At 72.0% G+C, this 54414-nt stretch carries 59 protein-coding genes and 1 pseudogene (1 of these 60 cut by a window edge); 38 read left to right on the top strand and 22 right to left on the bottom strand.

Annotation, left to right across the window (positions count from 1 at the left end; genetic code table 11):
* The first annotated feature begins 2 nt into the window (after nucleotides 1-2).
* Nucleotides 3-530, top strand: coding sequence for a hypothetical protein (locus tag EV371_RS31300; protein ID WP_349338812.1), 528 nt, complete (start codon nucleotides 3-5; stop codon nucleotides 528-530).
* A gap of 485 nt (nucleotides 531-1015) precedes the next feature.
* Here the strand turns inward: EV371_RS31300 and EV371_RS31295 are convergent, their stop codons facing one another.
* The 3 genes from EV371_RS31295 to EV371_RS31285 all read right to left on the bottom strand — a co-directional run bounded on the left by EV371_RS31295 (nucleotide 1016) and on the right by EV371_RS31285 (nucleotide 3033).
* Nucleotides 1016-1420, bottom strand: coding sequence for a hypothetical protein (locus tag EV371_RS31295; protein WP_130465228.1), 405 nt, complete (start codon nucleotides 1418-1420; stop codon nucleotides 1016-1018).
* 265 nt (nucleotides 1421-1685) lie between these two features.
* Nucleotides 1686-1892, bottom strand: coding sequence for a hypothetical protein (locus EV371_RS31290; RefSeq protein WP_130465227.1), 207 nt, complete (start codon nucleotides 1890-1892; stop codon nucleotides 1686-1688).
* A gap of 40 nt (nucleotides 1893-1932) precedes the next feature.
* Nucleotides 1933-3033 carry a helix-turn-helix domain-containing protein gene (locus EV371_RS31285; protein WP_130465226.1) on the bottom strand — a complete coding sequence of 367 codons (1101 nt, stop codon included), beginning with the start codon at nucleotides 3031-3033 and terminating at the stop codon, nucleotides 1933-1935.
* A 125-nt stretch (nucleotides 3034-3158) separates the two neighbouring features.
* Here EV371_RS31285 and EV371_RS31280 point away from each other — a divergent pair, with 125 nt between their 5' ends.
* From EV371_RS31280 to EV371_RS31270, 3 genes are all read left to right on the top strand, one after another.
* On the top strand, nucleotides 3159-4295 hold the full coding sequence (locus tag EV371_RS31280) for an NsdA family TPR-like regulatory protein (RefSeq protein ID WP_130465225.1): 1137 nt from the start codon (nucleotides 3159-3161) through the stop codon (nucleotides 4293-4295).
* 313 nt (nucleotides 4296-4608) lie between these two features.
* A complete protein-coding gene (locus EV371_RS31275; RefSeq protein WP_130465224.1) occupies nucleotides 4609-4905 on the top strand; it encodes a hypothetical protein in 297 nt (98 codons plus the stop codon).
* Entirely contained in the window at nucleotides 4895-5152 is a 258-nt protein-coding gene (locus tag EV371_RS31270; RefSeq protein ID WP_130465223.1) for a hypothetical protein, read from the top strand. Before EV371_RS31275 ends, EV371_RS31270 begins: the two co-directional genes overlap by 11 nt.
* On the opposite strand, the gene EV371_RS31265 is transcribed toward EV371_RS31270, so the two are convergent.
* Both EV371_RS31265 and EV371_RS31260 read right to left on the bottom strand, forming a co-directional pair.
* Complete coding sequence (locus EV371_RS31265; RefSeq protein ID WP_130465222.1) at nucleotides 5118-5792, bottom strand: DNA alkylation repair protein; 675 nt, start codon at nucleotides 5790-5792, stop codon at nucleotides 5118-5120. The two genes, EV371_RS31270 and EV371_RS31265, sit on opposite strands and share 35 nt — an antisense overlap.
* 182 nt (nucleotides 5793-5974) lie before the next feature.
* A complete protein-coding gene (locus EV371_RS31260; protein ID WP_130465221.1) occupies nucleotides 5975-6745 on the bottom strand; it encodes a hypothetical protein in 771 nt (256 codons plus the stop codon).
* Between the two features lie 404 nt (nucleotides 6746-7149).
* On the opposite strand from EV371_RS31260, the gene EV371_RS31255 reads away from it, so the two are divergent.
* The 3 genes and pseudogenes from EV371_RS31255 to EV371_RS34835 all read left to right on the top strand — a co-directional run bounded on the left by EV371_RS31255 (nucleotide 7150) and on the right by EV371_RS34835 (nucleotide 9018).
* A complete protein-coding gene (locus tag EV371_RS31255) occupies nucleotides 7150-7944 on the top strand; it encodes a hypothetical protein (protein WP_130465220.1) in 795 nt (264 codons plus the stop codon).
* A gap of 213 nt (nucleotides 7945-8157) precedes the next feature.
* Nucleotides 8158-8229: pseudogene (locus EV371_RS34840) on the top strand (DUF2510 domain-containing protein); the annotation flags it as partial.
* A gap of 294 nt (nucleotides 8230-8523) precedes the next feature.
* Nucleotides 8524-9018: a hypothetical protein gene (locus EV371_RS34835; protein ID WP_486485007.1), complete on the top strand. Its 495-nt coding sequence runs from the start codon at nucleotides 8524-8526 to the stop codon at nucleotides 9016-9018.
* An 88-nt stretch (nucleotides 9019-9106) separates the two neighbouring features.
* Here the strand turns inward: EV371_RS34835 and EV371_RS31245 are convergent, their stop codons facing one another.
* The gene (locus EV371_RS31245) at nucleotides 9107-9877 is read right to left on the bottom strand and encodes a hypothetical protein (RefSeq protein WP_130465218.1); all 771 of its coding nucleotides are present in this window, start codon (nucleotides 9875-9877) and stop codon (nucleotides 9107-9109) included.
* Between the two features lie 201 nt (nucleotides 9878-10078).
* A complete protein-coding gene (locus tag EV371_RS31240; RefSeq protein ID WP_130465217.1) occupies nucleotides 10079-14476 on the bottom strand; it encodes a S8 family serine peptidase in 4398 nt (1465 codons plus the stop codon).
* Between the two features lie 347 nt (nucleotides 14477-14823).
* Here EV371_RS31240 and EV371_RS31235 point away from each other — a divergent pair, with 347 nt between their 5' ends.
* A complete protein-coding gene (locus tag EV371_RS31235; protein ID WP_486484868.1) occupies nucleotides 14824-15264 on the top strand; it encodes a winged helix-turn-helix domain-containing protein in 441 nt (146 codons plus the stop codon).
* A 131-nt stretch (nucleotides 15265-15395) separates the two neighbouring features.
* Complete coding sequence (locus EV371_RS31230) at nucleotides 15396-16262, top strand: hypothetical protein (RefSeq protein WP_486484867.1); 867 nt, start codon at nucleotides 15396-15398, stop codon at nucleotides 16260-16262.
* Nucleotides 16263-16274: 12 nt separating this feature from the next.
* Here the strand turns inward: EV371_RS31230 and EV371_RS31225 are convergent, their stop codons facing one another.
* On the bottom strand, nucleotides 16275-16637 hold the full coding sequence (locus tag EV371_RS31225; RefSeq protein WP_130465214.1) for a DsrE family protein: 363 nt from the start codon (nucleotides 16635-16637) through the stop codon (nucleotides 16275-16277).
* Between the two features lie 25 nt (nucleotides 16638-16662).
* On the opposite strand from EV371_RS31225, the gene mtfM reads away from it, so the two are divergent.
* Together mtfM and EV371_RS31220 are read left to right on the top strand one after the other, a co-directional pair.
* Nucleotides 16663-16767 (top strand): small membrane protein MtfM, encoded by a 105-nt coding sequence (gene mtfM / locus EV371_RS34830; RefSeq protein ID WP_349337864.1) that lies wholly within the window; start codon nucleotides 16663-16665, stop codon nucleotides 16765-16767.
* Between the two features lie 174 nt (nucleotides 16768-16941).
* Nucleotides 16942-17535, top strand: coding sequence for a heme-binding beta-barrel domain-containing protein (locus tag EV371_RS31220; RefSeq protein WP_130465213.1), 594 nt, complete (start codon nucleotides 16942-16944; stop codon nucleotides 17533-17535).
* 37 nt (nucleotides 17536-17572) lie between these two features.
* Here the strand turns inward: EV371_RS31220 and EV371_RS31215 are convergent, their stop codons facing one another.
* The gene (locus EV371_RS31215) at nucleotides 17573-18424 is read right to left on the bottom strand and encodes an aminotransferase class IV (RefSeq protein WP_130465212.1); all 852 of its coding nucleotides are present in this window, start codon (nucleotides 18422-18424) and stop codon (nucleotides 17573-17575) included.
* A 58-nt stretch (nucleotides 18425-18482) separates the two neighbouring features.
* Here EV371_RS31215 and EV371_RS31210 point away from each other — a divergent pair, with 58 nt between their 5' ends.
* The 10 genes from EV371_RS31210 to EV371_RS31165 all read left to right on the top strand — a co-directional run bounded on the left by EV371_RS31210 (nucleotide 18483) and on the right by EV371_RS31165 (nucleotide 26592).
* A complete protein-coding gene (locus EV371_RS31210) occupies nucleotides 18483-18914 on the top strand; it encodes a transcriptional repressor (RefSeq protein ID WP_165436881.1) in 432 nt (143 codons plus the stop codon).
* 46 nt (nucleotides 18915-18960) lie between these two features.
* The gene (ygfZ, locus tag EV371_RS31205; protein ID WP_130465211.1) at nucleotides 18961-20073 is read left to right on the top strand and encodes a CAF17-like 4Fe-4S cluster assembly/insertion protein YgfZ; all 1113 of its coding nucleotides are present in this window, start codon (nucleotides 18961-18963) and stop codon (nucleotides 20071-20073) included.
* Between the two features lie 114 nt (nucleotides 20074-20187).
* Nucleotides 20188-21024: a beta-keto acid cleavage family enzyme gene (locus tag EV371_RS31200; RefSeq protein WP_130465210.1), complete on the top strand. Its 837-nt coding sequence runs from the start codon at nucleotides 20188-20190 to the stop codon at nucleotides 21022-21024.
* A gap of 46 nt (nucleotides 21025-21070) precedes the next feature.
* A complete protein-coding gene (locus tag EV371_RS31195; RefSeq protein ID WP_130465209.1) occupies nucleotides 21071-22033 on the top strand; it encodes an asparaginase in 963 nt (320 codons plus the stop codon).
* A gap of 87 nt (nucleotides 22034-22120) precedes the next feature.
* Nucleotides 22121-22756, top strand: a complete 636-nt coding sequence (locus tag EV371_RS31190; RefSeq protein WP_130465208.1) for a helix-turn-helix domain-containing protein — start codon at nucleotides 22121-22123, stop codon at nucleotides 22754-22756.
* A complete protein-coding gene (locus tag EV371_RS31185) occupies nucleotides 22753-23469 on the top strand; it encodes a hypothetical protein (RefSeq protein WP_130465207.1) in 717 nt (238 codons plus the stop codon). The genes EV371_RS31190 and EV371_RS31185 overlap by 4 nt, the downstream gene beginning before the upstream one ends.
* A gap of 126 nt (nucleotides 23470-23595) precedes the next feature.
* A complete protein-coding gene (locus tag EV371_RS31180; RefSeq protein WP_130465206.1) occupies nucleotides 23596-23910 on the top strand; it encodes a DUF2516 family protein in 315 nt (104 codons plus the stop codon).
* Nucleotides 23907-24791 carry an alpha/beta fold hydrolase gene (locus tag EV371_RS31175; protein WP_130465205.1) on the top strand — a complete coding sequence of 295 codons (885 nt, stop codon included), beginning with the start codon at nucleotides 23907-23909 and terminating at the stop codon, nucleotides 24789-24791. Before EV371_RS31180 ends, EV371_RS31175 begins: the two co-directional genes overlap by 4 nt.
* Before the next feature lie 61 nt (nucleotides 24792-24852).
* Nucleotides 24853-25590: an alanyl-tRNA editing protein gene (locus EV371_RS31170; RefSeq protein WP_130465204.1), complete on the top strand. Its 738-nt coding sequence runs from the start codon at nucleotides 24853-24855 to the stop codon at nucleotides 25588-25590.
* An 87-nt stretch (nucleotides 25591-25677) separates the two neighbouring features.
* Nucleotides 25678-26592, top strand: coding sequence for an SDR family oxidoreductase (locus tag EV371_RS31165; protein ID WP_130465203.1), 915 nt, complete (start codon nucleotides 25678-25680; stop codon nucleotides 26590-26592).
* Nucleotides 26593-26662: 70 nt separating this feature from the next.
* Here the strand turns inward: EV371_RS31165 and EV371_RS31160 are convergent, their stop codons facing one another.
* A complete protein-coding gene (locus tag EV371_RS31160) occupies nucleotides 26663-27628 on the bottom strand; it encodes a WYL domain-containing protein (protein ID WP_130465202.1) in 966 nt (321 codons plus the stop codon).
* A 156-nt stretch (nucleotides 27629-27784) separates the two neighbouring features.
* On the opposite strand from EV371_RS31160, the gene EV371_RS31155 reads away from it, so the two are divergent.
* Entirely contained in the window at nucleotides 27785-28621 is an 837-nt protein-coding gene (locus tag EV371_RS31155) for an EI24 domain-containing protein (protein WP_130465201.1), read from the top strand.
* A 158-nt stretch (nucleotides 28622-28779) separates the two neighbouring features.
* Here EV371_RS31155 and EV371_RS31150 read toward each other — a convergent pair whose 3' ends face one another.
* Nucleotides 28780-29796: a LacI family DNA-binding transcriptional regulator gene (locus EV371_RS31150; RefSeq protein WP_130465200.1), complete on the bottom strand. Its 1017-nt coding sequence runs from the start codon at nucleotides 29794-29796 to the stop codon at nucleotides 28780-28782.
* Between the two features lie 89 nt (nucleotides 29797-29885).
* On the bottom strand, nucleotides 29886-30647 hold the full coding sequence (locus EV371_RS31145; RefSeq protein WP_130465199.1) for a maleylpyruvate isomerase family mycothiol-dependent enzyme: 762 nt from the start codon (nucleotides 30645-30647) through the stop codon (nucleotides 29886-29888).
* Nucleotides 30648-30710: 63 nt separating this feature from the next.
* Here EV371_RS31145 and EV371_RS31140 point away from each other — a divergent pair, with 63 nt between their 5' ends.
* The 3 genes from EV371_RS31140 to EV371_RS31130 all read left to right on the top strand — a co-directional run bounded on the left by EV371_RS31140 (nucleotide 30711) and on the right by EV371_RS31130 (nucleotide 32886).
* Nucleotides 30711-31799 (top strand): UDP-N-acetylmuramate dehydrogenase, encoded by a 1089-nt coding sequence (locus EV371_RS31140; RefSeq protein WP_130465198.1) that lies wholly within the window; start codon nucleotides 30711-30713, stop codon nucleotides 31797-31799.
* A 125-nt stretch (nucleotides 31800-31924) separates the two neighbouring features.
* The gene (locus EV371_RS31135) at nucleotides 31925-32275 is read left to right on the top strand and encodes a helix-turn-helix transcriptional regulator (RefSeq protein WP_130465197.1); all 351 of its coding nucleotides are present in this window, start codon (nucleotides 31925-31927) and stop codon (nucleotides 32273-32275) included.
* Nucleotides 32272-32886, top strand: a complete 615-nt coding sequence (locus EV371_RS31130; protein ID WP_130465196.1) for an HAAS signaling domain-containing protein — start codon at nucleotides 32272-32274, stop codon at nucleotides 32884-32886. Before EV371_RS31135 ends, EV371_RS31130 begins: the two co-directional genes overlap by 4 nt.
* A gap of 49 nt (nucleotides 32887-32935) precedes the next feature.
* Here EV371_RS31130 and EV371_RS31125 read toward each other — a convergent pair whose 3' ends face one another.
* Together EV371_RS31125 and EV371_RS31120 are read right to left on the bottom strand one after the other, a co-directional pair.
* On the bottom strand, nucleotides 32936-33724 hold the full coding sequence (locus EV371_RS31125) for a class I SAM-dependent methyltransferase (protein ID WP_130465195.1): 789 nt from the start codon (nucleotides 33722-33724) through the stop codon (nucleotides 32936-32938).
* Between the two features lie 152 nt (nucleotides 33725-33876).
* Complete coding sequence (locus EV371_RS31120) at nucleotides 33877-34656, bottom strand: SDR family NAD(P)-dependent oxidoreductase (protein WP_130465194.1); 780 nt, start codon at nucleotides 34654-34656, stop codon at nucleotides 33877-33879.
* A gap of 185 nt (nucleotides 34657-34841) precedes the next feature.
* Here EV371_RS31120 and mshA point away from each other — a divergent pair, with 185 nt between their 5' ends.
* A complete protein-coding gene (gene mshA, locus EV371_RS31115) occupies nucleotides 34842-36215 on the top strand; it encodes a D-inositol-3-phosphate glycosyltransferase (protein ID WP_130465193.1) in 1374 nt (457 codons plus the stop codon).
* 43 nt (nucleotides 36216-36258) lie between these two features.
* Nucleotides 36259-36783, top strand: coding sequence for a YbjN domain-containing protein (locus EV371_RS31110; RefSeq protein WP_130465192.1), 525 nt, complete (start codon nucleotides 36259-36261; stop codon nucleotides 36781-36783).
* A gap of 92 nt (nucleotides 36784-36875) precedes the next feature.
* On the opposite strand, the gene EV371_RS34825 is transcribed toward EV371_RS31110, so the two are convergent.
* Nucleotides 36876-37607 (bottom strand): hypothetical protein, encoded by a 732-nt coding sequence (locus EV371_RS34825; RefSeq protein WP_486484866.1) that lies wholly within the window; start codon nucleotides 37605-37607, stop codon nucleotides 36876-36878.
* Nucleotides 37608-37656: 49 nt separating this feature from the next.
* Between EV371_RS34825 and EV371_RS34820 the strand changes: the two genes are divergently transcribed.
* Nucleotides 37657-38022: a hypothetical protein gene (locus EV371_RS34820; RefSeq protein WP_486484865.1), complete on the top strand. Its 366-nt coding sequence runs from the start codon at nucleotides 37657-37659 to the stop codon at nucleotides 38020-38022.
* 434 nt (nucleotides 38023-38456) lie between these two features.
* On the opposite strand, the gene EV371_RS31100 is transcribed toward EV371_RS34820, so the two are convergent.
* From EV371_RS31100 to EV371_RS31090, 3 genes are all read right to left on the bottom strand, one after another.
* Nucleotides 38457-39260: a M23 family metallopeptidase gene (locus tag EV371_RS31100; RefSeq protein WP_130465190.1), complete on the bottom strand. Its 804-nt coding sequence runs from the start codon at nucleotides 39258-39260 to the stop codon at nucleotides 38457-38459.
* A gap of 23 nt (nucleotides 39261-39283) precedes the next feature.
* The gene (locus tag EV371_RS31095; RefSeq protein WP_130465189.1) at nucleotides 39284-39808 is read right to left on the bottom strand and encodes a helix-turn-helix domain-containing protein; all 525 of its coding nucleotides are present in this window, start codon (nucleotides 39806-39808) and stop codon (nucleotides 39284-39286) included.
* A gap of 67 nt (nucleotides 39809-39875) precedes the next feature.
* Nucleotides 39876-41180 (bottom strand): MFS transporter, encoded by a 1305-nt coding sequence (locus EV371_RS31090; RefSeq protein WP_130465188.1) that lies wholly within the window; start codon nucleotides 41178-41180, stop codon nucleotides 39876-39878.
* Between the two features lie 152 nt (nucleotides 41181-41332).
* Between EV371_RS31090 and EV371_RS31085 the strand changes: the two genes are divergently transcribed.
* Nucleotides 41333-42136: a phosphoglyceromutase gene (locus EV371_RS31085; RefSeq protein WP_130465187.1), complete on the top strand. Its 804-nt coding sequence runs from the start codon at nucleotides 41333-41335 to the stop codon at nucleotides 42134-42136.
* A 39-nt stretch (nucleotides 42137-42175) separates the two neighbouring features.
* On the opposite strand, the gene phoU is transcribed toward EV371_RS31085, so the two are convergent.
* The gene (gene phoU, locus EV371_RS31080) at nucleotides 42176-42820 is read right to left on the bottom strand and encodes a phosphate signaling complex protein PhoU (protein WP_130465186.1); all 645 of its coding nucleotides are present in this window, start codon (nucleotides 42818-42820) and stop codon (nucleotides 42176-42178) included.
* Between the two features lie 220 nt (nucleotides 42821-43040).
* Here phoU and EV371_RS31075 point away from each other — a divergent pair, with 220 nt between their 5' ends.
* Together EV371_RS31075 and EV371_RS31070 are read left to right on the top strand one after the other, a co-directional pair.
* Entirely contained in the window at nucleotides 43041-44324 is a 1284-nt protein-coding gene (locus tag EV371_RS31075; protein WP_486484864.1) for a sensor histidine kinase, read from the top strand.
* 51 nt (nucleotides 44325-44375) lie between these two features.
* A complete protein-coding gene (locus EV371_RS31070; protein WP_130465185.1) occupies nucleotides 44376-45059 on the top strand; it encodes a response regulator in 684 nt (227 codons plus the stop codon).
* Between the two features lie 18 nt (nucleotides 45060-45077).
* On the opposite strand, the gene EV371_RS31065 is transcribed toward EV371_RS31070, so the two are convergent.
* A complete protein-coding gene (locus EV371_RS31065; RefSeq protein ID WP_130466343.1) occupies nucleotides 45078-45977 on the bottom strand; it encodes a DUF3109 family protein in 900 nt (299 codons plus the stop codon).
* An 80-nt stretch (nucleotides 45978-46057) separates the two neighbouring features.
* Here EV371_RS31065 and EV371_RS31060 point away from each other — a divergent pair, with 80 nt between their 5' ends.
* The 3 genes from EV371_RS31060 (at nucleotide 46058) to EV371_RS31050 (ending at nucleotide 48360) form a co-directional block, all read left to right on the top strand.
* Nucleotides 46058-47023 carry a Ppx/GppA phosphatase family protein gene (locus EV371_RS31060; protein ID WP_130465184.1) on the top strand — a complete coding sequence of 322 codons (966 nt, stop codon included), beginning with the start codon at nucleotides 46058-46060 and terminating at the stop codon, nucleotides 47021-47023.
* Between the two features lie 48 nt (nucleotides 47024-47071).
* Nucleotides 47072-47908 (top strand): sugar phosphate isomerase/epimerase family protein, encoded by an 837-nt coding sequence (locus tag EV371_RS31055; RefSeq protein WP_130465183.1) that lies wholly within the window; start codon nucleotides 47072-47074, stop codon nucleotides 47906-47908.
* 110 nt (nucleotides 47909-48018) lie between these two features.
* Nucleotides 48019-48360, top strand: coding sequence for an MmcQ/YjbR family DNA-binding protein (locus tag EV371_RS31050; RefSeq protein WP_130465182.1), 342 nt, complete (start codon nucleotides 48019-48021; stop codon nucleotides 48358-48360).
* 77 nt (nucleotides 48361-48437) lie between these two features.
* Here EV371_RS31050 and EV371_RS31045 read toward each other — a convergent pair whose 3' ends face one another.
* The gene (locus EV371_RS31045) at nucleotides 48438-49433 is read right to left on the bottom strand and encodes a fibronectin type III domain-containing protein (protein WP_165436880.1); all 996 of its coding nucleotides are present in this window, start codon (nucleotides 49431-49433) and stop codon (nucleotides 48438-48440) included.
* 164 nt (nucleotides 49434-49597) lie between these two features.
* Here EV371_RS31045 and EV371_RS31035 point away from each other — a divergent pair, with 164 nt between their 5' ends.
* From EV371_RS31035 to EV371_RS31020, 4 genes are read left to right on the top strand one after another with little or no spacing between them, the layout of a single operon-like run.
* Nucleotides 49598-50515, top strand: coding sequence for a hypothetical protein (locus tag EV371_RS31035; protein WP_165436564.1), 918 nt, complete (start codon nucleotides 49598-49600; stop codon nucleotides 50513-50515).
* On the top strand, nucleotides 50512-51669 hold the full coding sequence (locus tag EV371_RS31030; RefSeq protein WP_349337883.1) for a hypothetical protein: 1158 nt from the start codon (nucleotides 50512-50514) through the stop codon (nucleotides 51667-51669). Before EV371_RS31035 ends, EV371_RS31030 begins: the two co-directional genes overlap by 4 nt.
* 46 nt (nucleotides 51670-51715) lie before the next feature.
* A complete protein-coding gene (locus tag EV371_RS31025; RefSeq protein WP_130465178.1) occupies nucleotides 51716-53239 on the top strand; it encodes a hypothetical protein in 1524 nt (507 codons plus the stop codon).
* A gap of 58 nt (nucleotides 53240-53297) precedes the next feature.
* Nucleotides 53298-54239 (top strand): hypothetical protein, encoded by a 942-nt coding sequence (locus EV371_RS31020; RefSeq protein ID WP_130465177.1) that lies wholly within the window; start codon nucleotides 53298-53300, stop codon nucleotides 54237-54239.
* A 70-nt stretch (nucleotides 54240-54309) separates the two neighbouring features.
* Here EV371_RS31020 and EV371_RS31015 read toward each other — a convergent pair whose 3' ends face one another.
* A protein-coding gene (locus tag EV371_RS31015) for an endonuclease/exonuclease/phosphatase family protein (RefSeq protein ID WP_130465176.1) crosses the window boundary here: on the bottom strand, nucleotides 54310-54414 show its final stretch. Its footprint extends 663 nt past the window's final position; the window shows 105 of its 768 coding nt (coding positions 664-768); its start codon lies beyond the right edge, outside the window; it ends in the stop codon at nucleotides 54310-54312.

Here is a 54414-nt window from a genome sequence, read left to right as displayed (position 1 = left end):
GTGTGATCGTCATCCAGCGGGTTCGTGTGCGGTGGACGGCTGCGGCACGCGGTGCGCCGGCCGCGAATGCCCGTCGCGGCCTCGACCAGGCGATGGCCCTGCCCCGGCCAATGCCGGAGACCGACGTGGTCATCCACGAGGTCCTGGCTGACGAGGCGGTCAACTACGAACGCTATGACCTGGTACTGGCCGGAGGTGTTGAGCAGGCTCGCAATGTCGGTCTTTGGCTGGGCCGTGACGAGGCGTCGGTGACCGTCGATCGGCTACCCGGTTCGGCGGCCTATCCGCGCCCGTTTGCGTCAACTCGCCTGTTCGCGCTGACTCCAGGGCAGGTTGGCCGCTACCGGGCCAACTTCCGGTTCACCGGCTGCGCCTGCGACCCGAGCTGGTACTACGAGGATTGGCTGGTGCACGTCAGCCACGGCCAGGTGACCCACGACCGCTTCGTGCGCGGCCAGCCGAACCGCGATGCCGACCACCGCGTACACCTCTACGGCGGCACCGGGCGCCGCTCAGGCCCCCATCCCTGAGCTGAGGCATCCGGCGATTCGCATTCACCGGGTGGACGAGACGCCCGGTCCGGCGGCAGCCGCCTACACGCGGCGCCGACCGTACTGGGCCCACACGCACGATCGGCGGCATGTAGCGAGTTGCCGCACTCGCCGATCGCCCGGATGCTGTTGCGGGCCTTGTTGAGCTGCTGATACAGCTTGGTGAAGTGTCAACGGTCTTAGGTTTTCTGAACCTACGGTGATCGTATTGGACCGCCTTTCGTGGCCCAGATCTCCCAGCGCGCGCAGGTCATCGCCGGCCTGGACGAGGCTGGGCAGGATCTCGGCGTGGCACGCAGCGCGGTGGTGTCGTGCTCGCGGCCGGGGTTGACGCAGAACCCCAGTATGAGGGACACCCTCATACTGGGGTTCTGCGTCTTCTCGTTGCATCACAACGGATCCGGCGTGTCGCCGCACCCACCGACGGTCGACCATACAGCGCAACCCATCGTTACGCGGAATGGCTAGCAGCGGGACACGTTCTGAACGTGGTAGTTGTAGCCTTCACGGAGATGGATTTGATGTCCTGTCGTGGAGCAGCCGTAGTACGACACGGCCCCCGTCCCGACATTCCATATCTGACCCCGATACCCGGGACCGATGTATACGCCCCTGGTCTCGTTCCACCCGAACGCATAGTCGGAGAACATCACCCTCGGCAGGACGGCGTCGTACTTTCCCCGGTCGTAGTCGCCGTCCCAGTAACGCATCACTCCGATGCCGATAGTCGTGGCGTTGAAGACCCAGTTAGGGGCATCGAGCGTTTCGGCGGGCTTGGATGCCGAAGCCGCACCGGGGGCCAGGGCGCCGAGGCAGACCGTGGCGACTACGCAGATCGCACGCAGCAGGGTAATTCTTCGTTTGTGCATCGTGATCCTCCCGTTGATTCCGCCGGGTTGTCAGGGGCGCGGACGCCACCTGCACTGTTGGCAGCCTCGCAGAAATCCGGGGCAGGCTCATACGTCGCGGAGCGGCTTTGCCCCTACGCGGATTGCGGTACGTAGGTCTCCAAGGCTGCCCCAGCCTGTAGTCCCAGATGGCGAGCACGCCGGGGCATCAGCACCGCGTCGACCGCCTCTCGAATGCCTTGGCTGAGTGAGCCACTCTCGGCAGGCGGCTGATTGCTGAGCGCTGTCATGTGGTGCGGGTGTGATCGATGTGGAGGATGACCAACGTCGCGGCCAGCCAGTCCACCTCGCAGGCGGCGACCAGTTCTGGACGAGTCCGCGCTCCGGATCGTAGTTCCTCTATGACCACCTGCGTCGTCCAGCAGTCCGCCTTCAAGAGCAGGTCTTGGAGGACGTCCAGCCGATCAGCGAGGGTGAAGTGCGCCAGAAGCATGGTATCGAGTACAAGAATCGACCTCGGCGACATGCCAGGCTCACGGTGCAGGCTCCGGATCGTACTCCTCCGGAAGGTCGGCATCAGTGATCTGGCCATACATCAACTCGACCGCCCTTGTGCGGCTGATTCGACTGGCCCGCCACGCCTCGATAACCGCTTGTGCGTAGCTCGGCGGTACACGCACTGCGGCAAGATCGGGCTGCGGCGCCCAGCCTAAAGCCTCCATGAACTCCGCCCGGGTAGGCCGAGGGGCGCTCAAAGCGCGACGCGTCGCGGCATCGATAACCCCGGCCTGCTCAGCCTGCCGCAGAGCCAGCACCCAGGACGTGCGGTACAGGGCAGCGTTCTTGATAACCCGAGCCCGGATTGCGTTCCCAGCGCCTTGCTCTCTGGCCATCACACTGGCCGGCAGCAGCAGTTCCGCAGCAAATGCGTCGATCACCGCTTCTCGATCCGCGCGGGACGTGCTGACTCCCAGATCGCTGGAGTACTCGTCTCCAACTATCAGGTGCCCAAGTTCGTGCGCTGCAGTCGCTCGTCGGCGGCCGGGATCGCCCTGTGTGCTTACCACGGCAACGGCCAACTCTCCCTCGACGAGGGACGCGCCGTCGCCAGGCAAGTCAGTAACAAGCACCCACTGACCTGCACGCTCGCAGAGATCCATAATGCTGTCAATTGGCTCATCACCGAAGCCGGTCTGCTCCCGCAACCACTGAGCCGCCCGCCTGGCATCAGCTTCGGATGAGACTCTGCCGGGGTATCGGATCAGCGGAGGGGCCTGCAGAACGCCGATCGTTATGAGCTGCTGCACGTTGCGCAGCCACTCCACCAAAGCGATCTCCAGACGTTCGGCCGAGCGCGCTGCCTCGGTGTCCGTCTCTTTGCTCAGCATCGCTGTCCGTCGAGACAACACCGCTGGCCGTGGCTCGATCAGGTACTCCATCGAGACGCCGAGCGCGCGGGACAATCGCGATAGTTCGACCCCGTCAAGGCGCCTACTACCGGCCTCGACCTTTGCCAACATAGTTCGGTCGAGCCCGACACCGTCCGCAAGATCCTGCTGCGACATGCCTGCCGACAGTCGTGCCTGCCGCAGGTGCTCGCCGACACGACGCCAGTCCTGCTGCTCGCCAGCCATAGTGCGATAATCGCACGTCGGCGGACGAGATGGTTCGCACCCAGCAACTGGCCGGTGTACCGTCCGAAGTGGCGGCCAGGGTAGGGCCTGGATCGCCGCCACCCCAGCCCCATCTGGGAGGCCCGATGCCGCGCCCCGTTGCCGTGGACCCGCGATTCGGCGTCGAACTGCGCCGCCTCCGCCAGGAAGCTGGCCTGAGCATTCGCGAGCTGGCCGGCCCGGCACTCACCTCCCGCAGCCAGATTCACGACCTGGAGACCGGGCGCCGCCGGCCCACCGTCGAAACCGCTGCCGCGCTCGACCAGGCGCTCGACGCGCGCGGTCGACTAGCCGGGATGGTCCGGCCCGCCGGCCCACCCCCAGGGGATGCGGATCGGTTGGATTACGTGGCCGCCGCCCCCCGCCGCGTCGACGCGGCCGCCATAGACGCGCTCACTGACCTACTCGCCGCCCAGCGCCGACTGGAGGACGCCGTCGGCGCCGTTGCGGTACTTGGGCCGGTCCGGGCCCAGCTCGACCTGGTGACCGCGCTGGTCGGCGAGGCCCGGTGCGCCCTACGCCCCCGGCTGGTCGACCTGGCGAGCCAGTGGGCGCAGTTCGCCGGGTGGCTGTTCATCGCCGATGGTGCTGGCCAGCCGGCGGCCCGGTGGCTTGCTCGGGGCCTGGAGCTGGCGACCGAGGCCGATAACCCTGCGATGGTCGCGACCGTGCTGTCCTTCCGTGCCCACCTCGCCGAGGGGCAGGGCCAGATCGGCGAGATGATCGGCCTGTCACGGACTGCCGGCCGCAACCCGACCGTCTATCCGGGACTGCGGGCGTACTGTGCTGGCCAGACCGCGCGCGGCCTGGCGATGGCCGGTGTCGACGCGGCCGAGGTGCTCCCGCTGCTGGCCCGACTGCGGGACCTGGCGGCCGAGCAGTCGTCGGAAGATCTGCCGCCATCGGGCTACTGGTATACCGAGAGCTTCTTCCGGATCCAGGAGGGGATCACTCTGCGGCACCTCGCCGAGACTGACCGTCGACACGCAGACCGGGCTGCCGAACTGCTGACCGCCGGGGTCGCCGCCACTCCGGTCGAGTCGCGAGGGTCCGACTGGCACGGTCGCCAGGTCGTGCAGCTGGCTCGGGCGTTGGCGCTGGCCGGTGACGGGCCGGCTGCCGGGGATGCGCTGGATCGCGCTCGGGCGATTGCCCTCTCGACGGGGTCGCGTCCGCTGGCGGCGCAGGTTGCTGACGCTGTCCGCAGCCTGTCCGCAGGCTGACGCGCGGACGCGGACACGCTGGATCTCGCCAGGCAGGCGTCCCACTCTGATCTGAGGAACGCCGTCCGGGTCATGTGGCTCCGAGGCCCGGCCGGTGTCCTGGCCGGTCCGGGGCGCCGTCCCCCTGGACGCACCGGGCCGGCCCCGTTGATCCGCCCGCCGAGCGGCGTTCCGTGACCTGTGTTTCGGGGCGTCGTGGCGCACCTGGAGGTGATGACGTGCTGCTGACCGTACGACGCTGGATCCGGCGCCGCCGGGTCCGGGACTACCGCTGGGACGGCCGACGCTGGCTGCGGGTAGCGGGGCCGAACCGGTGACCCGGCCGCCGCATATCCCGCCGCCGGCGATCCCGGAGGTGCCGGTCGACACCCGAATACGGTTCGAGCCCGGTGAGTGGTCGCACTACCACCGGGGCGCCGACGTCGACGGGTACGTCGACATCCGGATCGTCCGGGTCGACAGGGGCATCACCCGCTCCGACGGCGGTCACCTCTGGGTGTGGGTACGCGGTCATGATCCGCTGTCCTGTCATTGGGAGAGTGTCGCGCCGCACGTGCCGTGCATGGAGTTGATGGCCCGGGTGGATGTCCTGGCCAGGTATGCCCGATGAGCCCCGGCCGGGGGACCTGTTGCGGATCGACGGTCGGGCGTCGGTGCAGTTCTCCGGGGACCGGGCGCTGGTGTTCCGGGTGGTGTCGGTGGACCCGAAACCGACGTACCACGGCTGGGTCTGGCTCTCCGGCTATGTGCTCGACGGGCGCGGCGAGGCGGTCGGCAAGCGCGAGGTGTACGTCCAACTCGCCGGGCTCCGGCGCCATACTGCTACCCGGCGTGCTGTCGGCGCACCATCTCGCTGATCCAGACGGGCGCGAACGGAGACGTGCAGCCCGGGGGAGTCGGATAGTCCTTGAGTACGCCCAGGCGCTCGCCGATGTCGATCGCGCGGGCGCGGTGCTCGGCGTGGTCGATGCCGATCTGCGCCAGGCAGTGGTTCATCGCCCACTGCAACCGGGGCGGGGCGTCCTTCATCTCCGCCTCGACGGTGTCGAGCAGTCCGGCGAGGTCCAGGCCCTCGGGCTTCTTGGCCACCCGTTCGATGGTCAGCGCCCAGCCGGCGCTCGCGACCACCGGATCCGGGTCGGCGAACCAGGCCCGGCGTAGCTCCTCGGCGTGCTGATTCTTCTTCACCACGTAGTTCACGAGCCAGTCGTGCACCTTGGGCGTGCGGGCGTCGCGCAACATCGCGTCCAACTCGTCCCGCGTGAACGCCTTCGGGCGGCAGATCAGGGTTGCCAGCAGTCTCGCCGCGGAATCACCCGTCTCCCAGAGCTGGCCGGCCAGTTCCTGCTGCGTCTTCAGCCGCTTCGCGATCGCGCGTAGCTTGCCGAGGTTCACGCCGTGATCATCGCCGTGCTTCTCGTTCACCTCGCGGATCTTCGGGTCCTCCAGCTCGGCCAGCTCGGCCAGCACCGTCTCGGTCAGCGTCGTCCCGGCCATCCCAGCCTCCTGCCTGTCCAGCGTGTCCGGGATGCAGCCTACGACGGAAGTCCCGTGCTGGTCGGCTCGATGATCCTGGACGACACCGAGGCCTTGAAAGCCTCGTCGACGTCCCACGTCCCACGTCCCACGTTCCCGGACCCGGGGGCGAGCTCCGCCCCGCCCGCCCCCGGGCGCACCCGCTACGGCAACTGGCTTAGGGACTCGATCGCCACCGCGCGGCTGGTGTTCGCGTACGACGCCGCCTCGACGGCCGCCGGGACGATCGGACCCAACTGCCAGTCACCGAGCCAGTACTGCTCCAACTGGGTCGCGGTGTGGATGCCGTAGACCTCGCAGGTGTAGGCCCGGATGACCGGAATGGCGTTCGGTTCCGGGTTGTAGTACTCGCAGGTCGGGGCGAGCTTGTCCACGATTTTCTGCAGCGCGGCCCGGTACTGGTTACGCAGGTTCGTCGTGCCGAAGCCGGCCCGGGCCCGGGCCACCATCGCGATCGGGAAGAGCGTGACGACCGCGTACCCGACGTCGTCGATCGCCGCCTTGCCGGAGACCGCGTCCAGATAGCTGCTGGCCCGTACCGCGTCGTGGGTGACGTCCTGGGCCCAGTCCTCCAACGTCTCCTCGGCGAAGTTGTTGATGTCCTCGAACTCGATGATGGCGGCGGTGGCGTCGTCGCGGATGTCGGCCACCGCGATCGCATCGATGTGGGCGATAACCGCCGACTCGGCCTCGTTGAGCGCGTTGATGACGTCCTGGGTCATCGCCGCCAGGTCCGCAGGCGACACGTTTCCGTCCCCGACCCGGCCGAGCAGGTTGAGGGCGAGGTCGAGCATGTCGACCAGCGAGTTGTTGGTGTCGTCGGGGTCGGCGTGTGCCGGCTGGGTCGCCCCGGGCAGCATGACGGCGAGCGCGAGCGCTGTCGCGGCGAACCCCCGCAGTAGTTTGCCTTTCATCGATAGTCTCCTCTCTCCTCTGGTGCGGTGAGAGTCTCGGACCCGACTGGACCCGTACTGGAGACTCACTGGACCGGCCCGGCCGGGGCGGGCGGCGGCGGGCGGCGGACCTGGTCGCGACACCCCTCGGGGGCGGTGCCGGCCGGGACGTGCCGAGGTGGCGTGCGGTCCAGTCCGGGTCCAGTCCCCGTCCAGCGGCCGTCACTAGCGTGCGCGTGACGCCGTCCTGGCGTCGATCAGCATCGATGTCGATGTCCGCCTTCCCGCCCTCGTGCCGGAGCGCACCGCGTCCGGTGAGGACCGGGCGGGCGTGCGTCGGCCGGGCCCTCGAAGGCGGAATGGAGCGTGGCGGAGTGGAGCGAGGCGGTATGAAGCGAGGCGGTATCAAGCGGAGACTGCTGAAAATGACCACGGCGGCGGTGGTGGCGACCGCCGTGGTGGTGCCGGGCGCGGCCAGACCGGCCCAGGCGGTGGATCCGGGCACGATCGTCGCGGTGGCCCAGTTCGCCCTACAGGCGTACGGCTATTTCAGCAGCTCGGAGAAGGGCGGGATGACGATCGAGGAGGCGACGAGCCGGATCATCGTCCAGATCAACAGCACCCGGAACACCATCATCGCCCACCTGGACGGACTGGCGACCGCCGAGGCGCGGGCCTGCGCCGAGCACCACCTGCTGGAGTTCGCCGACATCGAGGAGTTCTCGCTCAGCCTCAAGCAGCGCTGGGCGCAGGACGTCACCTCCTGCGTCACGCTGATCAACAGCCTCTGGAGCTCGGTGGCCACCCTCAGCGCCAAGAACCAGCTCGGCATCGCGCTCGGCACCGTCGGCCCGATCGCACTGGTGGCCCGGGCGCAGGCCCGGTTCAGCACCACCGAGCTGAAGACCCTGCTGATCGGCGCCTTCGAGCGGGTCCAGCAGCGGTTCACCCCGTACTGTCAGGCGACGCCGAACGTGTCGGAGGAGTACTGGCAGATGAACCCCGACCCGTCCTGGGTCTACGCCTGGTACTCCTGCAAGCCCGCTCCCGAGCCGCCGCACTGGTGGGAGAACGTGGGCGACTACAGCGTCTACGAGGTGGGGCTCTGGCACTGGGGTTCCCCGGTGAACTACCCCAACTGGCAGGCCGTCATCGACGGGTCGAAGCGGCTGTCGGCGGCCTCGGTGGCCGAGGCGGCGCTGAGCCAGCTCCGGGCGTAACCGGCATGCCGCGGCGCGGTCACCGCCCAGCGGCGGTGACCGCGCTCGGCTCACGGTTCGAGGACATGCCACTCTTCTTCGAGCAGGGCGCCGCCGGCCGGCCGGCGCGTCGGCAGAACCCGACCCGGCCGGCCCGTCCCTTGGTGCACGTCGCCGGTACTAGTCTTGGTTGTTCGGCGGCACTTAATTGTTCGGCGGCTCGGGGAGGACGGCATGCGACCGGGGTGGTATCCCGATCCCTCCGGCCGTTACCCGTTGCGCTGGTTCGACGGGACACTGTGGACGCCGCAGGCTCTCGACGGGTGGCAGCGTCCGGTCGTCGACCCGCTGCCCGCCGTGGGCGAGGCGGCCACTCTCCCGCCAGGCTCGACGCCGACACCGCCGGGCGCGTCCAGCACGCCGACACCGCTTGGCGCGTCCAGCACGCCGGCATCGTCGCCCGCGTCCAGTGCGGCGCCGGCATCGCCGGACGCTGGGCCCGCATCGGTCGATGCGGCGCCGCCGGTGCTGCCCGTCGTGGCTGTGCCGGCGGGAGCCGGTAACAGCGGACCGCCTGCGACGGGTACGCCGCCCGGGACGGTGCCCCCGGTCGACCAGGGGCGGTGGCTGTTCTGGCTGACCTGGCGCATGCTGCTGCTCGTCGTCGCTCTCGGCCTGCTGTTCATCGGCTTCGTCGTGTTGCCCTGGGGGCACATCCTCCGCCTCGGTATGCCGCCGATAACCGTCCACTACGTCGACTTCGTGGACTGGGTCGACGCGACCAACGTGCAGGCGAGCGGATGGCAGCGCGCGTACGCACAGGGAGTGGGGCTGCTGCACGCGTTCGTCGCGTTCGTCGCCACCGCCACGACGATCGCGGTGAGCCGGCCCGGCAGGCACGCACCCTGGGCCGGCCTCCTCCAGGTGCTGCTCTTCGCGTCGTTGATCGCCGTGCACTTCGGCACGCCGCACGCCGACATCGAAGACGTACACCCCGGGGGTGCCGGGCTGGCGGTCTTCGCCGGGATCTTCGCACTCTTCCTCGCCTGCCCCGGATTCGAGACCAAGCCCAAGCCGGCATCCCCGGCCCGCTAGCCGGGCCCGGGGCGCCCAGCGGCGGTGGCGGACGGGTCGCCCATCGTCCCATCCTCGGCCGGGGCGTCACCCGGCCGCGTTCCTCCGGCTATCCGGGGGTCAGGCACCAGTAGCCGTACGGGTTGCGGTAGAGGTCGTCCGGGTCGTAGCGGGCGCAGCCGCGGCTGCCGAGCACCCAGTGCGGGGCGTCGGCGGCGAGCGCGAACGTCTCACCGTCGCGGATCTGCCCGGCCCGCGGCTCGGTGAGCAGGTAGCGGGCCAGGGCGTCGAGGACGCGTACCTGCGCGTCGACCTCGGCCGGCCCGGTCGGCGGCCCGGCGCGCAGCTCGACGTCCGGGGCGCCGAGCAGGTGCATCCCGCAGCTGTACACCGCGACGCCGTCGGTGATCGGTCGCTTGACCCACGCCCGGTGCAGCACCACGGCCAGGGTCGGGTCGTCGGTCGTGGCGGCGGCCCGGTCGGCGAGGTCGAGCCAGCGGTCCCGGCCGTGTGCCAGGCCGCTGCTCTCGTTGCGTACCGCGGTGGCGCCGGCCCGGAGCAGCGCGGCGGTCAACGCCAGCATCCGCCGCGACACCTCGATCGCGGTCTGCCGGGTCGCTGGCGGCGACAGCAGGTACGCCACCGTGTCGTGTTCCCTGACCGCCCGCCGGTCGGCGTCGGTGAAACTCGGACTGCCCAGCGAGGACCGGAACGAGGCGACCATCCGTGAGTCGGGCTCCGGACGGGAGTACTCGGTGTCGAGGATGCAGTCCGGGCCGCCGATTTCGGCCGCGAGCCTGGCCACGACGTCGAGGTCGAGCCCTGCGCCGAGCACACAGAGCACGTGCTGCGGCGGCACGGATCCGGCCTCGTCGATCATGACCGGCACGCTACCAACGGGTACCGCGTCGCTGTCAATGCATAGCGCGTCGCTGTCAACGCGCCCGACGCAGCGGGCCGGCCGGACCCGGCGCCGAGTGGGCACCTGACGACAAGGGCGGTGCCCGCCGCCCCCGGACGGGGACGGCGGGCACCGCCGCTCGGCAGTCACCGCCGGGTCAGCACCCGGCCCGGCCGCCGGTCAGATCCCGCCCAGCCGGGCGGGACACGGAATCACCGGTTCCAGGGTGAAGTCGAGCGTGCTGACCAGGCTGGCCTGGACCTGCTGCCGCTTCACCTGTGGCACCCAGCCGTCCTTGGCGACGATGACGTCGTACCTGCCCCTCGGCAGCCACCATGCGTACGCCCCCTTGTCCGTGGTGGAGAGGGTGTAGCCGGTCGACGGATCGCCGACCCGGTTGATCCGGACCGTCGCACCCAGCGGCACCTCGGCGCCGCCGCAGGTCCGGCCGATCACCGTGCCCTGGACCTTGCCCCAGGTGCCGGGTGGGGAGACGTTCATCTCCACCCCGACCACCGGGACCGGGTAGGGGCTCTCGGCCACCAGGCCGAGTTCGGCGCCGTAGGTGCCGGGCTGGGCGACCCCGGCCGCCGCGGTCGCCGTCAGAGTCACCTTGACGGTCCGGGACGCCCCGGCGGCCAGGGTGAAGCTGTCCGGCGTGGTGCTCAGCCAGGACGAGTCGCCCGCCTCCAGGCAGGCTTCCAGCCCACCCAGCCGCTCGGTCTCGGCCGACCCGACGAACGAACTCGGCGAACCACCCACCTTGTACGCGCCGCAGACCCCGGCGCCCCGGTAGCGGGCGAACTGCGCGTTCGGCAGGTTCACCCAGGCACCGGCCGCCGGGTCGTACGCCACCGTCCGGTTGGTCAGCGTGGTCGAGGCGGCGGTGGCGCCACCTGCCAGCACCAGCATCCCGCCGGCCGCCGCGTACTGCGAGCCCCAGAGGTCGAGCGGCATGTCCGGCAGCGGGTTCCAGGCGTCGGTGGCCGGGTCGTAGACGAAGCCGTTCTTGAACTCCGTCACGCCGACGCCACCGGCACAGTAGACCTTGCCACCGATGCCGCCGCAGGACATCCAGGACGAACCCTGCGGATAGTCGGCGGCGGTGTCGAACGTGTTGGTGAGCGGGTCGAAGACCGTCACGTCCGCGGTGTCGGCGGAACACTCGTTGTCGCCGCAGCCGCCGATGACGTACAGCTTGCCGCCGCTGGTCGCGAACGCCGCCGCCGCCCGGGGCGCCGGGTTGGTCACCTCGGGCAGGGTGCTCCAGGTCCGGCTCGCCGGGTCGAACACGTCGATCGTCGCCACCGGGGCCGAACCGGCACCCCAGCCGCCGACCACGTAGATCCGGCCGTTCAGCGCGGCGACCGCCGGCTTCGACCGCGCGGTCGGCATGTTCGGCAGGGCCGTCCAGACGTCGCTGGCCGGGTCGTACACCCAGGACTTGCGCTCGTTACCGGTGCCGGAACCGCCACCGATCGAGTAGACCTTGCCGTCCAGGGTCGCCGCCGAGTTGTCGAAGATCGACGCCGGGAGGTTGGCCACCCGGGTCCACGCGTCGTCGACAAGTGGCGTCGCGGCGGCGGTCCCGGTGCCGGGCCCGTACGCGGTCCCGGTGCGGCTCTGGCTCAGCCCCTTCATCTTGTACTCGACCAGCTCGGCGCCCTTCGCCGAGAGCAGGCTGAACCGGTCGCTCCGCTCCATCAACCGCACGGTGGTCGGCGCGTTGCCGGTGTTCGTCACCGTCACGTTGACGTTGCGGGTGCTGCCGTACGGCTGGTGCAGTTCCAGGTTCGTCGGGGTGACCGTCAGCCGGGCCGCCTTGAGCGCGAAGTCGGCCCGCCGGGTGGCGTCCGCCGGCACCGTCACCTGCTTGGTGATCGCCCGGTACGGCGACAGGCTGGCGGTGAACGGCTGCGCCCCGGTCAGGCTGGAGTAGAGCCAGTAGAAGCCGTCCGGGATGTTCGGGTCGTCCGGCGTCGCCACCGACACGCCCTTGTCGGCCGGTTGGTTGGCGCTGGCCACCGTGACGCCGTTCAGCGGGTCGCCGGTGTTGGAGTCCTTGGTGAAGCCGGCGACCAGTCCGCCCGGGTTCGGGGTGCAGGTCCGGTTGACGAGCTGGACGTTGTCCACCTCCCACCACCAGGCGAAGGTGCCGTTGAACCGGAACCGTACCCGGGCGTCCTCCGCGCCGGCCGCCGCGTCCAGCGGTACCTCCTCGACCCGGGGGCCGCGCCGGCTGGACGTCTGGTGCCAGACGTTGGTCCAGGTCGTACCGCCGTCGGTGGAGACGTCGACGTCGGCGGTGTCGCTGATCCCGACCGCCCGCCAGTCGCTGTTGAACCTCAGCAGCGGGGCACCCGTCGCCGAGAAGTCCAGCGGCGGGGTGATCAGATCGGTGTCCTGGGTGTTGCCGCTGCCCAGCTTGTCACTGTCGATGATCGCGAAGTTGCCGGTGCCGCCGGTCAGGTTGGTCCGGCCGCCCGGGTCGTCGAAGGCCCAGCCGCCCTTGTCGGTCCGGTTCACCACCGACCAGCCGTCCGGGGCCGACGTGCCGTCGAAGCTCTCCGTCAGCAGCGGGTCGCTGATCCCGGCCGTGTAGCCGGCGGCGGTGCAGGCCGGCAGCACGGCGGCGCTGATGTTGACCGTCTTCGAGCCGGTACCGACCGCCACCTCGGTGCTGACCGCACGGTAGCCGGGGTAGACCACCGTGGTGTCGAGCTGGTAGGTGGCGCTGGCCGGAACGGTGAACGAGTAGGCGCCGGTCACCGGGTTGGTGAAGATCGGACCGCCGGGTCGGCCGGAGACCTCGATCTTCGCGTACAGCGGCCAGCCGTGTCCGGAGCCGTCGGTGACCTTGCCGGCGACGGTGACCATCCGGGCCTTGTCGAGGGCGAAGTCCTGGGTGAGTACGTCGCCCTGGGCCACGGTCAGAGTGGCGGTGGCGGGGTTGAAGCCGTAGCCGCTGGCGGTCAGCTCGTGGGTGCCGACCGGCAGGACCAGGGCGTACCGGCCGTCCGGGTCGGTGACCGTGCCGACGGTGCCGGTGCGCACCTGGGCGCCCGCGACCGGGTCGCCGGTGGCGGCGTCGGTGACGGTGCCGGTGACCCGGCCGGTGTCGCCGCGCGGTGCCGCGGCTACCGCCTGGTACGCGTTGAGCCGGCCCTCGCCGAAGGTGTTGTTGTCGTCGACGGTGCCGCCGCAGGTGAGCGCCTCGACGTCGGTGGCGGTGTCGTCGAGCAGCCGTTCGGTCGCCGGGATGTTGCCCTTCAGCTCGGGCGCGGCAGACCAGATCAGCGCGACGGTGGCGGAGACGTGCGGCGCCGCCATCGAGGTGCCCTGGCCGATCCCGTAGCCGTTGCCGGGCACGCTGGACCGGACGTCGTGACCCGGCGCGGCGATGTTCGGCTTCACCGAGCCGTCGATGCTGGACACGCCCCGGCCGGAGAAGGAGGAGATGTTGTTGTTGATGTCGTAGGACCCGGCGGCGTAGGTCAGCGGGTAGTCGCCGGGGTTCTCGGTGGTGTTACAGCCCGGCCCGTCGTTGCCGGCGGAGAAGCTGGGGAAGATGCCGGCTGCCCGCCAGGCGACCACGGTCTGCTTGTACCACTCGTCGTTGCGGCCGCCGCCCCAGGAGTTGTTGACGATGTCCGGGCGCAGGTCGGGCCGGGGGTTCTGTCCGTTCAGGTCGGTCGGGGCGAGTACCCACTGGCCGGCGGCGAGCAGGGAGCCGTCGGAGCAAGTGTTGGTCTCGCAGCCCTTGGCGGCGATCCACCGGGCGCCGGGCGCCACGCCGATCTGGTTGCCGGCACCGTCGTCGCCGACCATCGTGCCCATGGTGTGCGTACCGTGGCCGTTGTTGTCGCAGGGCGCCGGGTTGGCGCAGACCTCGGCCGGGTCGAACCAGTTGTAGTTGTGGTCGACGCCGCTGCCGGTGTTGCCCCGGTAGGCGTTGCGCAGCGCCGGGTGGTCGAACTGGACGCCGCTGTCGATGTTGGCGACGACGATGTCCTCGCCGCGGTTGTCGAACTCGGACCAGACCCGGGGCGCCTCGATGTTGCTGATGTTCCACTCGACCGCATTGGTACCGGCGTCGGTGGTGGCGCGGAACGGCTTGGGTTTGACCAGCTCGTAGGTACGGCTCGGTTCGATGCTCCGCACGTCGTCCCGGGCCGCGATCGCGTCGAGCAGGGCGCGGTCACCCTCCACCCGCAACACGTTGGCGATCCAGTACGACCGGTACGTCGCGCCGCGCTTGTCCAGGTCGGCGCGGAGGTCGCGCTGGCTGCGCTCGGCGGTGGCGGTGAGCGTGCGGTAGACCGCGGTTGCCCGGTCGTCGACGTCAGCCAGCTTCGCCGCCGCGCTCAACTCGGCGCGCTCTCGCAGGTAGACAGTGAACGTGGTGCTGCCCTCGGCGGCGAGCTCGGAGAGCAGTTCGTGGCTCACCTCCGCCTCGGGGCCGGCCGCCGTGGCGACCGCGGGTTGTGCGGTGATCCCGAGCAGTACGGCGGCCGCGACAGCCACCCACCGCCAGCGTCTTGGTCGTTCGACCCAACTCCGTCCGGAACGGTCCGGCATGGTTCCTCCCCACTGTTCGGCGTCCCGAGCCGTCCTCGGGAGCCAGTTCCCCAGCTCCGGGTTGCCCGGTGCTGCCGCGCGCGTGGGTCGGACGTTCGCTTACAGACAGCGCCCCCCACTTTGGCTAGGGGTAATGCTCTTGCTCCGAGGGGTAGTGATCAATGCCCGATGTCGGCCAGTATCTAGGCAGTAACGAGGCGTATCTCGGTCAGGACTGGGTCGAATGACTTATATCGGTTAGCGTCGCTGTTGACTCGCCCGGTCAAACCCGTTTGGCTAGGGCCCGCAACCGACCGGGGGAGGAGTGGAGCCAGGTGGGAAGCGGAGAGGTCCCGCTCGTTGTGTGTGTGTCCACGGATGTCGCGGTACGGGAACGGGTGGTTCGACGACTGGATGACTTCGGCACGGTCGTGATCTGCTCAGACCTCTCCGAGTTGCGGGCGATGCTGTTTCCGATGGTCGGCAACGCGCCGGAATCCGATCCGGGGCCGGTGAGCCTCGGCGACCTCTCCGTCGACCCGGGCGGCCACCTGGTCACCTGGCGAGGCGAGCCACTCCCGTTGACCAGGCTGGAGCGGGAACTCCTGGCCCGGTTGGCCAGCCCGCCGCTCGGCGTGTGGACGTACGAGCGGCTGTTCGCCTCGGTCTGGGGCGGCGCCTACCTCGGCGACACGGCCATCCTGCACTCCGCCGTGAAGCGACTGCGGCGCAAGCTGCGCGCCGTCGAGGGCGGGCCGCAGGTGCAGACCGTACGCGGCGTCGGCTACCGGCTCGCCCCCGGACACTGACCCGCCGCCGCCCGGCCGGCCCGCCGGGTGCCCGCCGCCTGGCCGGGTGCCCGCAGCCGCCCGGCCTGCCGACTTGGAGTGTGGCCGGCTCGGTGCCGGCACCACCGGCTCGCCGTGCCACCATGGCGGACGTGCGCATCGACCCTCCGGCGCCGGCCTGGCCCGGCCAGCCGGCCCCGCCACCCCCGACCCGGCGGCGGCGCTGGCTGCTCGTCGCCCTGCTGGGCTGGGGTGCGCTGCTGCTGGTGCTCACCCTCGTCTCCGTGTACCGCGACGAACCGACCGTGCGAGAGCAGCGCACCATCGAGCAGGCCGGACCGGTGCTGCACCGGGCACTCGGCGAACTCGTCGCGGCGGCCGGCCCGGACGTCGCCGTCGAGATCACCGGCCGACCGGTACGTGACGAGTGTGAACTCACCGTAGTCCGGGACGGCGCGTCACTGGACGCGTCGGTCGTCGTACACGCGCCGGACGCGGACGTACCCGCGCTGTTGGACCGGATCGCCGACCGGCTGCCGGCGGCGTACCGGGCCCGGATCCGGCACAGTGCCGACGGGAGCGTCCACGCGCTGCGCGCCGACGCGGGGGAGTTCGTGGCGATCGAGGGCGGCCGGGTCGGACCCGGAACGGTCGAGTTGACCGTCGGCACCGGTTGCCGCCCGGTCTCCGGCGAGCCGGACGACCGGGCCGTGCTGCCGCTGCCATCAGCCGACCCGGATCCGCTCCGGGTGCTCGGCGCACTCGGCGCGGTCGAGCCGACCCTGGTCGAGCCGGTCTCCGCGCCCTGCCCGGGACAGGGCACCACCTGGACCGCACACGCCACCGGCCGGGGTGCGCCGGCCGGTCCGCCGTCCGCCGCGCTGCCCAGGCCGTCCGGCGCCGTCGTGGTCGCCGACACCACCGCGCGGTACGCGTACCGCAGCGGCCCGGTCAGCGTGGTGGTGGAAAGTGGCGACGGCCGGATCCGGGTCGCCGTCAGCAGCGGCTGCCCCCGGTGACGGCGCAGGACCCTAGTAGACCAGCGCCTGGGCGCCGTCCGCCGTCGCCTCCTCGACGAAGACCGCCGCCCCGGCGACGCGTACCCCGGGCAGCACGTCGGACTCGCCGATCTCCCGGCGGGCGGCACACTGGGTGCAGACGGTGACCCGGCCGCCGCTCAGGATCACGTGCAGCAGCTCGGCCAGCGGCGCGGAGTGCGGCAACTCGAACTCCTCGGCCCGGCCGGGCAGCGCGAACCAGCTCGACTCACCGGTCAGCCAGAGCGACACGTCGACGCCGGAGGCGACCGCGGTGGCGGCGACGGTGAACGCCTGCGCGCAGCGTTCGGGCGAGTCTGAACCGGCGGTGGCCTTGACGACCAGGGTACGAGCCATGCCGCCAGCATAGGATCTACCCGTCATGGTTACCGAGATTGGGTTCGTCAGCCTGCTCGTCGCGGGCCTCGGCGCGCTCGCCGGTTACCTGGTGTATCTGGCAGTAAGAATCTCAAGAGGTCGCTGGTGAGTGCGAGGAGTGAGCCGGTCTTGCGAGCCCCGCAGTCACGAACGAAGGCGTGTCGGTGAGTGCGAGGAGTGAGCCGGTCTTGCGAGCCCCGCAGTCACGAACGGAAGGCGTGTCGGTGAGTGCGAGGAGTGAGCCGGTCTTGCGAGCCCCGCAGTCACGAACGGAAAGGAAGCTGTGAGCGACAACCCGATTGAGCCGCCACCCTGGCTGAACGCGCCGCCGGTCGACCCGTACCCGTACGAGGAGACGTACGACCTGCGCAAGGGGCCGGACCTGCACCCGGCGCTGCTCGGCCTGCTGCCGTACGTCGGGCTCTGGCGGGGACGGGGGCGGGGCGGGTTCCCCAGCATCGAGGACTTCGACTACGCCCAGGAGATCCGGATCACCCACGACGGGCGGCCGTTCCTCTACTACGAGTCGCGGGCCTGGATCCTGGACGAGCAGAGCCGGCCGGTCCGACCGGCCGGTCGTGAGGTCGGCTGGTGGCGGGCGGTATTCGACGGCGACGGCAGGGGCACCGACGAGCTGGAGGTCATGCTCAGTACCCCGACCGGGGTGATGGAGCTCTACCTCGGCAAGGTCACCGGCACCCGGGTCGAGATCGCCACCGACGCGGTGCTGCGTACCTCGACCGCCAAGGAGGTCACCGCTGGTCATCGGCTCTTCGGCATCGTCGAGGGGGCGCTGCTCTACGCCCAGGAGATGGCCGCGGTCGGGCATCCGCTCTCCCCGCACCTCTCCGCCCGCCTGATCCGGGTCGGCGGCTGAGATGTAAGGAAGGGCCCCTTCCTAACGCTCGAAGCTGCTAACGCTCGAAGCCGAGCAGGTCGGCGAGGGCGGCGGTGTGCGGCGAGGGGGGCAGCGGCACTCCGTCCAGTTGGCGGACCTCGGCGAGGCCGCGTACCGACGAGGTGAACCAGACCCCGTCGGTCGCGCGCAGCTCGGCGGGGGTGACCATGCGGTGGGCGGCCGTCAAGGCCAGCTCGTGGGCCTGCCGGAGCAGCCAGTCGGCGGTCACCCCGGGCAGGATTCCGGTCCGCTCCGCCGGTACGGCGCACAGCTCGCCGCCGGTCAGCCAGACCAGGTTGGCGCTCGGCCCCTCCAGGGCGTACCCGTCGGTCGAGGTCCAGAGCACGTCGTCGACGCCGTTGGCGGCGGCCCAGCGCCGGGCGGCCTCGCTCAGCCCGTACGACGTGGTCTTCAGCCCGGCGAGCAGCCACGGCCGGCCGGCGCGGGCGTCGGCGGCGACCCCGAGCGGCAGGGTCGCGACCCGGATGCCGTCCCGTCGGGCCCGCCGGGACACCTCCGGCACCCGGGAGAGGGTGGCGTAGACGGTCGGTCCGGTGCCGCCCTCGGGCCCCCGGGTGCAGATCAGCCGCAGGGCGCCCTCGGTCTGGACCGGCCAGCCGGCGCAGGCGGTGTCGAGCAGGGCGTGCAACTCGTCGGGGTGGGGCAGCGGCAGCTCCAGCACCGCTGCCGATCGGGCCAGCCGGGCCAGGTGCTCCCGGGCCAGCCAGGGGCGGCCGGCCCGGACGTGCATCGTCTCGAAGAGCCCGTCACCCCGGAGTACGCCCCGGTCGTCGGCCCGGACCACCGGCTCGTCGGCGGGCACCACGCCCCGGCCCAGTACGGCGACGACCGGCTGCTCGCTGGACATTCCGCCGAGGGTAGCCGCCGAGGAGCCGGCCGTCGCGGCGGCGCACTATGCTTTGTCGGTGTCGGAATCGTCACTTGCGGAGATGCTGCGTTCCCGCGGACTGCGGTTGACGGCGCAGCGGCAGTTGGTCCTCGAGGCCGTCATGACACTCGGGCACGCCACCCCCGAGCAGGTGCACTCGGCGGTCCGGGAGGTCGCCGCCGGAGTGAACATCACCACGATCTACCGGACCTTGGAATTACTCGAACGCCTCGGGCTTGTTACCCATACACACCTGTCCCACGGGTCGCCGACGTACCACGCCGCGGGTGAGGACACCCACGTGCACCTGGTGTGCCGGACCTGCGGGGCGGTGGACGAGGTCGATCCGGAGATGTTCGGGCCGCTGGCCGAGAAGCTGGCGGCGGAACGAGGATTCCAGGTCGACATCGGGCACGTGGCGCTCTTCGGGGTCTGCGGACGGTGCGACTGCGAGGAGCGGCGAGAGTGACCGACCGCGAGGAGCGGGAGGGTGACCGACTGCGAGGAGCGGCGAGATGATCGACATCGCGGGTGCGGTGGCTGCCGAGGCGATCGACGAGCAGACCAGGGACCAGCCGGAGCCGGAGCACGCGGCGGCCGGGGTACGCCCGGTGGCCGCCCACTACGGCGACCCGATCCGCGAGCAGCGGCTGCTCGCCACCGACGTCGGCCTGGTCGACCGGTCTCACCGGGGGGTGGTGGCCGTCCCCGGGGCCGAGCGGACGAGCTGGCTGCACACCCTGACCAGCCAGCATCTCGGCTCGCTCGCCGCCGGGCAGGGCACCGAGCTGCTGGTCCTCTCCCCGCACGGGCACGTCGAGCAGCACGCCATGGTCGCCGAGGACGGCGAGACCACCTGGCTGGACACCGAGCCGGGCGACACCGGCGGCCTGCTGGGCTACCTGGAGAAGATGCGCTTCTTCACCCCGGTCGATCCCCGGGACGCCACCGCCGACTGGGCACTGCTCTCGCTGGTCGGCCCGCGCGCCACCGAGGCGGTCGGCACGCTCGGCGTCACCGGGCTGGCCGAACCGGATCTGCTCGGGGTGCCGGGCCCGAAGTTCGCCGCCGGCTCCGTGCCGCCCCGGCCGACCATCGTGTACGACGTGCGCGCGCTGCCCGGTGGCGGCTGGGCGCGCCGGGTCCGGCTCGGGGTCGACCTGCTGGTGCCCCGGGCGAGCATGTCGGAGGTGGTCGGCACGCTGACCGCCGCCGGCACACCGGTCGCCGGGGTGTGGGCGTACGAGGCGGTGCGAGTGGCGCAGCGGCTGCCCCGGGTCGGTTTCGAGACCGACCACCGGACGATCCCGGCCGAGGTGGGGCTGATGGCTCCGGCCGTACACCTGGACAAGGGCTGTTACCGGGGGCAGGAGACGGTGGCCCGGGTGCACAATCTCGGCCGTCCGCCGCGCCGGCTGGTGCTGCTGCACCTCGACGGGGTGACCACCGACCAGCTTCCGGCGGTCGGCGCCCCGGTGACCGTCGACGGGCGCACGGTCGGCTTCGTCGGTACGGCGGTCCGGCACCACGAACTGGGCCCGGTCGCGCTGGCGGTGCTGAAGCGGTCGGTACCGGACGACGCGGCGCTGCTGGTCGAGGGCCAGGCCGCCGCGATCGACCCGGAGTAGCCGCCGGGCAGCGAGCGCTGCTGGCGGTCCGCCGGCCGAGGCGCTGGCCTGGTGGCGGTCCGCCGGCCGGGGCGCTGGTGGCGGTACCCGGGCGGGGACTCGTAGGATCCCGGCATGACGGGCACCTTGATCACGGTGGCGCCGACCGGGGCCGAGTCGGCGAAGGCGGAGGTGCCGGCGCTGCCGGTCACCCTCGACGAGCTGGTGGTCACCGCGAAGGAGTGCGAGGCGCTCGGCGCCGCGGTGATCCACGTCCACATCCGGGACGACGATGCCCGGCCCACCCTCGACCCGGGCCGGCTGCGGGAAACCGTGGCCGCGCTGCGGGAGAGCAGCGACCTGATCGTGCAGCTCTCCACCGGGGGCGCGGTGACCGATCCGGAGGCGGACCGGCTGGCCGTGCTCGACGCCGACCCGGAGATGGCCTCCTGCACCATGGGTACGGTCAACTTCGGCGACGACGTCTTCCTCAACCGCTGGCAGTTCATCGTCGAGCTGCACACCCGGATGCAGGACCGGGGCGTCGTGCCGGAGTACGAGATCTTCGACCTCGGTCACCTGGCCGCGCTGCGCCGGCTGCTCGACCGGTACGGACTGCCGGCCGGCGGGCACGTGCACGTCGACTTCGTGATGGGGGTGCCCGGCGGCATGCCGGGCAGCACCGAGGCGCTGGTCGCCTGTGCCCAGGCGCTGCGCGACCTACCGGACGGGACGACGTTCTCGGCGACCGGCATCGGCCGGAGCACCATCCCGGTGATGCTCGCCTCGGTGTCGGCCGGCGGGCACCTGCGGGTCGGCATGGAGGACACGATCACGTACGCCAAGGGGCGCCCGGTGGAGTCCAACATGCAACTGGTGGCTCGGGCGGTCGGGCTGGCCCAGCTCGCCCAGCGCCCGCCGCTGAACCCGGCACAGGCGCGGGAGCTGCTGGGACTCGCGGCACAGCGCTGAGGGGTGCCGGCGCGGCGGGTTCGTCCAGTGGGTACCGTCCGCGATCATGGGCGAGATCTACGGCGGCGGCGTACCGCTGGTGGAGGCGGTCCGGTCGGGCTTCGTGGAGTCCGTGCACCGGGGTTCGGTGGTGGTGCTGGACGCGTCCGGCGCGGTACTGGCCGAGGCCGGTGACGTCCGCGCACCGGTCTTCCCCCGGTCGTCCAACAAGCCGTTGCAGGCGGTCGGGATGCTCCGGGCCGGGCTGCCGCTGACCGGTGCCGACCTGGCCGTCGCCTGCGCCAGTCACCACGGCGAGGACTCGCACGTGGACCGGGTCGGTGCGCTGCTGCGGCGGACCGGGTTGGACGTCTCGGCGCTGCGCTGCCCGCCGGATCTGCCGCTGTCGGAGCCGGCCCGGGCCGCCGTGTTGCGGGCCGGCGGTGGACCGTCCCGGCTCCGGATGAACTGCTCCGGCAAGCATGTCGGGATGCTGCTCGCCTGTCAGGCCGCCGGTTGGCCGGTCGCGGAGTACTGGCTTCCCGAGCACCCGCTCCAGCAGGGGATCGCCGCCGCGGTCGAGGAGTTCACCGGCGAGCCGGCGGCGGCGGTCGGGATCGACGGCTGTGGTGCGCCGCTGCTCGCCGTCTCGCTGACCGGACTCGCCCGGGCGTACCTGCGGCTGGTCTCGGCCGCGCCGGGCTCGGCGGCCCGGACGGTTGCCGACGCGATGCGGGGGTACCCGGAGATGGTCGCCGGCACCGACGTCGAGGCGTACGACACCCGGCTGATGACCGGGATTCCGGGGCTGCTCGCCAAGAGCGGTGCGGAGGGGGTGGTCGCGGTGGCGGTGCCCGGGGTCGGTGCGGTGGCGGTCAAGATCGACGACGGTGCGGCGCGCGGCCGGATGCCGGTTCTGGTCTCGGCGTTGCGCCGGCTGTCGGTGGCCGCCCCGATCCTCGACGAGCTGGCCGAGGCGCCGCTGTACGGCGGCGGCGAGGTGGTCGGCACGGTACGCGCCCGGTGGTGACCTGACCGGGTGAGACGCCGGTAACTATTGCTAGCTTTCGCAAGCGTTTTGCTTGCAGGAGCAAGCGCGGCTCGCTACCGTCGAGACATGGCCAATCCGAAGGACCTTCCACGCGACATCGGCGGGTTCATCCGTGACCTGCGCCGCAACGCCAAGATCTCCCTGCGCCAGCTGGCCGAGCAGGCCGGGGTGAGCAACCCCTACCTGAGCCAGATCGAGCGTGGGCTGCGCAAGCCGAGCGCCGAGGTGCTCCAGCAGTTGGCCAGCGCACTACGGGTCTCCACGCCGGCGATGTACCTGCGGGCCGGGCTGCTCGACGACCGCGAGGGCCAGGGCGTGCTCGCCGCCATCGCGGCCGACCCGGACCTGACGATGCCGCAGAAGCAGTCGCTGAGCCAGATCTACGAGACCTTCCGCCGGGAGAACCTCCGGCACGCGGACGTACCGACCGAACCCGCCAGCACCGACACCCCGGGCACCGACACCCCGGGCACCGCCAGCACGTCAGGCACCGCCGACCAGGATCCGGCCGAGGCCGTACTCGAATCGGTGGCGGTGACCGAGGCGGGCGCCGCTGCCGCCCCACCGACCGAACCGCGGCCCGGCGCGAGGACCGCGCCGCCGGCCGCGACCACGAAGAAGACCGCCCGGAAGGCGGTCAAGAAGGCCACGCCGTCGACTCCGACGGTCGTCTCGGCCTCTGACGAGGAGGAACAGTCATGACCCAGCCCCGAACCGCCCGGATCCCCGCCCCGCTCTACGCGGTGGCCGGTGCCGGCGATCTCGCGTATCAGCAGCTGCGCCGGTTGCCCGCCGTGGTCAGCGGGCTCGGTGACGAGGTGACCCGCACCGAGCTGCGGGAGAAGGCCGTGACGACCACCGCCGAGCTGCGGGAGAAGGCGATCGCGACCACCGCCGAGCTGCGCCAGAAGGCCGCGCTGACCCTGCGCAACGCCAAGCCCGGCGCGACGAACCTGCGGCACCGGGCCGCGAACGGCGAACTGGACCGGCTGCGGGAGGCGACCATCCGCAACGCGGCGGTGGTGGTGGCCGGTGCCCAGGCCGCGCAGGAGCGGGCGATCGCCGTCTACGGCGACCTCGTCGCCCGGGGTGAGCGGGTGGTCGGCTCCGGTGTGGTGCAGGCCGCCGACACCGTCAACGCGGACATGACCGCCACCGGGACTCCGGCGGTGACCGCCGCCGGGCAGCCGGCGCTGAGCAGCACCCCGGCCGAGGTCGTCGAGCAGGTCAAGGAGCCCGCCGCGGCGGCCGACGCGACCGGCGCCGCCGAGGCCGGAGCGACCGGGACGGCCGAGGGCGACGGGACCGGTGCCGCCGGGACCGGGGCGAAGGCGGCCCCGGCGGTGAAGCGCCGCCAGGCGGCGAAGTCGACCCGCCCGGCCACCAGGCGAACCCGCCCGGCGGCCGACAAGTAGCCGGCGGGCAACGGCCGAGCAGCCGGCGGTCGAGCAGTCGGCGAGCAACGGTCGAGTAGCGGCCGGTGACCCGGGTGGGTGCGCCAAGTGGCACCCACCCGGGGTCACCGGCATAAGCTTGCCGCCATGGGCACAGCCGCGCCGCTCTTCTTCGACGACGTCGTCCTCATCATCAACCTGGTGCTGATCGTCTTCGCCCTCGTGATCCAGGGCGTCGCACTCGTGCACTGCATCACCCAGCGCTCGGACGCCTTTCCGGCGATCGGCACCCTTCCCAAGGGCGCCTGGGTCGCCATCCTGGCCGTCTGCCTGGTACTCACCCTGCTGCTCTACCGGCCGCTCAACCTCTTCGCGCTGATCGGCATCGCGGCAGCGTTGATCTATCTGCTCGACGTCCGGGTCGGACTGCGCGACCTGACCGACGGCAAAGGCTTCTGGTGAGGGATTTCCGCTGGCCACCGCCGCCCGACGGCGGGCCACGGACGTACGGCCCGGGGCCGACCGCGCCGCGCAGCGGCCGGCCGGCGCTGCCCGACCCGGAGACCGAGCTGGTCGCCACCCCGCACGGCGTACGGCTGGAGCGGCTGGTGACCGGCGACGGTGAACCGGTCACCGTCTTCGCACACGGACTCGGCACCGGCATCTCCACCACCCGCCCGCTGGGCAGCGCGGTCAACGGTCGCAAGATCTTCTTCCAGTTCCGTGGTCACGGCCGCTCCGACGCTCCGGAGGGCGAGTGGAGCTACGCCGACCTGGCCCGTGACCTGCGGGCGATCGCCGATCTCGGTGGCGCCCGCCGGGCGCTCGGGATCAGCCTCGGCGCGGGCGCGCTCTGCCGGCTCCTCTGGGAGAGTCCGGCCCGCTTCGAACGGGCGGTCTTCGTGCTGCCGGCCGTACTCGACGAACCGCGCCCGGAGGTGGCCCGGCGGCGGCTCTCCGAACTGCTCAGCGCGGTACGCAGCGGCGACGCCGCCGAGGTGGCCGAGGCGGTCGCCTTCGAGGTGCCAGCGGCGATCCGGAACACCCCGGCCGGCTGGGCCTACCTGCGGCAGCGGGTCGACCAGTTGACCCGGGACGGTCTCGCCACCGGGCTGGCCAGCCTGGCCGGTCAGGTCGCCGTCCGGCAGCGTTCGGCCCTGGCAGCGGTCACCGCCCGTACCCTGGTGATCGGCTGTGCCGGCGACGACCTGCATCCGGTCGCGGTCGCCGAGCAGCTCGCCGAGGCGCTGCCGGCGGCGACGCTGCACGTCTACGACCGGCCCGGCCTGCTCTGGACGCACCGCGCCGACCTGCGCGAACGGATTTCCGGCTTCCTCAACTGACCGGTCGCCGGCGCCCACCGGTGCCACCGGGACCGGGCCGGCCGGGGTAACGTGGCGAGCCATGGGCGTTTCCCAGCATGGCCGGACGCACCGGCTCGACCTCGCCGACCCGACCCTGCGAGAGTGGGAGTGCACGGTGCTCTCCGCCGATCCCGAGCAGGGGATCGTGCTGGACCGGTCGGCCTTCTATCCCGGCGGCGGCGGCCAGCCACCGGACCACGGGGTGCTGCTCTGGCAGGGCGTGCAGACCCGGATCGTCGGCACCCGCAAGGGCGACGACCTCTACCTGATCCCCGCCGAGGGTGACCCGTTGCCGCCGGTCGGCACGGCGGTGACCGGCGCGGTGGAGGACACACGACGCAGCCTGCTGATGCGCACCCACTCCGGGCTGCACGTGCTCTGCGGCGTGGTGTTCCGGGACTTCGGTGCCCTGGTCACCGGCGGCAACATGGAGCCGGGCGAGGCCCGGATGGACTTCAACCTGCCCGAGGTGCCGACCGACTTCAAGGCCCGGCTGGAGGAACTGGTCAACACCGAGGTCACCGCCGACCGGGCGGTGGCGGTGAAGGTACTGCCCCGGGACGAGGCGCTGGCCCTGCCGGACATCATCCGCACCCAGTCCAACCTGATCCCCGCCGACGAGCAGGAGATCCGGATCGTCGACATCGTCGGGCTGGACGTGCAGGCCGACGGTGGTACCCACGTCGCCTCGACCGCCCAGGTCGGCAAGGTCCAGGTGGTCAAGGTGGAGAGCAAGGGCCGGGCCAACCGGCGGGTGCGGGTCCGGCTCGTCAACTGAGCTCCCGGGTTCCCTCGTCAACTGAGCTCCCGGGTTCCGGAGAAATCCGGACGCGAGTTGTCAGAATTCGCTGCCAGGGTCATGGTCATGACAGCAGAACTGACTGAAAAGGTCGCGCTCGTCGCCGGGGCGACCCGGGGTGCGGGGCGGCAGATCGCCGTGCAGCTCGGCGCGGCCGGCGCCACCGTCTACGCCACCGGGCGGAGCACCCGGGAGAAACGCTCGGAGGTGGACCGGCCGGAGACCATCGAGGAGACCGCCGAACTGGTCACCGCGGCCGGCGGCGTCGGGATCGCGGTACAGGTCGACCACCTCGTCCCCGACCAGGTACGCGCCCTGGTCGAGCGGATCGACCGGGAACATGGCCGGCTGGACGTACTCGTCAACGACATCTGGGGGGCGGACCGGCTGATCGGCTGGTACAAGCCGATCTGGGAGCAGGACCTGGACGACGGCTTCCGCACGCTGCGGCTCGCCGTCGAGACGCACATGATCACCAGCCACTTCGCGCTGCCGCTGCTGATCCGCAACCCGGGGGGCCTGGTGGTGGAGGTCGGCGACGGCACCAGGGAGTACAACGACCAGAACTACCGGCTGTCGGCCTTCTTCGACCTGGCGAAGACTGCGGTGAACCGGCTCGGCTACATCTGGGCACACGAGTTGAAGGAGTACGGCGGCACGGCGGTCGCGCTCACCCCGGGCTGGCTGCGGTCGGAGTTCATGCTCGACGAGTTCGGCGTCACCGAGGAGAACTGGCGGGACGCGATCGAGAAGCAGCCGCACTTCGTCATCTCGGAGAGTCCGGCCTTCGTCGGCCGGGCGGTCGCCGCGCTCGCCGCCGACCCGGAGAAGGCCCGCTGGTCCGGGCAGTCCCTCTCCAGCGGCCAACTCGCCAGGGTGTACGGCTTCACCGACCTGGACGGCAGCCAGCCGGACGCCTGGCGTTACATGGCGGAGGTGGAGGCCACCGGCAAGCCCGCCGACGCGACCGGCTACCGCTGAACCGTGAGATGCAAGGAGGGCCGGCCCCTTGTTGTCGCCTTCTGTTGTAGCGGGGGCCCTTCCTGACCGCTTACGCGTAGAGCCCGGCCAGTCGCCGTGCCGCCGAGCGGAGCCGGTCCCGTAGCTCCGGCGGCTCCAGCACCTCCACCTCCGGGCCGAGGCTGAGCAGTTGGCCGTACGCGACGTCGGGGGACTCGACCGGCAGCCGGGTCACCACCCAACCGTGCTCGTCGGGCTCCCCGGCGTTCGCCTCGGCCTCCCGTACGGCGGGCGGCTCGGTGACGTAGCGCAGGGCGTACCGGCCGGCGGGGCTGAGCCGGACCGTGATCTCGTCCCGCAACATCTCCCGGACGAACCGTTCCGCCTGGGCGGCCCAGTAGCCGGCCAGCTCGAACGAGTCGTCCCGGCTGAACGTCTCCGCGCCGACGGTCACCTCGGTCATCCGGTCCACCCGGTAGGTGCGGTGCCCCGGTCCGACCCGGGCCACGAGGTACCACGCGCCGCCCTTGCACACCAGCCCGTACGGCTCGACGGTCCGGGTCACCTCCCGGTCGCGGCGCCGGTAGCGGAACTCGACCGTCCGGTCCTGCCACACCGCTTCGGCCAGTTCGCTGAGCCAGGCCGGCGGATCCGCCGTCCGGAACCACCCCGGTACGTCGAGGTGGAACCGCCGCTCCACCCGGGTCGACGCGTCCCGCAGCCCGCTCGGCAGCGCGGCGAGCACCTTCAGTTGGGCGGTCGTCACCACGTCGGCCAGTCCCATCTCGCTGGCCGGTCCGGGCAGCCCGGAGAGGAAGAGCGCGTCCGCCTCGGTCCGGCTCAGTCCGGTCAGCCGGGTCCGGTAGCCGCCGAGCAACCGGTAGCCGCCGGCCCGGCCCCGGTCGGCGTAGACCGGGATGCCGGCCGCGTTCAGCGCCAGGATGTCCCGGTAGATGGTCCGTTCCGAGACCTCCAGCTCCCGGGCCAGCTCGGCACCGGTCATCGACTCGCGGTTCTGCAGGAGCAGGACCAGGGAGATCAGCCGAGCGGCGCGCACGCATCCATCCTGCCCGGCGGCGCCGACGCCGTCTCGACCGGCGGTGGTGACGCGTTCCCGGGCGACGGTGGTGACGGATTCCCGGGCGGCGGTGGCGCGTTCGCGGGCGACGCGGTGCCGTGCCGGCGGTCGGGGCGGCCGATAGGCTTTCCGGTCGTGCAGACCCCCACCCCCGCCGCGCCGCGTCCCCGCCGCGCCGGCTCGTTCCTCTCCGCGTTCGGCTCCGGGGTCGGGCTGCTGTTCCGAGGGCTCGCGGTCTACGGCCGCAACCCGGGGCTGGTGCTGCTCGGCATCGTGCCGGCGGTGATCTCCGGCGCGCTCTACCTGGCCGGTCTCGGCACGCTGATCTACTTCTCCGACGAGCTCGCCGCGCTGATCACCCCGTTCGCCGAGGACTGGTCGGACGGCTCGCGCCGGGCCCTGCGGCTGGTCGCCGGGCTCGCCCTGCTCGGCCTGGGCGGCCTGCTCGGGGTCCTCACCTTCACCGCCATCACGCTGGTGATCGGTGACCCGTTCTACGAGAAGATCTCTATCCGGGTGGAGGAGCGCTACGGCGGGGTGCCGGACGAGGTCGAGCTGCCGTTCTGGCGTTCGCTGCGGCGCAGCATCGCCGACGCTGCGCGGCTGCTCGGCCGGTCGGTGCTGTTCGGCGTACCGCTCTTCGTCGCCGGGTTCGTGCCGGTCGTCGGGCAGTTCGTCGTACCCGTGATCGCCGCGATGGTCGCCGGCTGGTTCCTCGCGATGGGCCTGGTCGGAGTGCCGTTCCAGCGGCGCGGGCTCCGGCTGCCGGAGCGGCAGCGGGCGCTGCGGGCGAACCGGCCGCTGACCCTGGGCTTCGGGGTGGCGGTCTTCCTCTGCTTCCTGATCCCGCTCGGTGCGGTGCTGCTCACCCCGGCAGCGGTCGCCGGGGCCACCCTGCTGGCCCGCCGCGCGCTCGGCGAGTCCGTCGACCACCGCGACCGGGCCGACGCGACCGCCCCCGAGTCGGCCTGACGCGGGTCGAACGGTCGAGGGCGACATGACCAGTTCACCTGACCGCCGCTTCGACTGACTGCCGCTTCGGCTGATCGCCGCCGCAACTGGTGCCGCTTCGGCTGATCGCCGCCGCAACTGGTGCCGCTTCGGCTGATCGCCGCCGCCGGCAGGGCGGCTCAGGCGGAGGCGCGTAGCACGAGTTCGGTGGGGAGCAGGACGACCGGCTCGATCCGGTCACCGGCGGCGAGTCGCAGCAGTTGGCGGGTCATCGTGCGGCCGAGATCCTGGATCGGCTGCCGTACGGTGCTCAACGGCGGGTCGGTGTAGCCGGCCAGCTCGATGTCGTCGAAGCCGAGCACCGCCACGTCCTCCGGGACCCGGCGCCCCGCCTCACGCAGCGTACGCAGCGCGCCGTGCGCCATCAGGTCGGAGGCGACGAAAACCGCGTCCAGGGTCGGGTCCTGGGTCAGGAGTTGCCGCATCGCGACCGCCCCGGACTCCCGGGTGAAGTCGCCGAACGCCTCGACCGGGCGCCGGCCGGCGTCCCGGAGTTCGGCCCTGTAGCCGGCGAGCCGGTCGATCCCGGCCACCATGTCCTGCGGGCCGGCGATGGTGGCGATCCGCTGCCGGCCGGACCTGAGCAGGTGCCGGACCGCGCCGCGTACCCCGGCGACGTGGTCGACGTCGACGTACGGCACCGCGACGGGGGGCTGGCCGAGCGGACGCCCGCTGCACACCACCGGCAGTCCCGCCTGGGCCAGCGCCCCGGGCAGCGGGTCGGCGCCGTGCAGGGAGGCGAAGAGTACGCCGTCGACGTGCCCGCCCATCGCGTAGCGCTCGACCCGCTCGTGGCTGGCCGCCGACTCGGCCAGGGTCAGCACGAGCTGCTTGCCAGCGGCCTCCAGCTCCCGGCTGACCCCGAGGATGATCCCGGGGAAGACCTGGTCGTCGGAGAAGACCCGGGTGGACGCCTCCGGCAGGACCAGCGCCACCGAGTCGGTCTGCTGGGTGACCAGGCTGCGGGCCGCGAGGTTCGGCACGTAGCCCAGCTCCCGCACCGCCCGCCGGACCGCCTGTTGGATCGGCTCGGCGACCGTGGTCGAACCGTTCACCACCCGGGACACGGTGGCCCGGGACACACCGGCCCGTTGCGCCACCGCCTCCAGCGTGGGCCGCGCGCGGGTCACCGCCATCTCCGCTCCTCAGCTCAGCCGCCGGGGAAATGGTTCCACGCGCGCCTGAAGGTCAACAACCCGTCGGGCGGGTGCCGGACCGGCTCCGGTCAGCCGACGCGCAGCCCCGGAAGCAGCCCGGCGTCGCCGGCCACGTCGAGGGCGTCGAAACCGAGCCGCCCCCAGAGGGCCAGCAGCAGATCGCTGGCCGTGCCCGAGATCTGCGCCCGGGCGTGGTGGTCGTCGCTGTCCAGGATCGTGTCGGTGTCCAGCAGGGCGACGCCGGCACCGCGCAGCCGCAGGTACCACTCCTGCCCGGCGTCGGTCGCGACCAGGTGGACCACCCCGTGGAACTGCTGGTCGGCGGCGCGCCGGCCGGCCGGCAGATGGGTGTCGAGCACCTCGCCGACCCCGTCGGCCGCAAGCTTGGCCTCAATCGGCTCCCCGGCGGCGACCGCCATCTGCGCGTCCCAGCGGTGCACCGCGGTCTCGTGCGCCATCCGGCGGTGCCAGAACCCGGCCTTCTTCGGCTGGGGCGCGTAGTTCCAGGCCGGCGCCTCCGGGTCGACCCGGTCCAGCACGTCCATGAGCTGGTCGAACTCCTGCCGCCACCACTCCACGGCCGCCGTCCCGGTCGGCAGGCCGTCCGGGACCGTGAGCGGGTCGGCCCGCTCGGTGCTGCCCCGGCTCACGATGCTCCGGGCCCGGGCGTAGACCGACCCGAGGTGGTGCACCAGATCGGTCATGGTCCACTCGGGACAGGACGGCACCCGGATGTCGAGCGGAGCCTCGGCGACCGTGGCACCGAAGGTCGGCCCCTCGGCGCGGAGCGCCCCGAGCCAGAAGTCCTTGGTGCCGTGCAGTCTGGTCATGTCGATCCTCCCGTGCCCCGGGCCGCCACCGGTCGGCCCGTCTCTCAGCCTAGGGTGAATGCTGTGCCAGACGTTAACGCCCGCCCGATAACCGCCGCCGACTCCGCCGATCCCGCGCGACTGGCCGGTTATACGACGCTGCGGCTCGGCGGCGCACCCCGGCGCCTGGTCACCGCCACCCGAACGGATGAAATTCCGGAGAAACTGCGTGCCGCCGACCTGCGGGACGAGCCGGTCCTGGTGCTGGCCGGCGGCAGCAACGTGGTGGTCGCGGACGAGGGTTATCCGGGCACGGTGCTGCTGGTCCGGTCCCGCGGCTTCGAGCTGGTCGCCGAGGACGAGGTGTCGGTGACCATCCGGGTGGCGGCCGGCGAGCCGTGGGACGACCTGGTGGCGGCCACCGTCGAGGCCGGCTGGTCGGGGGTGGAGTGCCTCTCCGGCATCCCCGGGTCGGCCGGCGCGACCCCGATCCAGAACGTCGGGGCGTACGGGCAGGAGGTCGCGGAGACGGTCACCGGGGTGGAGGTGTACGACCGGCTGACCGGCGAGCTGACCCGGATGAGCGCTGCCGGGTGCGGCTTCGGCTACCGGTCCAGCGTCTTCAAGTACAACGACCGGTGGACGGTGCTCACCGTCGACTTCCGGCTGTTCCGCTCGACGCTCTCCGCTCCGGTGCGCTATGCCGAGCTGGCCCGGGCGCTCGGGGTGGAGGTCGGCGACCGGGTGCCGCTGGGTGACGCCCGGGCCGCCGTACGCGCGCTGCGTGCCGGCAAGGGCATGGTGCTGGATCCGGCCGACCCGGACACCCGCTCGGTCGGGTCGTTCTTCACCAACCCGGTGCTGGACGCCGGGGCGTACCAGGCGCTGCGGGAGCGGGCCGCCGGGCTCGGCGAGCCACCGGCCTGGCCCGGCGCGGGGGACACGGTGAAGGTCAGCGCCGCCTGGTTGATCGACAAGGCCGGTTATCCGAAGGGTTACCAGGGGCCGGGCGGGGTGGCCATCTCCTCGAAGCACACCCTGGCGCTGACCAACCGGGACGGTGGCTCGACCGGTGCCCTGTTGACGCTGGCCCGGGAGATCCGCGACGGGGTGCACGACCGGTTCGGCGCCACCCTGCATCCGGAGCCGGTGCTGGTCAACTGCGCCCTCTGAGGGTCGAAGCCGGGTCTTCCACCCTCGCTCGTACCCGGATAGGGCGGGGCGCCGCCCCTGATCCTTGCAAAGCAAGGTACCCTGTGCCGCATGGTTATCGTCATCGTCGATGTCGGGCGCCGCTGATGGCGGCGGCCAGACCCGAGGCGCTGCCCGGCCAACTCCGCCGCGGAACGCTCGAATACTGCGTGCTCGCGCTGCTCCGGCCCGGCGAGCGCTACGCCCTCGACCTGGTCCGCGAACTGGGCGCGGTCGACGGCATGGTGACGAGCGAGGGCACCATCTACCCCCTGCTGTCGCGGCTGCGCCGGGACGGTCTGGTGGAAACCGCCTGGCACGAGTCGCCGAGCGGGCCGCCCCGCCGCTACTACCAGCTCACCGCCACCGGGCGGGACCGGCTCGACCAGTTCGTCGGTGAGTGGATCCGGTTCCGTGACGCGGTGGATCTGCTCGTCATCCCCAAGGAGATCCCGTGAAGCCGACCACCCCCGACGCGCTCGTCGAGCGCTACCTGCGCCAGTTGCGCGCCGAACTCGCCCCGCTGCCCGCCGACCGCCGGCAGGAGGTGCTCGACCAGATCGGCGAGCACATCGCCGTACGCCGGGCGGAGCCGGACGGGCAGACCGTGGCCGAGGTGCGCGCGATGCTCGACCGGCTCGGTGATCCGGTGACCCTCGGCGCGGACGCCCGGGAGCGGTTCGGGGTGCCGCCCCGGCGCCGCGGTCCGGTGGAGACGCTGGTACTGGCCTGCGCCGCGACCGGCCCCTTCCTGGTGCTGGTCCCGGCCGTGCTGGTGCCGTTCGGCACCGTCCGGCCCTGGCACGTCGTTCCGGTGGCCGTTGCGGCGCTGCTCTGGCTCTCCCGGCTGTGGCCGGTTCGGGACAAGCTCGTCGGCACCGCCCTGCTGCTTGGCTGTGCGGCCGTTTTCGTCCTGCTCGACCTGCTCGGCTTCCAGGACACCGGCCTCGGTTCGCTGGCCCTGCTGTTCGTGGCGCTCTTCCTGCCCTTCGGCGCCGCCACCTGTTACCTGGCGATCCGGATGTCCCGGCTCACCACCGCCGCGCCGGCCCGGCTCGGCGCCCGGTAGCCGCTCCGGTGGTCGGACTGGCCCGGCCGCGTCCCGGGCGCGGCCAGGGTCAGCGCCGTGTTGCCGGCGGGGTGTCACCGGGTGGCGCCACCGCCGACCATGCCACGGTGACCTCGCCGAGCCGCCACCTGGCCGGCCGGTCCAGTACGGGCCAGCCGGCGGCGCGGACCGCCTCGACCGCACGCCGCCAACGCTGCCGGGGCCCGAACGTGGCGTACGGGGCCGCCTCCCGCCAGCCCTGCTCCAGCGCCTGGATCAGCGCGTGCACGCCGGTGCCCGGGACGTTGTGGTGGATCAGCGCCTTGGGCAGCCGCTCGGCCAGTGTGGCTGGGCTGTCGAGTGTGGAGAGACGAGCGGCCAGGGTCAGCGACCGGGGGCCGGTGGCGTCGACGAGGAGCCAGCCGGCCAGCCGGCCCAACTCGTCACAGGTCCCCTCGACCAGCACTCCGCTCGGTTGCAGTGCCCCGGTCATGGCCCGCCAGGCCGGTACGACCTCCGGCTCGGCGTACTGCCGCAGCACGTTGAACGCCCGGACCAGCACCGGGCGCAGCCCGGCCAGCTCGAAGCCACCCCGGCCGAAGGTCAGCCCCGGCGGGTCGGCGGCGGGCGCGGCAGCGGCCACCCGTACCGGATCGATCTCCAGCCCGACCACCCGGACGTCCGGCCGGACGGCGGCGGCCAGCCGGGCCCGCAGCTCGACCACGGTGACCGGGCTGGCACCGTAGCCGAGGTCCACCACCAGCGGATCGCCGGCGTCCCGAAGCAGGTCGGCACAGGTCGACGCGATCCAGTTGTCCACCCGGCGCAGCCGGTTGGGGTTGGTGGTGCCCCGGGTCACCGCACCGACCGGGCGGGCCGTCCCACCGCCACCCGCGCCGTCCGACGGTCCGCCCCGCCACCCGGTTGGCGACCCCCGCAGAGCGGGTCGCCCGGAAGCAGTGGTCCCGTGGTCGCCGGCGGTGGGATCCGACCGCTGCGGCTGCACCCGGCTCACCTGCCGGGGTCGGTCCCGACCCGGTGCACCTTGTGCTGGGCCGCCTGGGCCAGCGGGCGGACCACCAGCCGGTCCACGTTGACGTGATGTGGCCGGGTGACGCACCAGGCGACGCAGTCGGCCACGTCGTCGGCGACCAGCGGCTCGGCCACCCCGGCGTAGACCGCCGCCGCCCGCTCGGCGTCGCCGCCGAAGCGGACCAGCCCGAACTCCTCGGTCCTGACCATTCCCGGGTCGATCTCGACGACCCGGACCGGCCGTCCACAGAGCTCCAGCCGCAGCGTCTCGGCCAGCGCGGTCTGGGCGTGCTTCGCCGCCGTGTAACCGCCACCGCCCTCGTAGACGATCAGACCGGCGGTGGAACTGAGCACCACCACCGTGCCGGCGCCGGAGGCATCCAGCGCGGGCAGCAGCGCCTGGGTGACCCGGAGCGTGCCGAGCACGTTCACGTCGTACATCCACTGCCAGTCGGCGATCCTGCCTGACTCGACCGGGTCCAGCCCACGCGCGCCACCGGCGATGTTGACCAGGACGGTGACCGGCCCGTCCAGCCGTCCGGCGGCGGCGGCCAGCTCCGCCACCGATTCATCCGAGGTGACGTCGCAGGTCTGCGCGGTGGCCGTGCCGCCGGCCCGGCGGATCTGGTCGACCAGCGCGTCCAGCCGGTCGGCCCGGCGGGCGGCGGCGAGCACGTCGAAGCCCTCGGCGGCCAGCCGGCGGGCCGTCGCGGCGCCGATTCCGCTGGACGCCCCGGTGACGATCGCGACAGGAGTCATCGGGACATTCTGGCCCAAGCCGGTGCCGAGGCCGCGACCTGGGCCCGAATGAGGTCGGTCACCTCCTCGACCACCCGGACGATTGCGGGTGCCCCGATCGGGAAGATGACACCCAACACGGTGGTTGCTCTGTGATGTGACCCGGTCGTGCGGGACGGCGTAACACGGTGACAGAAGGAGCGGGCGTGGCGGAACTGCACACCGGGGTGGCCCGGCAACGAGGTGCCCGGCCGTGGCCGACGCCACGACGGATCGCGACCATCTCCGTGCACACCTCACCGCTGCACCAACCGGGCACCGGTGACGCCGGTGGGATGAACGTCTACATCGTCGAGGTCTCCCGGCGGCTGGCCGAGGCCGGCGTCGAGGTCGAGATCTTCACCCGAGCCACCTCCAGCGACCTGCCGGCGGTGGTCGAGATGGCCCCGGGCGTGACGGTCCGGCACGTCACCTCCGGCCCGTTCGAGGGACTGGCCAAGGAGGAACTGCCCGGCCAGCTCTGCGCGTTCACCGCCGGCGTACTCCGGGCCGAGGCGGCTCGCCCGCCCGGCTTCTACGACCTCATCCACTCGCACTACTGGCTCTCCGGCCAGGTGGGCTGGCTGGCCAAGGAGCGCTGGGGGGTACCCCTGGTGCACACCGCGCACACCCTGGCCAAGGTGAAGAACGCCCGGCTCGCCGAGGGGGACCGGCCCGAGCCGAAGGCGCGGGTGATCGGCGAGGAGCAGGTGGTCGCCGAGGCCGACCGGCTGGTGGCGAACACCACGGTCGAGGCCCGGGACCTGATCTCCCGGTACGCCGCGGACCCGGAACGGGTCGAGGTGGTACGCCCCGGGGTCGACCTGGACCGCTTCACCCCGTCACCGCCCGGCCGGGAGGAGGCCGCCCGGCTCGCCGCGCGGCGCCGGCTGGGCCTGCCGGAACGGGGCGCCATCGTGGCCTTCGTCGGCCGTATCCAGCCGTTGAAGGCACCGGACGTGCTGCTGCACGCGCTGGCCGAGCTGCGGAACCGGCAGCCGGGAATCGCCGGGACGGCCACCGTGGTGATCGCGGGCGGACCGAGCGGCAGCGGACTGGACCAGCCCACCTCGCTGATCGAGCTGGCCGGCAAGCTCGACGTCGCCGACGCGGTGCGGTTCCTGCCACCGCAGACCGGTGACGACCTGCCGGCGCTCTACCGGGCCGCCGACCTGGTGGCGGTGCCGTCGCACAACGAGTCGTTCGGCCTGGTCGCCCTGGAGGCGCAGGCCTGCGGTACCCCGGTGGTCGCCGCCGCGGTCGGCGGGCTGGTCACCGCCGTCCGGGACGGCGGCAGTGGCGTACTCGTCGACGGGCACCACCCGCACGACTGGGCGAGGGTGCTCGGCGGCCTGCTGGTCGCGCCACGGCTGCGGGCCGAGTTGTCCCGGGGTGCGGTCGAGCACGCCCGCGCCTTCTCCTGGGCTCGTACTGCCAGCGGCCTGCTCGGGGTCTACCGTGGGGCGGTGGCGGAGTACCGCGACCGGCTCGCCTCCGAGCTGGCGGACGGCACGGCGACGCTTCCGCTGGCGGCCTGCTGACGCTGCGGCGGTGGCGCCCCCGGACGGGGAGGGCGGACGGGAGATGGAGTCTCGGGCGGAGATCGGTCGGCTGATCGAGGCGGTCTGTGCCGACCGGGAGCTGACCTGCGAGCCGACGGGCGAGCACTCGTACGCGGTCACCCTGCCGGGCACGCACAAGCTCAAGACGATCTGCAACCTGATCGTCGGGGAGCACGCGCTGCGGATCGAGGCGTTCGTGATGCGCCAGCCCGACGAGCGGCGCGAGGAGCTCTTCACCTGGCTGTTGCAGCGCAACGCCCGGATGTACGGGGTGGCGTTCTCCGTCGACGCGGTCGGTGACGTCTACCTGACCGGCCGGGTGGGCCTGACCGGGGTGACCGAGGAGGAGCTGGACCGGCTCCTCGGCTCGGTGCTGACGTATGCGGACGAGTCGTTCGACACCATGCTGGAGATCGGCTTCGGCGCGGCGATCCGCCGGGAGTGGGAGTGGCGGGTCAGCCGGGGCGAGTCGTTGGCGAACCTGCGGGCGTTCGCGCACCTCTTCGAGCGTTCGGCGACGGAAAACTCGGGTTTGGACCGCCCCTGACGGGTATGCCCCGGCGGCGGCACCAGGATGTGGCGATGGCCGCGCCGCCTGCCGAGGTCAGACTGTCAGAGGGAGCGTGAGGATCTCATGGCTCAGCGGAACAGTTCCGGTCGCGGCGCAACCGCGACCGCGACGAAGCGCCGATCCAGCAGCAGCACGGGTGACATCGACGAACGCAAGATCAGCTCGATGAAGGTCGATGACATCCGGGGGCAGCTCAAGAAACGTGGCATTTCAGGCATATCGGCACTACGCAAGATGGACCTGGTGAAGAGCCTGGTCCGGACGCTGAAGGCCGAAAGCCGGGGCGGGCCGGGCCGGAAGGCCACGACGACGGCGAGCAAGCGGGCGACGCCGAGCAAGCGGACGACCGCAAGCAAGCGGACGACCGCAAGTAAGCGGACGACGCCGAGCAACCGGGCGACGCCGAGCAAGCGGGCGACCGCGAAGAAGGCGCCGTCTCGTACGGTCGCGGCACAGAAGGCCCCGGCCCGGAAGGTCAGCACCGCCCGGGCGGCCGCGAAGAAGGCACCGCCTGGGAAGGCGACGGCGAAGAAGGCGCCCGCCCGGAAGGCCGGTACCACCCGGGCGACGGCGAAGAAGGCGCCGGCCGGGAAGGCCGGCACTGCCCGGGCGGCCGCGAAGAAGGCGCCGGCCGGGAAGGCGAGCACGGCCCGGGCGACGGCGAAGAAGGCGCCTGCCCGCAAGGCCGCTGCGAAGAAGGCGCCGACCCGGAAGGCGACCGGCGCGGCGACCGGCGCCCGGAAGGGTACGACCGCCGGGAAGAGCACCACGGCCGCGGTTAAGACGACCGGGGCGCGCAAGTCGACGGCGGGGCCCGCCCGGAAGGCGGGCGGGGCTCAGAAGTCGACCGTGAGCGGCGGCGGGAAGTCGAGGTCGCTGAAGTACGCCCAGCCGATCTCCTCCCCGCAGGACACCCCGGAGCGTCCGGGGCGGAGCCTGGTGACCCGGGACCACGACGTGATCCGACGCTGGGCCGAGGGCCGGAACGCCCAACCGGCGACGATCGAGGGCACCGAACGCGAGGGACGGCTCGGCGTACTGACGTTTGACTTCCCCGGTTGGCGGGAAGGCGGACGACTGAAGCCGGTCAGCTGGGACGAGTGGTTCCACACCTTCGACCTGCGCCAACTGAACTTCATTTACCAGGAGCAGCTTTCCGACGGTCGGCAGAGCAACTTCTTCCGTACCGAATCGCCGCTGCGCGAGGACGGCTGACTCCCGGGTGGACCAGGAATTTCTGGGGGTACCCACGGTGTTGCACAACAAGACGCCGGAAATTGACCAACCGTGGGTGTGATGGGCAAGACAGAGCTTCCGGCTTGTGTTGGTCATCCGGCGACAACTAACGTTATTGCACGCGCCGCGCTCGGTTGCGTTCGGGGGAACGCCAGATCGCGCAGATCTGTGCACCGGGCGTTGGTGCTGGGGGACGGGTGGTAGTTGCCGCCGTTGGGGGACGGTGCGCGCCACCTGTAACCGGCGGTGCGTGCGGGCGACGTTTACGGGGGTGAGCGTCGCCCGCCGCCGCCGGTCCAACGCTGTCCGGCAATTCCGTGTGGGAGCCGGCTCCCGACATCCTCGACCGCGCCTCCTCGACCGCGAGCCCCGGTCCGGACCCCGGCCCGTCGCACGGACGAAAATGGGATCGATTATCGCCGCCCTGCCGTCGGGTCGACAGAAATGGTCTCTCCGTTGGCCGGTACGCCGATTTCCCGCCACGTGAACGGAATTCCCCGGGCGACGTCCAGATCCGGATTGTCCATCAACTGGAAGTGGACATGTGGTTCGGTCGAGTTGCCGGAATTCCCACACTCCGCCACCGGCTGACCGGTTCGGACGCGGTCTCCGGCCCGGACGAGCAGCGAATTACGTCGCAGGTGCGCGTAGGCGGCGTACCGGCCGTCGCCGAGATCCAGGATGAGGTGGTTGCCGAGGATCCGACCGGGGCCGGCGATCTCCCGGAACAGTCCCTCCACCACCAGGTAGAGCAGGGCAGGGTAAGAGTTGCGGCTGAGGTGGTCACGATTGCGGTCGACCGCACGGAGCACGGTGCCGTCGGCGACCGCCAGCAGCGGCGCGCCGAAGCCGGGGAAGTCCCGGTTGGGCCGTACCGGCGGCCACCACCCGAAACCCGGGCGCGGCCGGTCCAGCGGTTCCGCGACCAGGTCGATCGCGTACGTCTGCCCGTAGGCGCGCACCCCGTGGCTGGGTACCTTGCTGGCCGGGCTGTTCAGCGCCGACCAGCGGCCGAGGACCGGTGGGTCGAGCTCGACCGGCGGCCCGGGATCCGGCGCCCTGGCGAGCACCCGCCCCAGCGCCACCCGTAGGGCGATGGCGAGTGCGATCACCAGCCAGCCCCACAGCGAGGTGAAGTCGAGGAAGAAGCCGGCCACCAGGATCACCAGAAACGCGAGCCAGCAGGCGCGGTGCAGGACCATCAGTGCCTTGAGCATGGAAGTCTCCTCTCGGGGCGAGGTCAGGCCCGGGCGATCGCCACCGCCACCAGCAGCGGGACCACCCGCCCGGCGGGCACCTCGTAACGCCCCCGGCCGGGGCTGTGCAGCCAGCCGGTCGCGGCCAGTTGCCGGAGGTGGTGGTAGACCTGTCCGGTCGTGCCGAGGCCGTCGAGGGCGGTGAGTTCGGTGACGGTACGCCGGCCGGCCAGGATCTCGTGGAGCAGTCGCAGCCGTACCGGGTGACCGAGCGCGGCGAAGGACTCCGCCGCATCGCTCCAGTCGCCGGCCTCCCCGTCGAGCAGTGCCTCGGTCGGCAGGCCGTACTGCCAGTCGTAGCGCTCGTTGCCGGGCAGCCGGACCGAGCCGGTGTAGAGCACGCCGCCCTGCTCGGCACCGAGCGCGGCGAGCCGCGCCTTCAGGCCGTCCAGGGCCCAGAAGTCACCCTCGCCCGCCGGTGGATCCGGCCGGGGTGCCGGGGCCGTTACCCGTTCCTCCAGGGCCGCCAGTCGGCGCTCCAGCTCGGCGACCCGCTCCTCCAGCGTCATAACTTCGAGTGTACGTAATTACGTAACTCCTTGACAATCGCTCGTACCGTCGAAGATGCCCCCCGGCTCAGGCGCGAGCGGTGGCCGATGGCCGGGTCGGGCCCGCGTCACCGGCCGGCTCGTCCGCCGCCGGCCCCGCCGTTCCCGCCTCGGCCGTGTGCAGCGCGCGGACCCGCCGTTCCCGGGCCGGCCCGGAAAGCAGATGCGCGACCGCCACCACGCCGCCAAGCGCCGCGCAGCCCAGCCAGAGCGCCGAGTCGCCGAACTGTTCCCGTACGAAGCCACCGGTGACCGGGGCGGCGAACGTCGCCACCGACCAGGAGAGCGAGAAGAGTCCCTGGTAGCGACCGCGCAACGCCGTCGGGGACAGCTCGGCGATCAGGGTGGCGTTGGACGGCGAGTTGAGCATCTCGCCGAGGGTCCAGATCAGCACGGTGAGCACGTAGAACCAGGCCGCGTCCGCGAACGCGGTCAGCCCGAAGCCGACCCCGGTGATCAGCGCGGCCAGTGCCAGTACCCGGGAGCGGCCCCGCCCCCGGATCAGCCGCGGTACGAAGAGCTGCCCGGCCACGATCAGCACCCCGTTGACCGCGATCACCGACCCGTACGTCGACGGCGACAGCCCGTCCTGTCCCATCGCGATCGGCAGCATCGAGAGGTGCTGCATGAAGACCAGCGCCAGCAGGATGTTCAAGGCGACGAACCCGACGAACACCCGATCGCGCAGCGCGCTGCCCAACCCGCCCCGGTGCGGTGCGGCCAGCCCCGCGGGGACAACACGGACCCGGCGGGTCTCGGCCACCTTGAGAAAGATGATCAGTGCGGTGGTGACCGTGGTCGCCGCGTTGACCACGAAGAGCAGCAGGTAGCTGGCCTCGGCGGCCAGCCCGGCCAGGATCGCGGCGCAGGCGAAGCCGAGGTTGATCGCCCAGTAGTTCAGCGTGAAGGCGCGCAGCCGGTCCCGTTCGGGTACGACGTCGACCATCATCGCGCCGAACGCCGGCCGGGCCGCCTCGGCGAACATCCCGAGCAGCAGCGCGCCGAGCCCGACCAGCCAGAGCTCCCGGACCAGCCCCAGGGCCAGCATGATCGCCGCCGCGCCCAGATGCGCGGTGAGCAGGGTGGGCCGCCGCCCCCACTGGTCGGCGAGGATCCCGCCGGTGAGGGTGCCGACCGCCCCGCCGGCACCCCAGAGCCCGAGCACGATCCCGGCCTGGAACTCGGAGAAGCCCCGCTCGGTGGTGAGGTAGATGGCCAGGAAGACGAGGACGAAGGAACCGAGCCGGTTGACCAGGGTGCCGGCCCAGAGGTACCAGAAGGTCCGAGGTAGACCGCCGGTGGTGTCCTGGAACCACTTTCCGACCGTCCGCATCCCGCCGCCCCCGTACCGGTAATGACCGTTCGCCGCCTAACGCCTTACGACGCTAGTGTGGCGGGTCCGACCCGGTCATCCCGTTTTCCACGTGTCGGTCGTCACCCCGGGTCGCCGCGTGCCGGTTCGGCAGGTCCGGCAGGATGAGGTCCATGACTGCGAGCACGAGTGATCGGCCGGAGGAGGCCACGGTGGCGGGCGAGGGCGCCGCAGTGGGTACGTTGGTGCTGCTCCGGCACGGCGAGAGCGACTGGAACGCCAAGAACCTCTTCACCGGCTGGGTCGACGTGGACCTCACGGCCAAGGGTGAGGGCGAGGCCCGGCGCGGCGGCGAACTGCTGCGCAAGCACAACCTGCTGCCCGACGTGCTGCACACCAGCGTGCTCCGCCGGGCGATCCGCACCGCCGAGCTGGCGCTGGACGCCGCCGACCGGCACTGGATCGCGGTACGCCGCTCGTGGCGGCTCAACGAGCGGCACTACGGCGCGCTCCAGGGCAAGGACAAGAAGCAGACCCTGGCCGAGTACGGCGAGGAGCAGTTCATGCTCTGGCGCCGGTCGTACGACACCCCGCCGCCGCCGATCGCCGACGGTGACGAGTGGTCCCAGGCCGGCGACCCGCGCTACGCACTGCTCCCGCCCGAGCTGATGCCGAAGACGGAGTGCCTGAAGGACGTCGTCGACCGGATGCTGCCGTACTGGTTCGACTCGATCGTGCCGGACATCCTGGCCGGCCGGACGGTGCTGGTCGCCGCGCACGGCAACTCGCTGCGGGCGCTGGTCAAGCACCTGGACGGCATCTCCGACGAGGCGATCGCCAAGCTGAACATCCCGACCGGGATCCCGCTGCGCTACGACCTCGACCGGTCGATGCGCCCACTGGTGACCGGCGGAGCCTACCTCGACCCCGAGGCGGCCAAGGAGGCCGCCGCCGCCGTCGCCAACCAGGGCCGCTGAAGTGTGAGTCCCTGTCGTCCGCCAGAGGGCGACCGGGACTCACACCTGGGTTTCGCCGGTGACCAGGTAGACGACCCGGCGGCCGGCGTTCACCGCGTGGTCGGCGTACCGCTCGTAGAAGCGGCCGAGCAGGGTCGCGTCGATGGCGGTCTCCACCCCGTACGGCCAGTCGTCGGCTAGCAGCACCGCGAAGAGCTGCCGGTGCAGGTCGTCCATGGCGTCGTCGTCGGAGTCCAGTTCGGCGGCGAGGTCGGCGTCGGGCTCGGAGAGCACGTTCGCGATCTTGTCGGCGATCCGGTCCGCCACCGTCGCCATCTCGGTGAAGACCGGACGGAGCTCGGCCGGCACGGCGGGCGACGGGTGCCGGCGTACGGCGGTCTTGGCGACGTGGTCGGCGAGGTCGCCCATCCGCTCCAGATCCGCCGCGACGTGCAGGGCGGTGACCAGGGTGCGCAGGTCGGAGGCGACCGGTGCCTGCCGGGCCAGCAGGTCGCAGACCCGCTCCTCGACCTGCCGGTAGAGGGAGTCGATCTCCGCGTCCCGCTCGATCACACCCTCGGCGGCCGTCCGGTCGGCGGTGAGCAGTGCCCGGGTGGCCTGCCGCATGGCGACCCGGATCGCCTCGGCCATGTCCACCAGCAGCTGGCTCACGATGTTCAGGTCGATCCGGAATTCCTCGCGCATGATCACGTCCTGTCGCAGGTGGCGGTACCGCCGGCGGTACCGGGTCCGGCCCTGGCCGGCGGCAGGGGGCGTCGGTCCGGCCAACGGTAGGTCGATCCGGCGGCGCCGAGGTGAACATCGGTGAACGGCACCGGGCCGGCGGGTGAACATTCCCGGACGCCGGCGTGATTCGCCCGATTTTGCCTGGTCGATAGGTTAACGATGACCATACGATCGCCGCGTGGAATGGGAGGCGGTCGCGGGCGTGCTGGTCGGGCTGGGTCTCGGCCTGGTCCTCGGCCCGCTCCGCCACCGGGTCGCCGGGTGGTTTCCGGCCGGACGCACCGCGACCGGACGAGGCGCGGCACGCAGCGACAGGAGGCCGGCGATAGGCACCGACGAGCAGGCCGGCGGGCTGCCGGGACTCGGCCGCAAGAGTCTCGACTCGCTCCGGGTCGGGGTGGTGGTCCTCGACGCCCACGACGTCCCGGTCCTGGTGAACCCGGCCGCCCGGGCGATGGGACTACTCCGGGTCGGCAGTACCCCAGGCACGGTCGCCGCGCACCCGATCATCCGTACCCTGGCCGGCCAGGTGCGGCGCACCGGAGTGCGCCGCGAGGTCGAGCTGGACCTGACCCGGGGCCGCGAGGGCGGCATGTCCGACCCGCTCGGCGTGCACCTGCGGGCGATGGGTCTGGGATCCGGCTACATCGCGGTCGAGGCGGCGGACGTGACCGAGTCGCACCGGGTCGCCCGGGTCCGCCGGGACTTCGTGGCCAACGTCAGCCACGAGCTGAAGACCCCGATCGGGGCGTTGCAGTTGCTCGCCGAGGCGCTGTTGGACGCCACCGACCAGACCGCCGGAGAGGGGACGATCGATCCCTCCGAGGACATGGCGGCGGTCCGCCGGTTCGCCGAGCGGATCCAGCACGAGTCGACCAGGCTCGGTAAGCTCGTCAACGAGCTGCTCGAACTCACCCGGTTGCAGGGCGCGGAGCCGCTGCCGGCGCCGGAGCCGGTCGCGCTGGACTGGGTCACCGCCGAGGTGCTGGACCGGACCCGTACCGCCGCCACCGCCCGGAAGATCACCGTCGTGGTCGAGGGCGAACGGGATCTGACCGTCTACGGCAGCGACAGCCAGATCGCCACCGCGGTCAGCAACCTGGTGGAGAACGCGATCGCGTACTCGGCGGAGCGGACCAGGGTCACGGTGGCGAGCCGGAGCACGGACGAACACATCGAGATCGCCGTCACCGACCAGGGCATCGGGATCGCCCCGGACGACGTCGACCGGATCTTCGAACGGTTCTACCGGGCAGACCAGGCCCGGTCACGGCAGACCGGCGGGACCGGCCTCGGCCTGGCGATCGTCAAGCACATCGCCACCAACCACGGCGGGCGGGTCGAGGTGTCCAGCACGCTCGGCGGTGGCTCGACGTTCACCCTCCGGCTTCCCGCGCGTCCGCCGGACGCCTTCCTACCGCCAGCCCCGACAGTTGGGATCGAGACCGGTTCCTTCGGATAGCCCGAGATCCGTCGGACAGTTCCGAGCGGACCTACACCAGAGAGGAAGTCCGTGGCCCGCGTACTCGTGGTCGAGGATGAGGAGTCGTTCTCCGACGCGCTCTCCTACCTGCTGCGAAAGGAAGGGTTCGAGGTCTCGACGGCGGCGACCGGCACGGCGGCGCTGACCGAGTTCGACCGCACCGGTGCGGACATCGTGCTGCTCGACCTGATGCTGCCGGAGATGTCCGGCACCGAGGTGTGCCGGCAGCTCCGGCAACGGTCCCAGGTGCCGATCATCATGGTCACCGCCCGGGACAGCGAGATCGACAAGGTGGTCGGGCTGGAGATCGGCGCCGACGACTACGTGACCAAGCCGTACTCGCCGCGCGAACTGGTCGCCCGGGTCCGGGCGGTACTGCGGCGGCGCGGCAACGAGACCGCGGAGCCGGGCACCCCGACCCTGGCCGCCGGCCCGGTCCGGATGGACGTCGAACGGCACGTGGTCACCGTCGACGGCTCCCCGGTGCAGCTTCCGCTCAAGGAGTTCGAACTGCTGGAACTCCTGCTCCGCAACGCCGGGCGGGTGCTCACCCGGGGACAGCTGATCGACCGGGTCTGGGGCGCGGACTACGTCGGCGACACCAAGACCCTCGACGTACATGTGAAGCGACTGCGCTCGAAGGTCGAGCCGGAGCCGTCGGCGCCGCGCTTCATCGTCACCGTCCGGGGTCTGGGCTACAAGTTCGAGCCGTAGCCCGGCGGCCTCCGTCGGTCAGCGGGACGGGCCGCGCGGCCTGCGCTGGGCCGCCGGCCGGCGTCCGGCGGCGACCGCCCTCGGGCTGGCCGGCTCCCGGCCACCCTCCTCGGGACGGTCCAGCACCGGGTCGGCCCCGGCGGTCGCCGGGTGCGTCGCCACCAGGCCACGCCGTTCCCGCTCGGCGCAGAGTTCGGCCAGCTTCGCGTACGCCGGCTTGCCGATCAGCGCGATCAGCTCGGGGGAGTACGACAGGTACATCGGCTCGGTGCCGACGTGCGCGTCCGGCGACGAGGTGCACCACCAGTCGAGGTCGTGCCCGCCCGCGCCCCAGCCACGCCGGTCGAACTCGCCGAGCGTGCTGACCAGCACCTTCGTCCCGTCCGGGCGCTTGGTCCAGTCCTGGTCCCGGCGTACCGGCAGTTGCCAGCAGACGTCCGGCTTGTATTCCAGCGGGTGTACGCCGTCACGCAGCGCCTGGGCGTGCAGGGCGCAGCCGCCCCCGCCGGGGAAGTCGGCGTCGTTGAGGAACACGCACGGCGTGTCTTCGCCGCGGGTCGCCGTACGCCGGGCCGGGGTCTCGCCGTCCACCGAATCCAGCTCGGTGTAGTTCTTGAAGCCCCGCCGGTAGTGCTGCCAGGTCTGCGGGCTGAGCCGCTTGACCGCCGACCGGACCCGCTTCTCGTCGTCGGCGTCGGTGAAGAAGGCGCCGTGCGAGCAGCAGCCGTCGGCGGCCCGGCCGGCGATGATGCCGTGGCAGGTCTGGCCGAAGACGCAGGTCCAGCGGGAGAGCAGCCAGGTCAGGTCGGCCCGGATCAGGTGCTCGGGGTCGGCCGGGTCGGCGAACTCGAGCCACTCCCGGGGAAAGTCGAGCGGAACCTCCCGGCTGCGGGGGTCGGCGGGGTCGTCCACCAGGATCCGGAGCTGGTCACGTGCTGCTGCCACCCGGCCAGCCTACGCCCGCTATCCGCCCTCGACCTGCGTCTAGGGTCTTTCCCATGCGACTCGGTGTGCTTGATGTCGGTTCCAACACCGTGCACCTGCTGGTCGTGGACGCGCACCACGGCGCGCATCCGTGGCCCGCACACTCGGAGAAGGCGGTGATCCGGCTCGCCGAGCAGATCGGCCGGGACGGGGAGCTGCCGGTCGCCGCGGCGGACGCCCTGGTCGAGGCGGTGTACGAGGCGAAGCTGGCCGCGGACCGGCTGGCCGTCGACGACCTGCTGGCCTTCGCGACCTCCGCGGTCCGGGACGCCACCAACGCGTCGGAGGTGCTGTCCCGGGTCCGGGCCGAGACCGGGGTACTCCTCCAGGTGCTCTCCGGCGCCGACGAGGCCCGGCTGACCTTCCTCGCCGTACGCCGGTGGTTCGGCTGGTCCGCCGGTCGGCTGCTGGTGCTGGACATCGGCGGTGGCTCGCTGGAGATGGCGGCCGGGATCGACGAGGAGCCGGAGTTCGCCCGGTCGCTGCCGCTGGGCGCCGGCCGGCTCACCCGGGAGTGGCTGGACGTGGGGCCGGAGAGTGACCGCACCCCGTCGGCGTCGGCGGTGGCCGGCCTGACGACGTACGTCGAGGAGATGCTGGACACCGTTGTCGAGGGCACCGTCGGGGTCGGCTGGGACCGGGTCGCCGCGACCAGCAAGACGTTTCGGAGCCTGGCCCGGCTGGCCGGCGCGGCGCCGTCGTCGGACGGGCTATGGGCACCGCGCAGCCTCTCCCAGACCGGACTGCGGCAGGTGATCGGCTTCATCCGGCACATCCCGCCGAGCAAGCTGTCCGAACTCGAAGGGGTCGACCCGCGCCGGGCGCACCAGTTGTTGGCCGGGGCGATCGTGGCCTCGGCGGCGATGTGCCGGCTCGGGGTGGAGAACCTGGACATCTGCCCGTGGGCACTCCGGGAGGGTGTGATCCTGCGCCGGCTCGACCTGCTGGATCCGGCGCCGAGGGCTCGAGAGCCGATCTGACCTGCGGTTTCATTCGTTGTTGTGTGTGTCTGCCCGATCCGCGCTCGGATGGCGGGTGCCGGGTCGGGCTACGCTGAGAGCGTGACCACCCGCGTACTGCTGTCCAGTTCCTCGGTCTTCCCCGAGCCGACCGCAGCCGCCTTCGAGATGGCGGCGACGCTCGGCTACGACGGTGTCGAGGTGATGGTCTGGACCGACGCGGTGAGCCAGGACGCCGGAGCGCTGCGCGGCCTGGCCCGGCACTACGGCGTGCCGGTGCTCTCGGTGCACTCGCCCTGTCTGCTGGTCACCCAGCGGGTCTGGAGTTCCGACCCGTGGGAGCGGCTGCGCCGATCGGCGGTACTGGCCGAGACCCTCGGGGCGCCGACGGTGGTGGTGCACCCGCCCTTCACCTGGCAGCGGGAGTACGCCCGCTCGTTCGTCGACGGCGTGGCCAGGATCGGCGACGACCACCCGGGGATCCGGTTCGCGGTGGAGAACATGTTCCCGGTCCGGATGGCCGGCCGGGCGTTCGTGCCCTACGCGCCGGGGTGGAACCCGACCGACACCGGCTACCCCGCCTACACCCTGGACGTGTCGCACTGTGCGGCCTCGCACAGCGACGCACTGGAGTTGGCCGACAAGATGGGGGCCGGGCTGGCGCACGTACACCTCGGGGACGGCACCGGCGAGGGCCGGGACGAGCACCTGGTGCCCGGCCGGGGCACCCAGCCCTGCGCCGAACTGCTGACCTCGCTCGCCGGGCGTGGCTTCACCGGCTCGGTCGCGGTGGAGGTCTCCACCCGGCGGGCCCGCAGCCGCGCCGACCGGGAGAGCGACCTGCGGGCGGCGCTGGAGTTCGCCCGCCAGCACCTGGCCGCGCCGACCCGGGTCGACGCCCGCTGAAGGTACGCCCGCTGGAGATTCGCCCCCTGGACCGGCGGCCGACGCCGTCTCGGCCTGGTGCCGGATGCCGTACCGAGCCGGTTGTCGGTACCCGTCGTTACGCTCGGCCGGTGGTGACCGTAGCCGACGTGCGGGTGCTGGCCCGAACACTGCCGCGCAGCAGCGAGCACCTGATCCGGGACCGGGTGAAGTTTCGGGTCGGTCCGATCGTCTACGTCGCCTTCTCCCGGGACGAGACGACGATGGGTTTCGGCTTTCCGAAGGAGAAACGGGAGGCCCTGGTCGCCAGCGACCCCGAGCTGTTCTTCCTGCCCGGCAGATCGGATCTGCGCTTCAACTGGGTCTGCTGCCACCTGGCCCGACTCGACCACGACCAGATGACCGAGCTGGTCACCGAGGCGTGGCGGATGGTGGTTCCCAAGTTCCTGGCCCGGCAGCGGCTGGGCGGCTGACCGGCGCCACCGGTCGGGACACGGTGTGCCGACCGCCGGCACGCCGCCGGGACCATGCCCGGGGTGGACCGTCGGCGTCAGGTCCCGGTGCAGGAGGCGCCGTTCAGGGTCACGCCGCTGGGCGGGACGTCCGGGGTGCCGGGTGTGGCGAGGGTCAGTGTCACGTCCTCCGTCTCGCCCACGCTGAACTGGTCGGCCCAACCCGACCACCAGACCACCACGTCCCGACCGTGCTGCGCCCAGGCGTGCGAGGCGTACCCGATCCGCCGGTCGTCGGGGAAACTGAACCGGACCGACCAGGCCGACAGCGCCGTGCGGCCGGTGTTGGTCACCAGCACGGCGGAGGGCTGGCCGGCGGTACCCGGTCGATAGCCGGCCCGGCACGATGCGGTGGGATCCGCGGCGGTGCGCGCCCTGGTGGCCGGTGACGGTGCCGAGACGTTGCCGGAGACGTCCCGGGCGACCAGATGGAAGTCGTAGTGCAGGTCGGGGATCAGCCTGGTCACCCGGGTCGAGGTCCCGGGCAGGCCGCCGACCAGCGGTGTGCTGCCGGTGCCCTCGATGCCCGCCCACAACTGATAGGTCGGTGCCGAGGCGTTGTCGGTGGACGCCGCCCAGGCCAGCGTGACCGTGCTGGCGGTGACGTCCGAGACCACCGGGGTGCCGGGCGGGCCGGGTGCTTCCGCGTCCGGCGGCGCCGGGTCGGTCCGGAAGGTCACCGGCGCGGAGAATCCGCTCTGGTTGCGGCCGTCGGAGGCACGCACCATCCAGGTGTACGCCGTGTCGGGCGTCAACCCGGTGAGCCGGTACGACGGGACACCGGTGTTGGTGTAGAAGCCGTTGCCGCCGCCGCGCAGGTACCAGATCTCGTACTCGGTGACCCCGGTGTCGTCGGTGGACGGCCGCCAGGTGAGCAGGGCCGAGTTTTCGGTGATCTGGGTGGCGACGGGCGTGCCGGGGGTGCTGGGTGGGATGGTGTCGGGTGGCGCCGCGAGGGCCGGCGCGGCGGCGGCGATGATCCCGGCGGTGACCAGCGCGCTGAGCACGGGGCGCGGACCGGTGCGGGTCGTCATGCGGTGCCTCCCGGGCGCCACCAAGGGCATCCATCGATAAACGCCGATTGTGGCATCGTATCGCTGTTCGGCGTCCGGTTGGCGGCGTAGCGAAGAGACGCAGGGGGCGACGCGCCGGAATGCTGGTGATTGCTGGAAAAGAGTGGAACTCGTACGCTGCCAGCGTGGCGGAGTCGGTGGACATGGTCGAGCGTCGGATCGACGCCCTGCGGGCCGAGATCCGCCGCACGGTGGCGGCCCGGGACACCGCCCGGACCCGGGCGCTGCGGGCCGAGCTGCGGGCCGCCGAACACGCCTGGGAGCAGGCCGTCACCGACCTCGCCGAGGAGTTGGGCGCCGAGCCGGCGGCTGAGTCGCTGGCCCCGGCCGGGTCGCTGGCCCCGGCCGGGTCGCTGGCCCCGGCCGGGTCGCTGGCCCCGGCCGGGTCGCTGGCCCCGGCCGGGTCGCTGGCCCCGGCCGGGTCGCTGGTGCCGGTGCGTGAGCAGGTGCATCATGCGCTGACCCTGCTCTGCGTACCGGCCGCGCCGAGGCTGATCGCCGAGGTGCACGCGGCGTTCTTCGGCCCGTCGGCACCGAGCCTGGCCGCGAACCGCCTCACCCACCTGCGGCGGGACGAGAAGCGCTCGTTCGAGACGGCGCCGTACGCCCGGCCGTACCATCTCTGCGCCGCGCTGACCGCCGCGCACCTGGCACCGGCGCGCGGCCTGATCGCGGTCTCCACCTGGCCGCTGGAACGGCGGGTCGTCGGCCCGCTCAGCCCCCGGGTCGACTTCCTGACCGCCGCCGTCCGGATCGCCCGCCGGGCCGGCACGATGCCGGACGGCAGCGCCCCGGTCAGCAAACTGCTGTGGCGGTTCGCCACCAACATCCCCGGCGCGACCGGATCACCGGGAACACTTGATCGCCATGACACAGTGGATCCCCAGACGGTGATCCGGGCGGCCGAGGCCGAACGCGCGGTGCATGCCGAGGCCGACCGGGCACAGCGGAAGGCGGCGGCCGACCGGGCCCGCCGGCACCTCGACGACGTGCAACAACTCTTCGGCAGTACGCTGCGGACGCTCCAGGGGAAGACGGCATGACGAGCATCAGCATGGGCACCAGCAGGAGCACCGCCGAGCGGCTGGCCGCGATCCGCGGCGGTGTGCAGCCGAAACGGCACAACGCCCGGACCATCGCCGCGCTGACCCGCAACCCCGGCTGTGCCCGGCGGGCCGTACTCGACACGGCCGGGGTGGACAAGCAGCGGCTGGCGGCGTACGTCGACTTTCCGGCCCGGTTCGGGCAGTCCGGGTTCGCCATCGCCCGGGGCAACGCGTTCGAGGCGCAGGTGTTGGCAAGTGGCGCTGCCGAGCTGGTGAAACTGCTCCGGGAACGGCTCGGGCTGCCGATCCCCGAGGTAGCCTACGACGACCTGGCGACGGTGACCGGGCGGGAGAAGGAAACCCCCGAGGTCCGGTACGCCCGCTCCCGGGCCCTGCTGCTGCGGGCCGCCGCCGGGGAGGACGACGCCGGCACGCTCTTCGACCATCCGCTGCTCGCCCTGGAGGTGGCCGGCCAGCGGGTCTACCTCGAACCGGACCTGATCGCCTTCCAACACGCGGGCCGGTTCCACGTCGTCGAGATCAAGTCGTTCGCGGTGCTGGACGGGCAGGCGGATCCCGGCAAGGTGTCGGCGGCGGCGATCCAGTCGGCCGTCTACGTGCTGGCGATGCGCCAGATGCTGGCGGAGGCCGGGCACGACCCGGAGATCGTGGCGCACGACGTGGTGCTGGTCTGTCCGCGCGACTTCTCCAACTCCCCGACCGCGGTACTTGTCGACGTCCGCAAACAGCTGGCCGTGCTGCGGCGGCAGCTCGGCCGGATGACGAGGGTCGAGGCGATGCTCGCCGCCCTGCCGGCGAACCTGAGCTTCGACCTGGCGCCGGACGCCGACGGGGTACCGACCCGGGCCCCGGAGGCGCTGGTCGACGCGCTGCACGCCATCGACGCCCGGTACGCCCCGGACTGCATGTCGGTCTGCGAGCTGGCGTACTTCTGCCGGGCCGAGGCGCGCGGCTGCACCGCCGCGCTCGGCACGGCGGCCCGGGAGGAGCTGGGCGGGATCGAGCGGGTCGAGACCGTGCTCGGACTGGCGCGGGGCGAGCTGGTCCCGGCCGAGGAGCAGGAGGAGGCGGCGGCGCTGCTCCGGAACGCCGCCCGGCTCCGCGCCGAGGTGCTGGCGGCGGCCGGATGATCCTGCTGGCCGGGCCGGTGACGGCGGTGGTTGCCGGGACGGTGGCGTGAGCACCCTGACCGCGCTGGCCCGGGCCGAGGCGGTGGCGGCCGGGCGCGCCCAGCGGATCACGACGGTCCGCCACCTGCACGTGGCGGACCGGCCGCTGGTCTTCGTGCCGCTGAGCATGGCCGGGGAGGCGAACGCACCACTGGCCGCGCTGGTCGGCGACGATCCCGACGCGCCGAGGCTGCTGGTGGTGCCGCAGCCGCGCAACCGGGACCAGCGGTTCGGCTTCGCCGCCGAGCTGGCCGAGGTGATCCTGCCCTACCTGGACAGCTTCCGGGGTGTCGCGGAGCCGGTGTCGGTCAACCGGGGCAAGGAGATCCGCTACCGGTTCGTGGACGCGCCGCAGATGCTGGTGCCCAACACGGCGGGGATCGGCTTCGTCCGGCTGTTCGGCCGGTCGACGCGGTTCCGGCGCACCGACGGTGACTATCCGGTGCACCCGTCGGTACCGCTGCTCGGGCAGTGGTTGACGTTCCTGGCCGACCGGGCCGAACATCCCGGCTCCGGGATGCTGCTGGCGCTGACCGAGGCGCTCGGGCTGCACTGGGCGACCGGGCAGTCCGGGCTGGAAGACGCACACCTGGCGGCGCTGCTGGCCTGGATCGACCCGACGGACGGGCTGACCGGTGCCGACGCGGCGGTGATGGCCGAGGATCCGCTGCGCTGGCCGCCGGCCGGGCCGGCCACGGATCCGACCTTCGACAACGAGGTACTGGCGCCGGCCATGGCCGGCTACCAGGAGGCGGTGGCGAGCGGCGACGAGGTGCGGCGGGGGCGGGCTCGGGGCGTACTCGAAGAAGCCCTGCGGTCGCAGCTGGCGCCGACCTGGGAGCTGATGTGGCGGGGCGTCTCGCTGCTCCGGGAACTGCCGGCGGGGTCGCGGGTGGCCGGGCGCTGGGCCGAGGACCGGGACGTGTTCAGCACCTTCACCCTCTACGTCGACGGGGGCGGCTATCCGCAGCCGCGCCGGGACGGGGCGGTCAACGCGGCGCAGCGGCTGCACCGGCTCGAACGGGCCCTCCAGTCGTACGCCGTGCAGCGCGCCTACGACGACCCGCTGGTGATGGCGGACTACCGGCTGACCGGGGAAGCTTTCGTCGGCGAGGTGACGCTGGCGGACCCGCACCGGATCGACGACAGCGGGAAGCGGCGGGTGTTGCGGCCCCGGATCCAGCTGACGACCGGGGATGTGGTGCAGGTGACGGTGGGGACGGTGCTGCACTCGCCGAGCCGGCCGGGGCAGAGGGCCCGGGTGGTGTTTGTGACGCCTGACCCGGCGCCCGGCCGGACGGACGTGGTGCTGGAACTGTCGGGCGGATTGGGACGGTCGCTCACCCCGGCGCCGGGGAGCGTGCCGGAGGTGGGGGAGCGGCTCTGCTACACGACGCTGTCGGACTCGTTCGTGCCGCCGGGGGAGTTCCCGAGCCGGGAGGAGACGCCGTGGACGCACGGCGGGCCGCCGCAGGCGTACGAGGAGCCGGTCGAGCCGAGCGTGGACGATGCCCGGGAGGAGTGGTCGTGACGAAAACCTGCCAGCGACCGGGTACCGCTGGCGAATTCCGCCGGTCTAGGATTCTGGAATGGGTGATGTCGGCAATCTTTGGGACCTGGAGGCACAACCGGCCGCCCTGGATGCGCTCGGATCCGCCTGGAGCATGCAGACCAAGCAATTGACCTGGGCCGCTGAGACGGTGAACAGCGCGGCCACCCAGGTGATCGGATCGGAGGCGTGGACGGGTGACACCGCCGATCGATACGACCAGCACCGCCGGAAACTTGTCGCGGAGTTCGACGACTGTGCCGAACTGGCTGGCAAGGTCGCCAGGGCACTCGGCGAATGTGCCCAGGTGCTACGCCACAACCAGGAGATGCTCACCCGTGAGCGGGAGAAACTCTCCAGAATCCGCCACGAGCAGCCGCCCGGTGGCCCGCTGACCTTCCATCCCGCCGACGAGCAGGAGACGAAGCAGGTGAACGAGGCGATCGCGCTGGCCAAGCAGATCCGGGCCAGGGTCGACTCGGAACTGAACGCCCAGGCGCGGGTCTTCGAGTCGGCGCACGGCCAGTTGCAGGGCCGGCGGAGCAAGCAGACGGCCGGGGCGCTACGGATGCTCAACTACAACATCCAGCAGGGCGGCGGTGGCAACCAACCGTTCCCCTGGAACAAGGCCCAGGGCACCGATATGCGTGACATGGGCGAGCTGGCGCAGCGCATCATCGACGGCAAAGTCGACGTCGCGACGTTGCAGGAGATCTTCGGCAGCGGAGCGGAGCGGCTGCAGCAGGAACTCAACGCCCGGGCCGCGCCGGGTGAGCGGTGGGAGGTGCACTTCGGCAAGGCCTCGGAGCGGGGGCACTGGGACGACAGTCTGTTCCCGGGCGGCGGGAAAGAGGACTTCGGCAACGCCGTCGTCGTGCGTACCGGCGATGGCCTGACGACCGGCAACGTCAGGGTCACAGACCTCGGCCCGGGCGACGAGGGGCGCTCCGCGACCAGGGTCCGGATCAACGTCGACGGCTGACCCGGCGTGCGGGGCCGCGGCCGTGACATCGGCGGCGCGATCCCCGCGGCAGCCTGCCTTCAGGCCCGCCTCACCAGCTCGGCAGCCTGACGTCGACCAGCTGCCCGTCGTGGTCGGACTGCTGCCGGTCGAACCGATGGGCCTCGCCGGCCGCCCCCACGCCCCGGGGCAGTAG

Source organism: Plantactinospora sp. CNZ321, assembly GCF_004217235.1.
This window is presented reverse-complemented; position numbering and strand designations above follow the sequence as displayed.

Excerpts from the sequence above, each read along its gene's own strand:
- EV371_RS31295 (WP_130465228.1), bottom strand. The coding sequence starts at position 1,420 with ATGCACAAACGAAGAATTACCCTGCTGCGTGCGATCTGCGTAGTCGCC.
- EV371_RS31290 (WP_130465227.1), bottom strand. The coding sequence starts at position 1,892 with ATGCTTCTGGCGCACTTCACCCTCGCTGATCGGCTGGACGTCCTCCAA.
- EV371_RS31285 (WP_130465226.1), bottom strand. The coding sequence starts at position 3,033 with ATGGCTGGCGAGCAGCAGGACTGGCGTCGTGTCGGCGAGCACCTGCGG.
- EV371_RS31280 (WP_130465225.1), top strand. The coding sequence starts at position 3,159 with ATGCCGCGCCCCGTTGCCGTGGACCCGCGATTCGGCGTCGAACTGCGC.
- EV371_RS31270 (WP_130465223.1), top strand. The coding sequence starts at position 4,895 with ATGCCCGATGAGCCCCGGCCGGGGGACCTGTTGCGGATCGACGGTCGG.
- EV371_RS31265 (WP_130465222.1), bottom strand. The coding sequence starts at position 5,792 with ATGGCCGGGACGACGCTGACCGAGACGGTGCTGGCCGAGCTGGCCGAG.
- EV371_RS31260 (WP_130465221.1), bottom strand. The coding sequence starts at position 6,745 with ATGAAAGGCAAACTACTGCGGGGGTTCGCCGCGACAGCGCTCGCGCTC.
- EV371_RS31255 (WP_130465220.1), top strand. The coding sequence starts at position 7,150 with ATGACCACGGCGGCGGTGGTGGCGACCGCCGTGGTGGTGCCGGGCGCG.
- EV371_RS31245 (WP_130465218.1), bottom strand. The coding sequence starts at position 9,877 with ATGATCGACGAGGCCGGATCCGTGCCGCCGCAGCACGTGCTCTGTGTG.
- EV371_RS31240 (WP_130465217.1), bottom strand. The coding sequence starts at position 14,476 with ATGCCGGACCGTTCCGGACGGAGTTGGGTCGAACGACCAAGACGCTGG.
- EV371_RS31225 (WP_130465214.1), bottom strand. The coding sequence starts at position 16,637 with ATGGCTCGTACCCTGGTCGTCAAGGCCACCGCCGGTTCAGACTCGCCC.
- mtfM (WP_349337864.1), top strand. The coding sequence starts at position 16,663 with ATGGTTACCGAGATTGGGTTCGTCAGCCTGCTCGTCGCGGGCCTCGGC.
- EV371_RS31215 (WP_130465212.1), bottom strand. The coding sequence starts at position 18,424 with ATGTCCAGCGAGCAGCCGGTCGTCGCCGTACTGGGCCGGGGCGTGGTG.
- ygfZ (WP_130465211.1), top strand. The coding sequence starts at position 18,961 with ATGATCGACATCGCGGGTGCGGTGGCTGCCGAGGCGATCGACGAGCAG.
- EV371_RS31200 (WP_130465210.1), top strand. The coding sequence starts at position 20,188 with ATGACGGGCACCTTGATCACGGTGGCGCCGACCGGGGCCGAGTCGGCG.
- EV371_RS31195 (WP_130465209.1), top strand. The coding sequence starts at position 21,071 with ATGGGCGAGATCTACGGCGGCGGCGTACCGCTGGTGGAGGCGGTCCGG.
- EV371_RS31190 (WP_130465208.1), top strand. The coding sequence starts at position 22,121 with ATGGCCAATCCGAAGGACCTTCCACGCGACATCGGCGGGTTCATCCGT.
- EV371_RS31185 (WP_130465207.1), top strand. The coding sequence starts at position 22,753 with ATGACCCAGCCCCGAACCGCCCGGATCCCCGCCCCGCTCTACGCGGTG.
- EV371_RS31180 (WP_130465206.1), top strand. The coding sequence starts at position 23,596 with ATGGGCACAGCCGCGCCGCTCTTCTTCGACGACGTCGTCCTCATCATC.
- EV371_RS31170 (WP_130465204.1), top strand. The coding sequence starts at position 24,853 with ATGGGCGTTTCCCAGCATGGCCGGACGCACCGGCTCGACCTCGCCGAC.
- EV371_RS31165 (WP_130465203.1), top strand. The coding sequence starts at position 25,678 with ATGACAGCAGAACTGACTGAAAAGGTCGCGCTCGTCGCCGGGGCGACC.
- EV371_RS31150 (WP_130465200.1), bottom strand. The coding sequence starts at position 29,796 with ATGGCGGTGACCCGCGCGCGGCCCACGCTGGAGGCGGTGGCGCAACGG.
- EV371_RS31145 (WP_130465199.1), bottom strand. The coding sequence starts at position 30,647 with ATGACCAGACTGCACGGCACCAAGGACTTCTGGCTCGGGGCGCTCCGC.
- EV371_RS31135 (WP_130465197.1), top strand. The coding sequence starts at position 31,925 with ATGGCGGCGGCCAGACCCGAGGCGCTGCCCGGCCAACTCCGCCGCGGA.
- EV371_RS31120 (WP_130465194.1), bottom strand. The coding sequence starts at position 34,656 with ATGACTCCTGTCGCGATCGTCACCGGGGCGTCCAGCGGAATCGGCGCC.
- EV371_RS31110 (WP_130465192.1), top strand. The coding sequence starts at position 36,259 with ATGGAGTCTCGGGCGGAGATCGGTCGGCTGATCGAGGCGGTCTGTGCC.
- EV371_RS31100 (WP_130465190.1), bottom strand. The coding sequence starts at position 39,260 with ATGCTCAAGGCACTGATGGTCCTGCACCGCGCCTGCTGGCTCGCGTTT.
- EV371_RS31095 (WP_130465189.1), bottom strand. The coding sequence starts at position 39,808 with ATGACGCTGGAGGAGCGGGTCGCCGAGCTGGAGCGCCGACTGGCGGCC.
- EV371_RS31090 (WP_130465188.1), bottom strand. The coding sequence starts at position 41,180 with ATGCGGACGGTCGGAAAGTGGTTCCAGGACACCACCGGCGGTCTACCT.
- EV371_RS31085 (WP_130465187.1), top strand. The coding sequence starts at position 41,333 with ATGACTGCGAGCACGAGTGATCGGCCGGAGGAGGCCACGGTGGCGGGC.
- phoU (WP_130465186.1), bottom strand. The coding sequence starts at position 42,820 with ATGCGCGAGGAATTCCGGATCGACCTGAACATCGTGAGCCAGCTGCTG.
- EV371_RS31060 (WP_130465184.1), top strand. The coding sequence starts at position 46,058 with ATGCGACTCGGTGTGCTTGATGTCGGTTCCAACACCGTGCACCTGCTG.
- EV371_RS31055 (WP_130465183.1), top strand. The coding sequence starts at position 47,072 with ATGGCGGGTGCCGGGTCGGGCTACGCTGAGAGCGTGACCACCCGCGTA.
- EV371_RS31045 (WP_165436880.1), bottom strand. The coding sequence starts at position 49,433 with ATGACGACCCGCACCGGTCCGCGCCCCGTGCTCAGCGCGCTGGTCACC.
- EV371_RS31030 (WP_349337883.1), top strand. The coding sequence starts at position 50,512 with ATGACGAGCATCAGCATGGGCACCAGCAGGAGCACCGCCGAGCGGCTG.
- EV371_RS31020 (WP_130465177.1), top strand. The coding sequence starts at position 53,298 with ATGGGTGATGTCGGCAATCTTTGGGACCTGGAGGCACAACCGGCCGCC.